This is a genomic window from Burkholderia sp. Ac-20349 (assembly GCF_017104865.1).
In the GTDB taxonomy this organism is placed as follows: Bacteria; Pseudomonadota; Gammaproteobacteria; order Burkholderiales; family Burkholderiaceae; genus Burkholderia; species Burkholderia aenigmatica.
The window spans coordinates 1-53,518 of record NZ_JAAGPM010000050.1; the positions used below are offsets into that span (position 1 = coordinate 1).

The window sequence follows — 53,518 nt, forward strand, 5'->3', positions numbered from 1 at the left end:
CTGCCGAATTGCTCAAGCAACTCGGCGGGAATCGCCGGCAGGTCTACCGGTTTGGCTTTCGGTTTGCGAGGCATATAGTCTCCTTCGGAGCATCATATGCCTTGAACACGAAATTACTGACAGGCCCCGGCCGGGCTTTGCCCGTAACCGGTGCGCGGACAAAACTCTCCGGGCAGGACCCGTAGCCGCAGTTACGCGACAGGCTTGGGGAAGTAAGTTTCCTCCTCCGCCGGAATGCTGCCATCCCGGTAACGCGTGTCTTCCCACAGCAGCCGCCAGCGCACCACCTGTTCGTCGTTGGACCCTTCCAGCAGGTATTTGTGGGCAATACTGTCTTTGAGGAAGTAACTCGGACAGCCGACTTTGCCGGCCGGAAACCATGGTTCCCAGATACCCTCGACAGGAATCGCCTGATCGCTGCAAACCTCGCCGCTGCCGGATTCGTTCCTGGGCGGACAGGGAGGAAGTTCTGCGGGATAGCTACGACCGGGCGGCCAATATCGCCAAGCCGGAAGAGGCGCATCTTCGAACATGGATTCATAGGTCCAGTGCTCAAAAACGCGGGTCCCGCCATCCGCACGGGTTCCGTATGCAAGCATCCCGGTAAAACCGATTCCGACCGTGCACTTGAGCGCGTAGCCAATCAATCTCTCGATCCACACGCCCTCCGCGAACCCCGTGGCATACACCGGGTCCGCAAAGTTGGTGTCCTTCAGTCCCAGTGAATGAAAAAACGGATCGTATTTACGACCGATTTCAAGCGCACTCCGTCCAAACAACAGGTCGCCAGCTTGCTGGCTTCCTGTCATCAGCGCGTCGTATGCCGCTCGTTTGTCGAGACCTCGGCGCAATGCATCGATGCCCAGATCCATTTGCACCAGTGCCCCCAGGAAATCATGTCTGTAGGCTTCCTCAAGTTCCACCTGATTCGGGCTCGGTGTGTCCAGTTGTCTTGCGTACGCGCCGAGAAAATCCCGATAGAGTCCAACGGCGTATTCCAGGAACGTGAAACTCGTCCATTTCTTGAGCAGATAAAACGCCTTGGCGCGCGCATCCTGTTCCTGCTCGGCGGTCATGGTCAAAATACTCAACATCATGGACCCTGTTCGTCCGTCGATTGCTTGCCGGCATCGGCTACCGCAGCTTGATCGAGCGGCGACAACGTGACAGGTTCGGGGAAGTAAGTTCCCTCCTCCGCCGGAATGCTGCCATCCCGGTAACGCGTGTCTTCCCACAGCAGCCGCCAGCGCACCACATGCTCGTCGTTGGACCCTTCCAGCAGGTATTTGTGGGCAATACTGCCTTCGAGGAAGTAGCTCGGACAGCCGACCTTGCCGGCCGGAAACCATGGTTCCCAGATACCCTCGACAGGAATCGCCTGATCGCTGCAAACCTCGCCGGCCCCGGATTCGTTCCTGGGCGGACAAGGCGGAAGTTCTGCGAGATAGCTGCGACCGGGCGGCCAATACCGCCATGCAGGAAAAAACGGATCCTGGAACAACGATTCATACGTCCAGTGCTTGAACACACGCGTGCCGCCGTCGGCACGCTTGCCATAGGCAAGGTATTCGGAAAAACCGAGCCCGACCGTGCACTTGAGCGCCTGACAGCTCAACTCTTCAATCCACGCCCCTTCCGCATACCCCGTTGCATAGTCGAAATCCGAGAATCGCGTATCCCTCACGCCAAGCGCGTGGAAAAACGGGTCGTATGTTCGACCGACCTCGTGCGCGCTCCGCCCGAACAACAGCTCGCCCCCTTTCTCGCTACCCGCTATGAGCGCATCGTAGGCCGATCGCTTGTCGGCACCTTGTCGCAAGGTCTCAATGCCGTGATCCATCCTCGCCAATGCATTCAGGAAATCGCCGGCATACGCTGCCGCCAATTCCTCCTGATTCGGGCTCGGCGTGTCCAACTGCCTGGCGTACGCGTGAAGGAAATCCCTGAACAGACTCACGGCATGATCCAGGAACGTCACGCTCGTCCATTTCTTGAGCAGGTAAAACGCTTTGGCGCGCGCATCCAGTTCCCGCTCGGGCGTCATGGTCAGGGTATTCAGCATCGTGGGTTCTGTTCTTCCGTGGATTGTTTTCCGACATCGGTGAGGGCTCGCCGCGCATGGCCTATGCGAGAAGGCCCCCGGGGACGGCGACGGTATCGCCGACTGTATTCGCCCATCCGTTGGGCCGTTGAAATTCGGCTTCGATGCTACAGCGCGCCGAAGGGATGTGCGTTCAGCCTGGATGGGCGATCCCGTGAATGACGAGGGGCTCGCCCGACACGGCCCGCGACACCACGGCTCCCGCATCGAGTCATGCCAGTTTCGCTGCCACCGGCCAAAACCTCTCGCTTGCCATCCGCACCGAAACCCCTGTAGAATTACGCGTTCTGCGGGCGTCGTATAATGGCCATTACCTCAGCTTCCCAAGCTGATGACGTGGGTTCGATTCCCATCGCCCGCTCCAGTACATCTCAAACCCCTGCCGCGCAAGGCTTGCAGGGTTCTCCGGCAGTCACTGCCCCTCTTCCCGCGATATCCGTCTCGAATGTGTGCCACGGTGCATTTCCGTCGCGCGCCTGCGCCAGGATCGCCCGATAGCTCACCCGTGACGTAGCGTCCGGCGTCCGCCACATACCTCCAGCCGCCCTCGCCCAACGACAGGCGAAGGCCGCTCGACGCACGCGGCGCCTACCTCATACCGCCCGCAACATCACGATGAGGATGGGCAAGCACAGCAGGCCATGAAGCACGATCGCGCAATAGGCCGGCACCAAGTCCACTCCGGCATCATCTTTCGCATGCAGCAACGCACCGATCGCCCAGACGAGACCGCCCAGCGAAACGATCCCGCACAGAACCACGACAGCCAGCGCCGTACCGATCGCACCAAATCCCGACGCCCCCGCAAAGGCTTCCGGATTATTCAGGATCGATATACCGACGATGCCGGCAATCACACACTCGGCGAGTGCAAGGATGGCCGGGCTGCTACCGATCTTGCGACGCACGGAAGTTGTTTCACTCATGGCTTTTCTCCCCAAAGGCCAGTGATGGCGGATCATGCCGACGCACCCTCTCGCACGGTTGTTGCAAGCGCAACCACCGGCGAAGCATGAATCGTCGCGGCAGCCGTCATCGCTTCTTGTCGTTCTGGCCGCAGGCCGTCGAAACGAAACGCGCACTGTTCATTTTCATCACGTTGCGCACGCGCCTCACGCATCCGGTCATGCCGGCTGCGTACGCGATTCTACTCAATCGCCCGGCGACAGCACATCGCCCGAACCATCCCGCCCCCCAAGAAAAAAGACACACTCTCCCTAATCGGGAAAATCGGTCAGCGAACAGACGAGCGCCGGCCTCGACGCACTGACCGACGACGAGGAACTCCGCCTGCAGCGGATGAATCGCGCGTATCGCGAGCAGCATGGCTTCCCGTTCATCATCTGCGTGCGTCACTACACGAAGGCCGGCATCTTCTTCGAACCGGAGAGCCGCGTGTCGCGCGAGACCGCATTCGAACTCGACTACGCGCTGAATCAGATCAAGGCGATCCCGCGCCGCCGGCTCGACCAGCGCGTCGGGTGACGCGCAACGCATCCGTGCGCTGAAACGAGGGCCGATGCGGCATGCGCGTCGGCCCCGTCCCCATATGCCCCCGTCCCCGAGCACGTCGACGCCGGGCCGACGGCAGCACGGCCGCAGCCCCCGCAACCTTGCCAGTCGGATCAAACCAGTCCATAATCCGGCTCTTTCCGGTTGGCTGAACGGGAAATCCTTAAGGATCAACGGCTTGACGGCGTATCGCCGCTCCCGTCGCCACGTTCCGCAACCGCGCGCCCAGCCGCCTCGTCGAAGGCGGCTTTTTTGTACCGCGCTGGCGCGTCCCGCGCGCCCGATGCCCTCGCCCGCAACCGAGCCTTTCTCTGTCACCGATGATGCACGACGATCCGAACGAAACCGGCCTGCCGCCGCACGACGACGCCATTCCCGACGAAGCCGCCGAAGGCGCCGACGCAGTCAATCCGCTGCACCACCGCCGCATCCGCAGCTTCGTGACGCGCGCCGGCCGTGTATCGACCGGCCAGCGCCGCGCGATGGACGAACTCGGCCCGCGCTTCGTGGTGCCGTACACGCCGGAACTGCCCGACTGGAACGCGGTGTTCGGCCGCAACGCGCCGCGCATCCTCGAAATCGGCTTCGGCATGGGCGCATCGACCGCGGAAATCGCGGCGAACCGCCCCGGCGACGACTTCCTCGGCGTCGAGGTGCACGAGCCGGGCGTCGGCGCGCTGCTGAAGCTGATTGGCGAGCAGGATCTGCCGAACATCCGCATCATCCAGCACGACGCGGTCGAGGTGCTCGAGCACATGATCGCGCCGGAAAGCCTCGACGGCGTGCACATCTTCTTCCCCGACCCGTGGCACAAGGCGCGTCACCACAAGCGCCGGCTGATCCAGCCGCCGCTCGTCGCGCATCTCGCGTCGCGCCTGAAGCCCGGCGCGTACATTCACTGCGCGACCGACTGGCAGAACTACGCGGAACAGATGCTCGAAGTGCTCGGCGCGGAGCCGACGCTCGAAAACACGGCCGCCGACTACGCACCGCGCCCCGACTACCGCCCGGTGACGAAGTTCGAACGGCGCGGGCTGCGGCTCGGCCACGGCGTGTGGGACCTGGTGTTCCGCAAGCGCGCAGACTGAACCCGCCCGCCGAGGCGGCGCATGCCGCCCTGCTCCGGACAAGAAAAAGCCCGACCGGCATCCGCCGATCGGGCTTTTTTCATGGGAGGCGCGCCGGCCTCCGTATTCGCGTCACGCCCAGTTCAGCCAGCCGCTGTACCCGACCAGCAGCACGAACAGCCCGAACGCGATCCGGTACCACGCGAACACCGTGAAATCGTGCGTCGCGACGTAGCGCAGCAGCCAGCGCACGCACACGAACGCGCTGACGAACGCCGCGACGAGCCCGAGCGCGAACAGGCCGAGCGAATCGACCGTGAACGCCTGCCAGTCCTTGACGGTTTCGTAGAGCGTCGCGCCGAAGATGATCGGGATCGCGAGGAAGAACGAGAATTCGGTGGCGACGCGCCGGTCGAGGCCGAACAGCATCCCGCCGATGATCGTCGAGCCCGAGCGCGACATGCCGGGAATCAGCGCGCAACACTGCGCGATGCCGACCTTGAGCGCATCGAGCGGCGTCAGCGCATCGACCGACACCACGCGCGGCGGTTCGCGACGCTCGCGCTGCCGCGCCTCGGCCCACAGGATGATCGCGCCGCCCACGACGAGCGCGAACGCGACGGGGACCGGCGAGAACAGCACGGCCTTGATCTTCTTCTCGAACAGCAGGCCGAGCGCGATGGCGGGAATCGTCGCGATCACGACGTTCAGCGTGAAGCGCCGCGCGTCGGGCCGGCTCGGCAGCCCGGACACGATGGACGCGATCCGTTGCCGGTATTCCCAGCAGACCGCGAGGATCGCACCGAACTGGATCACGACGTCGAATGTCTTCGCGTGCGAATCGTTGAAATTCAGGAAGCTGCCCGCGACGATCAGGTGACCGGTACTCGACACCGGCAGGAACTCCGTCAGCCCCTCGACGATGCCGAGGATCAAAGCCTTGCAGATCAGGATCCAGTCCATCCGTGGCCCAACTCCGAAATGGTCGAATGAATGGGCCACTCTTCCACGCGCGGCCCCCCTCCGGCCGAGCGCGGGTCGTCGTCATTTTTCGACGATCGCCACGCGTATGCCGTTTGTAAGAATCGTAATTGTACCGGGTTCGTAGTTCACCCCGGCAAATTGCAGTTGTTCGGGCTTGAACGTGTAGATCGGATAGTTGGTCAGCAACTGCGTCGCGAGCAGGCCGGCGGCCGCGCCGACCTGCTGCGCGTACATCTGCGCGTCGCCGTCGAGCGCGAGGCTGTCGACGGCCGGCGACTTCAGCACGACCGAGCGACTCGGCGCGTCGTAAGCCAGCTGGCCCGACACGGTGAACTTGCCGTTGACGGGCGCGCGCAGGAACGGGCTCACGAAATGCGCGTCGAGCTGCACGGCGACGCGGTTCTGGTCGGGCAGCAGGTTGACGGCCGGGTTCGCGAGCGACACGTCGACGACCTGCGCGACCGTCTTCTGGTACGGAAACTTGCGCGCGACGGCTTTCTGCACGTCACCGCGCGAGAACGTGTAGTGATCGGGGATGAACGGGAACGTCGACGCGCACGCGGCGAGCGAAAGCGTCACGCCGATGGCGCCGACGGTTACGGCAAGAAAACGGCGCCGGCCGGGCGCGCAAGGTGCGGTCATGCTGAACACTCTCCTGGTGACGACGGCCGCGTCGCGGCCTCGAGACGCGTGAGCCACGCGAGCGCTTCGTCGCGCGACGCGCCGCACATGTCCGCGGCCGGCTGCAACCCGGAACAGCACGCGGGCCGCTCGGGGCGGCCGAAGATCCGGCAGCGCAGGTCGTCGCCGAGCTGCACGCAGCGCACGCCGGCCGGCTTGCCGTCGGGCATGCCCGGAATCGGGCTGGAAATCGACGGCGCGATGCAGCACGCGCCGCAGCCCTCGCGGCACGCATGCGGCGGCGGGACGGCTGACGCCGGGCGGACAGGCAATTCGACGGACACTCGACTCTCTCGAACGAACAACAAAAAAACGGTGCGGCAACCGGACGCGGTGCCGGCAGCCCCACCCCGCATTGTGCCATCGCCGGCTGCGACGTTATTACACAATGCAGCCCAATCGCGCGTTTATATACTCGAAAGCATCTAAAAAGCGCGAGACCATCATGCGTTCTGGTTCTGCCGACACAGTGTTCCGTCCCGATTTGCTCGCGAAATACGGCGCGAACGGGCCGCGCTATACGTCGTACCCCACCGCGCTGCAGTTCCGCGACGATTTCGACCCGGCCGACTACGTACGCGCGGCAAGCGACCCCGGCGCGTCGTCGAGCGAGCTGTCGCTGTACTTCCACATCCCGTTCTGCAACACCGCGTGCTTCTACTGCGGCTGCAACAAGATCGCGACCAACAACCACCGCCGTGCGCGCCCGTATCTCGACCAGCTCAAGCGCGAGATGGCGCTGCAGGCCGCGCTGTTCGATCCCGCGCGCCCGGTCACGCAGCTGCACTGGGGCGGCGGCACGCCCACCTTCCTGTCCAACGACGAAACGGCCGAGCTGATGGCGGCCACCCGCGAGCACTTCGCGCTCGCGCCGGATGCCGACGCCGAATTCTCGATCGAGATCGACCCGCGCACGGTCACGCCCGCGACGCTCGTGCACCTGCGCAACATCGGTTTCAACCGGCTGAGCCTCGGCGTGCAGGATTTCGATCCGGTCGTGCAGCAGGCGATCAACCGGATCCAGCCGCTCGAGATGACGGCCGACCTGCTTTCCGCCGCGCGCACGACGGGCTTTCATTCGGTCAGCGTCGACCTGATCTACGGGCTGCCGCACCAGACCGTCTCCGTCTTCGCGCGCACGCTGGAAACGATCATCGAACTCGCGCCCGACCGGCTGTCGGTGTTCGGCTACGCGCACATGCCGCAGCTGTTCAAGATGCAACGGCAGATCGACGATGCGACGCTGCCGCCGCCGGAAACGCGCATCGCGCTGCTCGGCCTCGCGATCGACATGCTGACGTCGGCCGGCTACGTGTACATCGGGATGGACCACTTCGCGCGGCCGTCCGACGAGCTCGTGCGCGCCCAGCAGAACGGCACGCTGCAGCGCAATTTCCAGGGCTACAGCACGCGCGCGGATACCGATCTCGTCGGTTTCGGCGTGTCGTCGATCGGCAAGGTCGGCGACGTCTACGCGCAGAACGCGAAGGACCTGCCCGCCTACGGCGCCGCGCTCGACGCGGGCCGGCTGCCGATCGCGCGCGGCGTGCGGCTCACGCCCGACGACCGGCTGCGCCGCGACGTGATCACGCAACTGATGTGCAACCTCGACCTGCCGTTCTCGCACGTCGAGGCCGCGCACGGCATCCGCTTCGCCGATCATTTCGCGCGCGAACTCGACGCACTGCGCCCGTTCGAGCGCGACGGGCTGCTGACGATCGCGGCCGACCGCCTGACGATCCATCCGGCCGGCCGGATGGTCGTGCGCAACATCGCGATGGCATTCGACGCGTATCTCGGCCAGACGCAGCAGCAGCGCTACTCGCGCACGGTCTGAACCCGGCGGGCCGCGGCCGGCCGCACGCGGGCGGCCGGTTTGATACAGTGTGGGGCTTACGCCCCGCCAGATTCCGCACGATGCGCACCACCAAAGCGACCCACGCGGTCGAACGCCTGAAGACCCGCTCCGGCAACCCGCAATTCGCGGCCGTCGCGATGGCGGGCGGCCTGTTCTATCTCGTCGACCGCTCCGGCGGCACGGCCGAGAAGCGCTGCGAGCCGCTGCCGCTCGACGAGTTCGTCAAGTTCGTCGACGAATTCGGCCCCAAAAAACCGCGCAAGGCGAGCAAGCTCGACCTCGCGTTCGAGGCGCAGATCAAGAAGAGCAAGGGGTAAAGGTCTGTTGCAGGCCGCCTGAAGGCTTCGCGGCCGCCCCGTTTGGTACAATCACGAAGTTTCTCTATCCCCGCTGATGGCCGACCAGGCTGCGTGACCACACCATGAATATCGAAAACGCGCGTTTCAACATGATCGAACAACAGATCCGGCCGTGGGACGTGCTGGATCTCGACGTCCTGGGCCTGCTGTCGATCGTCAAGCGTGAAAACTACGTTCCGGCCGAATACCGCGATCTCGCGTTCGCCGACCTCGAACTCCCGCTGCCCAACGGCAACAGCAAGATGCTGTTCCCGCGCGTCGAAGCGCGCGTGCTGCAGGAGCTGACGGTCAAGAAGCACGAGAACGTGCTCATCATCGGCGCCGGCTCGGGCTACCTGGCTGCGCTGTTCGCGCACCGTGCGCAGCACGTGACGGCCGTCGAGATCGATCCGACCAACGCGAAGTTCGCGGAAGACAACCTGCGCAACGACGGCGTGACCAACGCGGAAGTCGTGCTCGGCGACGGTTCGCGCGGCTGGGCCGGCAAGGCACCGTATGACGTGATCTGCGTCGCGGGCGGCCTGCCCGTCGTGCCGCAGGAAATGCTCGAACAGCTGAAGGTCGGCGGCCGCCTCGCGGCATTCGTCGGCGGCCGTCCGGTGATGAAGGCGCAGATCATCACGCGCATCGACGACAAGCAGTACCGCGTCGCCGACGTGTTCGAAACGTACATCGACCACCTCGTCAACGCGATCGAGCCGTCGCGCTTCAAGTTCTGAGCAGCGGAGCCACCATGCAGATCCTGACGGCCGCGATGCTCGCGGAATGGCTCGGCGACAAGGCGCGTCCCGCGCCGGTCGTGCTCGACGTGCGCGAACCGTGGGAAATCGCGACCGCGCATATCGCCGGCAGCGTGTCGATCCCGATGCAGCAGATTCCCGCGCGCAGCGAAGAGCTCGACGACGAAGCGGAAATCGTCTGCGTGTGCCATCACGGGATGCGCAGCGCGCAGGTCGCGATGTTCCTCGAATCGCGCGGCTTCACGAAGCTGTACAACCTGCAAGGCGGGATCGACGCGTGGTCGCGCGACGTCGATCCGTCCGTGCCGCGTTACTGATCCTGCCGGCGGCGCATCGCGCGCCGCCTCGCCGATCGGCACACTGCCGCCGGCCGCACTGATCCCCCGAACGGGCACGCATCGCGTGCCCGTTTCTCTTTTCCGCTCCGGTTCATCACTTCAGCGTCGTCTCGATGACCGGCAGCGGCACCGCGCTGTGTCCGAGTCCTGCCCTGCCCGCGTGGCGCGAAGTCACGGTGCCCGGCAGTCCCGCACCGCGTGCAGGTGCAGGCACCGGAACGGGGAACCCCGACCGTGCACCATTTGCGCCCGTGAACCTGCACCGCGACGGACCGCCCATGCTGCACGACGCGTCATGCGCACCGTCCCGACGCCCCGCACCGCCCCGCTCAGGCACGCCTGACGTGCATCCGCACGACTGGCACATGCCTTGCGTTACCCCCTTGGCCGACGCCTACACGGCGCACGCATATCCAACACGTCAAGGGGAACCCGATGAAACGTCGCAGTCTGTTGAAGTTCGGTTCGATGGCCGGCGCACTCGCGCTCGCGGGCAAGAGCCCGTTCGCGCACGCGGCCGATGCGGGCACCGGCCCGATCAAGGTCGGCATCCTGCACTCGCTGTCGGGCACGATGGCGATCTCGGAGACGTCGCTGAAGGACACCGCGTTGATGACGATCGCCGACATCAACAAGAGCGGCGGCGTGATGGGCCGCAAGCTCGAGCCCGTGGTGGTCGATCCCGCGTCGAACTGGCCGCTGTTCGCGGAGAAGGCGCGCCAGCTGCTCACCCAGGACAAGGTCGCGTGCGTGTTCGGCTGCTGGACGTCGGTGTCGCGCAAGTCGGTGCTGCCGGTATTCGAGGAACTGAACGGCCTGCTCTACTATCCGGTGCAGTACGAAGGCGAGGAAATGTCGCGCAACGTGTTCTATACGGGCGCCGCGCCGAACCAGCAGGCGATCCCGGCCGTCGAGTACCTGATGAGCGCGGAAGGCGGTGGCGCGAAGCGCTTCTTCCTGCTCGGCACCGACTACGTGTATCCGCGCACGACCAACAAGATCCTGCGCGCGTTCCTGAAATCGAAGGGCGTGAAGGACGCCGACATTCAGGAGGTCTACACGCCGTTCGGCCATAGCGACTACCAGACCATCGTCGCGAACATCAAGAACTTCTCGCAAGGCGGCAAGACGACCGTGATCTCGACGATCAACGGCGACTCGAACGTGCCGTTCTACAAGGAGCTCGGCAACCAGGGGATCAAGGCGACCGACGTGCCGGTCGTCGCGTTCTCGGTCGGCGAGGAAGAGCTGCGCGGGATCGACACGAAGCCGCTCGTCGGCCACCTCGCCGCGTGGAATTACTTCATGTCGGTGAAGAACCCGACCAACACGAAGTTCAAGGACCAGTTCGCCGCGTGGGTGAAGGCGAACAACCTGCCGGGCGGCGCGAAGCGCGTGACCAACGATCCGATGGAAGCGACCTACGTCGGCATCCACATGTGGAAGCAGGCCGTCGAAAAGGCAAAGAGCACCGACGTCGACAAGGTGCGCGTCGCGATGATCGGCCAGACCGTCGCCGCGCCGTCGGGCTTCACGCTCGCGATGGACGGCAACCATCACCTGCACAAGCCGGTGATGATCGGCGAGATCCGCGGCGACGGGCAGTTCAACGTCGTGTGGAAGACCAAGACCGCAGTGCGCGCGCAACCGTGGAGCCCGTTCATCGCGGGCAACCAGGGCAAGCCGGACATCGTCACGTCGATCCCGGCCTTCCTGCGCCGGCAGCGCGCGGCGCTCGCCTGATGCAGGGTGGCGCGTCGCGCTTCCTGCGCGACGTGCCGCTCGCACACCGATGCCGATAGCGATGCGCCGGCCACGCTTGCCTTCATGAACAGCAAGCGACCGCGCATCGCCGCCCGCATTCGCTTCCCCACGCCCGACAGGATTTCCCGATGCCTACACGCTTTCGCCGAGCCGCCGTCGCGATCGTCGCGTTCACCGCCCTCGCGGGCGGGCTGCCGCGCGCCGCGTTCGCGCTGACGGCGGCCGATACCGCCGCACTCGCCGGCGACGACTTCGACGCGAAGACGACCGCGATCGAACGGCTCGCCGCCGATCCCGATCCGCGCGCCGTCGCGCTGCTCAACGCGCTGTCGACCGGCGACGCGCTCGCGACCGGTGACGGCCGCCTGCTGATCCAGACCGGCGACACCGCGCACGACGCGCTCACGCAAGCCGCGACGCCGGCCGGCGACGCGCAGCCCGTGATGCTGAACAACCTGCTGCGCACGAAGATTACTGGCGCGCTGTCGGGGCTCGCGCTCGCATCGCCCGACGTCGCCGCGCGCCGCGACGCGATCGATGCGTTGCTGAAATCGCCCGACCCGGCACTCAAGCCGATGATCGACCGCGCGCGTGCGAAGGAAACCGATCCCGCATTGAAGCGCCGCCTCGACGCGTTGTGGGCGATCGCCGCGCTGCACGACGCCGATCCGGCGAAGCGCCTCGAAGCCGTGCAGGTGGTGGCCGCGCGCCGCGATCTCGACATGATCGAACAGTTGCGCCCGCTCGTCGCGAAGAACGCCGACGGCAGCTACGCGGAGCCGGACGCGCGCGTGCGCGACGCCGCGCAGCAGGGGCTCGAAGCGCTGCACACGTTGCAGCGCCGCGGCGAGATCGTCGGCACGCTGTTCGCCGGCCTGTCGCTCGGCAGCGTGCTGCTGCTCGCCGCGCTCGGCCTCGCGATCACGTACGGGCTGATCGGCGTGATCAACATGGCGCACGGCGAATTCCTGATGATCGGTGCGTACGCAACCTATGTGGTGCAGACGCTGATCCAGCGCTATGCGCCCGGCGCGTTCGACTGGTATCCGCTCGTCGCAGTGCCGGTGTCGTTCGTGACCGCTGCACTCGTCGGCATCGTGCTCGAACGGCTCGTGCTGCGGCACCTGTACGGCCGCCCGCTCGAAACGCTGCTCGCGACCTTCGGCGTGAGCCTGATCCTGATCCAGGCAACGCGGATGCTGTTCGGCGCGCAGAACGTGCAGGTCGTGAATCCGTCGTGGATGAGCGGCGGCGTGACCGTGATGCAGAACCTGATCCTGCCGTACAACCGGCTCGCGATCCTCGCATTCGCGCTGGCGGTGGTGTTCGTCGCGTGGGCCGTGCTGACGAAGACGCGGCTCGGCCTGTTCGTGCGCGCCGTCACGCAGAACCGCCGGATGGCCGCGTGCGTCGGCGTGAAGACCGCGCGCGTCGACGCGTATGCGTTCGCGTTCGGCGCGGGCATCGCGGGCCTCGGCGGCTGCGCGCTGTCGCAGATCGGCAACGTGGGCCCCGACCTCGGCCAGAACTACATCATCGATTCGTTCATGGCCGTCGTGCTCGGCGGCGTCGGGCAGATCGCCGGCACGGTGCTCGGCGGCTTCGGGCTCGGCCTCGCGAGCAAGGCGATCGAGCCGTTCTGGGGCGCCGTGCTCGCGAAGATCGCGGTGCTCGTGATGATCGTGCTGTTCATCCAGAAACGTCCGCAGGGCATGTTTGCCCCGAAGGGCCGCAGTGCGGAGGCTTGACGTGACTTCATTCACCCACTCGTTGTCCAACCCGGCCGCCGATTCGCCGAAGCCGACTGCCGCCGCCCGCGCGGAAGAACGCTTCGCGCTCGGCCTGCCGCCCCGCCCCGCGCTGCTGTCGCGGCGCGCGTGGCTCGCGCTGATCGCGCTGTGTATCGCAATCGGCATCGGCGTGCCGCTCGCCGCGCTCGTCGCGCCCGAGTCGAGCGCGTTCCATCTGTCCGCGTACGCGATGACGCTCACCGGCAAGCTGATGTGCTACGCGATCGCCGCGCTCGCACTCGATCTCGTGTGGGGCTACTGCGGGATCCTGAGCCTCGGCCACGGGCTGTTCTTCGCGCTCGGCGGCTATGCGATCGGCATGTACCTGATGCGCGAGATCGGCCGAGACGGCAAGTACGGCAGCGACCTGCCCGACTTCATGGTGTTCCTCGACTGGCACCAGCTGCCGTGGTACTGGAGCGGCACGCAGCATCTCGCGTGGGCGCTCGCGCTCGTCGTGCTCGTGCCGGCCGTGCTCGCGTGGGTGTTCGGCTTCTTCACGTTCCGCTCGCGCGTGAAGGGCGTGTACCTGTCGATCATCACGCAGGCCATGACGTTCGCCGCGATGCTGCTGTTCTATCGCAACGAGACCGGCTTCGGCGGCAACAACGGCTTCACCGACTTCAAGCGCATCGCGGGCTTCGGGATCACGTCGCCCGGCACGCGCACGGTGCTGTTGCTGCTGACGTTCGCGACGCTGGTGCTCGCGTTCATCGCCGCGCGCGCGATCGTCACGAGCAAGCTCGGGCGCGTCGTCACCGCGGTGCGCGACGGCGAGACGCGGCTGATGTTCCTCGGCTACAGCCCGCTCGCGTACAAGCTGTTCGTGTGGACCGTGTCGGCCGTGCTGTGCGGCATCGCGGGCGCGCTGTACGTGCCGCAGGTCGGCATCATCAACCCCGGCGAGATGTCGCCCGGCAACTCGATCGAGATGGCGATCTGGGTCGCGGTGGGCGGACGCGGCACGCTGATCGGGCCGATCGTCGGCGCGTTCGCGGTGAACGGCGCGAAGAGCCTGTTTACCGCGTACTTCGCCGAATACTGGCTGTTCTTCCTCGGCCTGATCTTCGTGCTCGTGCCGCTGCTGCTGCCGCGCGGGATCATGGGCCTCGTCGAAACCGTGCTCGCGAAGGGGAAACGCGCATGAACGGAACGGCCCTCTACCAATTCACGCCGCCGCCCGAGGACGAACTGCTGGCCGTCAGCGGCACCGCATCGATGGGGCGCGTGGTGCAGCCCGGCATCGACACGTCGCATGGCACGATCCTCTACCTCGAGGATATCGAGGTGAGCTTCGACGGCTTTCGCGCGCTGAGGAAGCTGTCGCTCGCGATCGACGCGGGCGAGCTGCGCTGCGTGATCGGCCCGAACGGCGCCGGCAAGACGACGATGATGGACGTGATCACCGGCAAGACGCGCCCCGACGCAGGCAAGGTGTTTCTCGGCCAGACGCTCGATCTCGCGCGGATGAACGAGCCCGAGATCGCGCGCGCGGGCATCGGCCGCAAGTTCCAGAAGCCGACCGTGTTCGAACAGCACCCGGTGTGGGAGAACCTCGAGCTCGCGATGCAGACTGACAAGGGCTGGCTCGCGTCGCTGCGTGCCCGGCTCGACCGTGCCGCGCAGGCAAAGATCGAGGAGACGCTCGCGCTGATCGGCCTCGAAAGCCACGCATTCCGCGCGGCCGGCGAGCTGTCGCACGGGCAGAAGCAGCGGCTCGAGATCGGCATGCTGCTGATGCAGCGCCCCGCCCTATTGCTGCTCGACGAGCCGGCGGCCGGGATGACCGACCACGAGACGATGGAACTCGCCGAGCTGCTGAACACGCTGCGCGGCACCTGCTCGATGATGGTCGTCGAGCACGACATGGAATTCGTCGCGGCGCTCGCGGGCGACACGGGCCGCGTGACGGTGATGGCCGAAGGCGCCGTGCTCGCGCAAGGCACGCTCGACCAGGTCAAGCGCGACGACGCGGTGATCGAGTCTTACCTTGGACGATGATGCGATGCTGAAGATCGATGCACTGAACCAGTACTACGGCGGCAGCCATATCCTGCGCAACGTGAGCCTCGCCGCCGACGACGGCAAGCTCACCGTGCTGCTGGGACGCAACGGCGTCGGCAAGAGCACGCTGCTGCGCTGCCTGATGGGCGTCGTCGCCGCCAAGAGCGGCAGCGTGTCGTGGCGCGGCACGACGCTCGGCGCGATGCCGCCGTACGCGCGCGTCGCGGCCGGGCTCGCGTACGTGCCGCAGGGTCGCGACATCTTTCCGCGGCTCACCGTCGAGGAAAACCTGCTCGTCGGCGCGGCGAGCCGCAAGGCGCCGTCGAAAGTGCCCGACCGCATCTACGACCTGTTCCCGGTGCTGAAGGACATGCGCGCGCGACGCGGCGGCGACCTGTCGGGCGGCCAGCAGCAGCAGCTCGCGATCGGCCGCGCGCTGATGAGCGAGCCACAGTTGCTGATCCTCGACGAGCCGACCGAAGGCATCCAGCCGTCGATCATCCAGGACATCGGCCGCACGCTGCGTCAGCTGGTCGACGAATCGAAGATGACCGTGCTGCTCGTCGAGCAGTACTACGACTTCGCCCAGTCGATCGCCGACCGCTACTGGGTGATGAGCCGTGGCGAGATCGTCGCGGGCGGCGACGCGCGCGACATGGAGACGAACGGCGTGCGGGAGCTGATCGCGGTATAGCGGGAAAGGCGGCCCGGGGCGGCGCCGCGTCCGACGATCGGCCCGCAACACCGATCCGGTGCCTCGCCGAACGGCGCCTGTCGGGCACGCGCCGGCAAAACGGCACGACCCGGGAGCGGCGTTGCCACGCCCCGCAACGCGGGCACCGCGGCGTATATTGTTGCGGTAGCATCCTCGTTCACCGCGCCCGTCCCCCTGCTTCCCGCCGATGTCCGCCCCCGATTCCCATGCCCCGCTGTCCCGCCCCGCCGTCGCCAAGTCGTGGCACGGCCGCCTCGAACTCGGCTTCGAACGGCACGGCGCGCGCACGACACTCACGCACCGGCTGCACGACGGCCCACTGCGCGTGCAGCGGCCGCTGTACCCGGAAGGCGACGCGATCTGCCACGCGGTGATCGTCCACCCGCCGGGCGGCGTCGCGGGCGGCGACCGACTCGACATCGACATCGCACTCGGCAACGGCACGCACGCGGTGCTGACGACACCCGGCGCGACCAAGTGGTACAAGTCGAACGGGCTGGACGCGACGCAACGCATCGACATCGCGATCGGCGAGCACGCGAAACTCGACTGGCTGCCGCAGAACAACCTGTTCTTCGACGCGGCGCACGCGTCGCTCGATTTCACGGTCAAGCTCGGCGCGGGCGCCAGTGCAATCGGCTGGGACGCGTCGCAGCTCGGCCGGCAAGCGGCCGGCGAAACCTGGTCGGCGGGCCGCATCGCGTCGACGTCGGCGCTCGTCGATGCCGACGGCCGACCGCTGTGGACCGAACGCGCGCTGCTCGATGCACACGACCCGCTGCGTGGCGCGCTGCAGGGTCTCGCCGGCTTTCCCGCGTACGGCACGCTGTGGGCGGCCGGCGCCGCGTGCGATGCCGCGCTCGCGGAATCGCTCGCCGCGCGGATGCCGTTCGATACCGCGCTGCGCGCGGGCGCGACCTGCGTGACACCGGGCGTCGTGCTGGTCCGTGCGCTGTCGACGTCGATGGAAGCGCTGCAACGCCACTTCACCGACTGCTGGCTGCATCTGCGGCCGATCGTGCACGGCGTCGACGCACGGCCGCTGCGTCTCTGGCAGACCTGAGCGCGATCGCGCCACGCACCGTTTCGGCGCAGCGTCGCGAGCGGCGCTGCACGTTGCGCATGCATCACGCACCACGAGCGCGCATCGCGCTGCGTTCCACGCACATGGCACACGCCTTGCTCCTTACATAACCGATACGCGACGCACGCAAAACAGCGCGGTGCTACGATGACCCGCGCGTTCGCCCCGTTGCGCACGCACCGATAAAAATTACGTTTTCCTGAACGTTTGCCTTCATGAAACTGACTCCCCGAGAGAAAGACAAGCTGCTGATCTTCACGGCGGCGCTGCTGGCCGAGCGCCGTCGCGCACGCGGCCTGAAGCTCAACTATCCGGAGGCGGTCGCCTTCATCACCGCCGCGCTGATGGAAGCCGCGCGCGACGGCAAGACCGTCGCCGAGGTCATGCATTACGGCACGACGCTGCTCACGCGCGACGACGTGATGGACGGCGTGCCGGAGATGATTCCCGACATCCAGGTCGAGGCGACCTTCCCCGACGGCACGAAGCTCGTGACCGTCCATCACCCGATTCCGTGAGGTCCCGCATGATCCCCGGCGAAATCCTCACCGACGACGGCGAACACGAACTGAATGCAGGCCGCGCCACGCTGACGCTCGTCGTCGCGAACACCGGCGACCGCCCGGTGCAGGTCGGCTCGCACTACCACTTCTTCGAAGTCAACGACGCACTGTCGTTCGATCGCGCGGCCGCGCGCGGCTTTCGCCTGAACATCGCGGCCGGCACCGCCGTGCGCTTCGAGCCGGGCCAGACGCGCACCGTCGAGCTCGTCGCACTCGCGGGCGAGCGTGCCGTCTACGGTTTTCAGGGCAAGGTGATGGGGCCGCTGTAAGCCGCGCCCCGCTCTTCAGGAACAGCAACATGACACTACGCTTGAGCCGCCGCGCGTACGCGGAAATGTTCGGGCCGACGACGGGCGACCGCGTCCGGCTCGCCGATACCGAACTGCTGATCGAGATCGAACGCGACTTCACGACCTACGGCGAGGAAGTGAAATTCGGCGGCGGGAAAGTGATCCGCGACGGGATGGGCCAGTCGCAGCGCGTGGCGGCCGAGGTGCCCGACACGATCATCACGAACGCGGTGATCCTCGATCACTGGGGCATCGTGAAGGCCGACATCGCGATCAAGCACGGCCGCATCGCCGCGATCGGCAAGGCCGGCAACCCCGACATCCAGCCCGGCGTGACGATCGCGATCGGCGCCGCGACCGAAGTGATCGCCGGCGAAGGGCTGATCGTGACGGCGGGCGGCATCGACACGCACATCCACTTCATCAGCCCGCAGCAGATCGACGAGGCGCTCGCATCGGGCGTCACGACGATGCTCGGCGGCGGCACGGGGCCGGCCACCGGCACCAACGCGACGACCTGCACGCCGGGCCCGTGGCACATGGAGCGGATGCTGCAGGCCGCCGACGGCTGGCCGATCAACCTCGGCTTCCTCGGCAAGGGCAATGCGAGCCTGCCGCAGCCGCTCGTCGAGCAGATCGCGGCCGGCGCGATCGGGCTGAAACTGCATGAAGACTGGGGCACGACGCCCGCCGCGATCGACAACTGCCTGTCGGTCGCAGACGACACCGACACGCAGGTCGCGATCCACACCGACACGCTGAACGAAGGCGGCTTCGTCGAATCGACGGTCGCCGCGTTCAAGGGCCGCACGATCCACACGTACCACACCGAAGGCGCCGGCGGCGGCCATGCGCCCGACATCCTGAAGGTGTGCGGCGAGTCGAACGTGCTGCCGTCGTCGACCAACCCGACGCGCCCGTACACGATCAACACGCTCGACGAGCATCTCGACATGCTGATGGTGTGCCATCACCTCGATCCGTCGATCGCCGAGGATCTCGCGTTCGCCGAATCGCGGATCCGCCGCGAGACGATCGCGGCCGAGGACATCCTGCACGATCTCGGCGCGCTGTCGATGCTGTCGTCCGATTCGCAGGCAATGGGCCGCGTCGGCGAAGTGATCATCCGCACCTGGCAGACCGCGCACAAGATGAAGGTGCAGCGCGGCGCGCTGCCCGAGGACGGCGCGCGCAACGACAACTTCCGCGCGAAGCGCTACGTCGCGAAGTACACGATCAACCCGGCGCTCACGCACGGCATCGCACACGAAGTCGGCTCGATCGAGCCCGGCAAGTGGGCCGACCTCGTGCTGTGGGAGCCGGCGTTCTTCGGGATCAAGCCGACCATGATCCTGAAGGGCGGGATGATCGCGATGGCGCAGATGGGCGACCCGAACGCGTCGATCCCGACGCCGCAGCCGGTCCACTATCGCGAGATGTTCGCCACCCGCGGCGGCGCGCTCGCGCGCACGTCGCTGACCTTCGTGTCGCAGATGGCGGCCGATGCGGGCATCGCGGAACGCTACGGCCTTGCGAAGCGGATCGTGCCCGTGCGCAACTGCCGCAACGTGACGAAGGCCGACATGATCCACAACGCGTGGCGCCCGTCGATCAGCGTCGACCCCGAAACCTACGACGTGATCGCCGACGGCCAGTTGCTCACCTGCGAGCCCGCTTCGGTGCTGCCGATGGCGCAGCGCTATTTCCTGTTCTGATTGCCGGTTTTCGATTCATGCGCACCCTCGACAAACGCATTGCCCCGAACGTGAAACTCGCCGCGTCGCTCGTCGCGCGCGCGCCGACGCTCACGCTCGCCTACGACGCCCGCTGCAAGAGCCGCCTCGCGGCAACGCTCGACACCGGCGAGGACGTCGCGGTCCTGCTGCCGCGCGGCACGATCCTGCGCGACGGCGACGTGCTGGTCGCCGACGACGGTGCACTCGTGCGCATTGCCGCCGCGCCCGAGACCGTGCTGCGCGTGCGCGCGGCCGACCCGCTCACGCTGATGCGCGCCGCGTACCATCTCGGCAACCGCCACACGCCGGTCGAGATCGGCGACGACTACCTGAAGCTCGAAGCCGACCCGGTGCTCGCGGACATGCTGCGCCGGCTCGGCACGCAGGTCGAGGAAGCGAGCGCGCCGTTCCAGCCGGAAGCCGGTGCATACGGCGGCGGCCACAAGCACGGGCACGACGCGACGTTCGCCGAGGACTACGCACTCGCGCAGCAAGTGTTCGGCGAGCATCACGGCCACTCGCACTCGCACTCGCACGATCACGATCACGATCACGATCACCAGCATGGTCCGGGTTGTTCTCACGGCCACGGCCATGACCACCACTGAACTCGTCGCGCTGCTGCACCTCGCGTCACCGGCGCTGCCGATCGGCGCATTCAGCTATTCGCAGGGTCTGGAAGCGGCGCTCGACGCGAACCTGATCCGCGACGCCGACACCGCGCGCGACTGGATCGCAAGCGGCCTGACCGACGTGCTCGCGCACGGCGAGCTGCCGTTCCTCGCGCACCAGCTCGCGCGCTGGCACGCGCACGACGCATCGGCGCTCGCCACCGAAAACGCGTGGTTCATCGCGAGCCGCGAATCGGCGGAACTGCGCCGCGAGACCGAACAGATGGGCTGGTCGCTTGCGCAGCTGTGCGCATCGCTCGAATGGGGCGACGCCGCGCGCCGCGCGACGCTCGCGTCGATTTCGCCGGTCGCGCTGCCCACCGCATTCGCCTATGCCGCCGCCGCACACGACGCGAGCGCCGACGCCGTGCTCGCCGCGTATGCATTCGGCTGGGTCGAGAACCAGACGTCCGCCGCGCTGAAGGCGGTACCGCTCGGCCAGCTCGCCGGACAACGCATCATCGTCGCGCTGCGCGGCGCGATCGACGCGGCCGTGCGCCGCGCGCTCGCGACGCCGCCCGACGCCGTCAACACGTTCGCGCCGCAGCTCGGCATCCTGTCGGCGCGACACGAAACCCAGTATTCGCGGTTGTTCCGCTCCTGAACCCGACACTATCCGCCATGAACGCACCTGCCCCTTCCTCCGCCCGCCGCACGAAGAAACTGCCGCCGCTGCGCGTCGGCATCGGCGGCCCCGTCGGCTCCGGCAAGACCACGCTGCTCGAGATGCTGTGCAAGGCGATGCGCGACCAGTACGACCTCGTCGCGATCACCAACGACATCTATACGAAGGAAGACCAGCGGCTGCTGACGGTCGCGGGCGCGCTGCCCGAGGAGCGCATCATGGGCGTCGAGACGGGCGGCTGCCCGCACACGGCGATCCGCGAGGATGCGTCGATCAACCTCGAAGCGGTCGACCGGATGCTGTCGCGCTTCCCCGACGCCGACATCGTGTTCATCGAATCGGGCGGCGACAATCTCGCGGCGACGTTCAGCCCCGAGCTGTCGGACCTGACGATCTACGTGATCGACGTCGCGGGCGGCGAGAAGATTCCGCGCAAGGGCGGCCCCGGCATCACGAAGTCCGATCTGCTCGTGATCAACAAGACGGATCTCGCGCCGCTGGTCGGTGCGAACCTCGACGTGATGGCGTCCGACACGAAGAAGATGCGCGGCGAGCGGCCTTACGTAATGACGAACCTGAAGGCGCTCGACGGCGTCGCGGACGTGATCGCGTTCATCGAGAAGAAGGGTTTGCTGACGGTCTGAGCGGCGTGGCGGCGCCATACGGTGCCGCCACGCATGCTCCCGGCTGCATTGCGCCGCCGTCGCCTAGTCGTCGGAATTATCCTGCGCGTCCTGCAGCGCGCTCCCGCCGCGTTCGGCGGGCGGCAGCAGTGCCGCGAGCACGTCGACCGTGCGCGCGGTCGCGCCGCGGTGACGTGCCGCGAATGCGGCACCGGCCGAACCCATCGCGATGCGCCGCGCCTTGTCGGCGAACAGCGCGTCGAGCACGTGCGCGAGATCGAGCGGATCCTCGACCTGCAGCGCCGCGCCGGCCGCGACCGCGTCGGCGGTCGCCTGCGTGAAGTTGAATACGTGCTTCCCGATCAGCACCGGCACGCCGACCGCACACGCTTCGATCAGGTTCTGGCCGCCGAGCGGCAACAGGCTGCCGCCGATGAACGCGACGTCGGCCGCCGCGTAGTACGCGCCGAGCTCGCCCATCGAATCGCCGAGCAGCACCGTCACGTCGTCCGGCATCGGTTCGGCAGCCGGCCGGCCGGCCGCGAGCGCGGCCTTATCGGCCGCCCATACCGAGCGTCGCACGCACTTGAGCCCGCTGCGCTCGACCAGCGCCTCGACCTCGGCGAAACGCTGCGGATGACGCGGCACGAGCACCAGCAGCGCGCCGGGCGTGCGCATCGACGCGAATGCCTGCAACACCAGCGCCTCCTCGTTCTCGCGCGTGCTCGCGGCCACCCACACGGGCCGCGCGCCGATCGCGTCGCGCCACGCATGGCCGCGCGCCGCGAGTTCCGGCGGCGTCGTCATGTCGAACTTCAGGTTGCCGAGTACGGTCACGTTGCGCGCGCCGAGCGACGTCAGCCGCTCCGCGTCGGCCGGGCTCTGCGCGAGCACGCGCGAGAAACCGCCGAACACGTCGTGCGTTGCCGCACCGAACTTCGAGGCACGCCGGAACGAACGCGCGGACATGCGCGCATTGGTCAGCACCAGCGGCACGTCCGCACGGCGGCACTCGTCGATCAGCGTAGGCCACACCTCGGTTTCCATCACGAGGCCGAGCGTCGGCCGCCACGCGCGCAGGAAGCGCCGCACCGCGCCGGGCATGTCGTACGGCAGGTAGCAGCGCAGCACGCGATCGCCGAAGATCTGTTCGCCGGTCGCACGGCCGCTCGGCGTCATGTGCGTGAGCAGGATGCGTGCATCGGGGCGCGCATGCATCAGCGCGTCGATCAGCGGCTGCGCCGCGCGCGTCTCGCCGACCGATACCGCATGCACCCAGATCAGCGGCGCACGGTCGTCACGCGAGCGGCCCGCCACGTGGCCGAAGCGTTCGCCGATGTGCTCGCGATAGCCGCGCTCCTTGCGCGAACGCACGACAAGCCGGATGACGGCGATCGGTGCGACGAGCCACCACAGCGCGCGATAGATCACCCTCAGCATGCCGCGTCCCTTGTCTTGCTTCGAAGAAATTGCGCGCTCAAACCAGCGCCCTGCCCTTCAGGCGTTCGAGAATGCCGAGCGGCGCGCATTCGCGGCGGACCATCGCGTCGACCGGCAGGAAGAAGGTCTGCTCGAGCATGAACTGGCCGGACATCACAGCGTGCGAAGTCTGATCCGAGAAACATATCCACACGCAGCCCGGCGGAAACGGCATCGTCTCCTGCGGGCTCGTCTTCTGGTAGTCGAGATCGGCCTTCATGCTGTCGTGCAGGTTCAGCATCAGGTGGTCGTACGCGCTGCGCGGCGACTTCGTCACGTGCAGCAGGTTCAGCAGCCACGCGGCGCCCGGCAACTGCGGCTTGATGTGCGGCAGGAAGCGCTTCGCGACGTCCTCGAACGGCTCGCCGACGCGCCACACGCGCGGCACGCCGGCCGGGTTCACGTTCGTGAACACGCGCAGGATCCGCTCGCCGTAGTTGGGCCGCGACGGGAACGCGTCGACGTGCAGCCGGCTGTCGTCCTTGCGCCAGGACGTCTGGCGCGTCTCGACCTGCATCAGCCGCAGGCTGGTCGGCGCGACGCGCAGCTTGCCGCGGTATTCGGGAAAGAGGCCGTCGACGAGCGTGCCGGCCTGCTGCTGGAAGCGTGCGACGAGCGCGCGCACCGCCGACTGCGTGACGCTGTCGCCGAGCACGCCGGCAAGCGCGCCGCCGTTCGGCGCAAGGCTGATGTTCTTGCGTTTCGGGTCGGCGAGCGCCGGATCGAGCAGCGCTTCCTCGCCGCCTTCGATCGCGAAGCGCAGGTGCGGGAAATACAGCACCTTGCCTTCCTCGACGGCGGCCAGCAGCTGCTCGCGCGGCGCCGACAGGTTGTGTCCGCTCCAGTCGGCGGACGGGACTTCGATGATCTGGGATTCGCTCATGTTCGGTTCGCGTGGGTTCGCGCGTGTGACAGCGTTACAGGAGACCGAAGCCCGCGAGCGCCGACTTCACCTGCGCGATCGACGGGGGTTGCCCCGCCGTGCCGAGATTGACGACGTTCGGCGACCAGTAGCCGCCGGTCCGCCAGGCCGTCGCGAAATTGTACAGTTCGACCGTCGGACGCTTCAGCGCGGCCGCGATGTGAACCAGACCTGTATCAACCCCGACGGTGGCGGCCGCGCCGTCGATCAGCCCGACCACGGCCGGCAGCGACAGCCGTGGCGGCACGATCGCCGCCGCGCCGAATTCCTTCGCGAGCCGCTCGCTGGTCGCGCGCTCCGCGTCGTTGCCCCACGGCAGCACGAGCGATGCGCCGCGCCGCACGAGCGCCTGGCCGAGCTCGATCCACGCGGCGTCCGGCCATTGCTTGTCGGCACGCGACGTCGCATGGACGAACACCACGTACGGCACCGGCAGGTTCAGGCCGAGCGCCGCCACCGCGAGCGCCGCCGCGCGCGTATCGAGGCCGAAGTCGACCGGATCGGCCGGCGTCGGCGCCGGGTCGCCCAGTGCGGCCGCGACGAGTTGCCGCGAGCGCTCGACGACGTGCGTGCGCGGCGCGATCGGCACGCGCTTGCGATAGAAGAAGCGCACCGGCCACTCGTAGCCGGCGCCGTCGGTGCGGTTGCCGAGCCCGACGAGCGGGCCGCGCGCCCAGCTCGCGACCCAGGCCGTCTTGATGAGGCCCTGGCAGTCGATCACGAGATCGTACTGCTCGGCCGCGAGGCGCTGGCGGAAGGCCCGGATCTCGCGCCACGTGGCGCCCGAGAACGGCTTCTTGCGCCAGCGGCGCAGCGAGAACGGCAGCACGTTGCGCACGCCGTCGACGAGCTTGACCAGGTCGACGAAGCTTTCCTCGACGAGCCAGTCGATCTGCGCATCGGGGTGGCGGCGCCGGATATCGGCGATCACCGGCATGTTGTGCACGACGTCGCCCAGCGACGACACGCGCACGATCAGGATCTTTTGCACGCTGAAAAAACGCCGGCTGGCAGCCGGCGACAAGCAGAAAGGAGCGATTTTATCGCGCCCGGGGAGTCACACAGGCAAAAAGCGGCCGCACGCGTGTCGCGTGCGCCGCTTTTCGGGGGAGGCGCGACGATCGGACTCACCATCGCGCCGTTGGCGGCCCATCGGCCGCCGAGGCTCAGAACGGCAGCTTGACGTCCGGCTTCGCGGCCGTCAGCACGCGGCGGAAGTCCTCCTGGATGCGCTTGAGCCCTTCCTGCGTCTCGGACTCGAAACGCATCACGACGACCGGCGTCGTGTTCGACGAACGCGCCAGGCCGAAGCCGTCCGCGTACTCGACACGCAGGCCGTCGATCGTCACGACCTCCTCGGCGCCGTCGAACTTCGCCTCTTTCTGCAGCTTGTCGATCAGGCGGAAGTTCTCGCCTTCGTCGAGCCACAGCTGCAGTTCAGGCGTGCTCATCGCGTCCGGCAGCCCGTTCAGCAGCGCGCTCGGATCGGCCGTCTTCGTGAGGATCTCGAGCAGGCGCGCGCCCGTGTAGAGACCGTCGTCGAAGCCGTACCAGCGATCCTTGAAGAACACGTGGCCGCTCATTTCGCCGGCGAGCGGCGCACCCGTCTCGCGCAGCTTCGCCTTCACGAGCGAGTGGCCGGTCTTCCACATCAGCGGCTCGCCGCCCTTCGACTTCACCCATTGCGCGAGGTGACGCGTGCACTTCACGTCATAGATGATCTGCGCGCCCGGGTTGCGCGACAGCACCTCTTCCGCGAACAGCATCAGCTGGCGGTCCGGATAGATGATCTGGCCGTCCTTCGTGACGACGCCGAGGCGGTCGCCGTCGCCGTCGAACGCGAAGCCGATCTCGGCGTCGGTGTCCTTCAGCGCCTGGATCACGTCCTGCAGGTTTTCCGGGTGCGCGGGATCGGGGTGGTGGTTCGGGAACGTGCCGTCGATGTCGGTGAAGCGCTCGACGAGCTCGCAACCGAGCGCCTTGAACAGGCGCGTCGCGAGCGGGCCGGCCACGCCGTTGCCGGCGTCGACGACGAGCTTCATCGGGCGGGCCGGCTTGATGTCGCCGACGATGCGCGCGATGTATTGATCGGCCACGTCGAACTGCTCGTACGAGCCGCTGCCCGTCTCGAAGCGCTCGTCGACGATGCGTTGGTACAGCGCCTGGATCTGCTCGCCGTAGATCGCGGCGCCGCGCAGCACCATCTTGAAGCCGTTGTAGTCGGGCGGGTTGTGGCTGCCCGTGACGACGATGCACGAATCGACGCGGCGCTCGCCGCCCTTCAGCGCGAGCGGGACGTTCGCCGCGAAATAGCCGACCGGCGTGGGCACCATGCCGACGTCGACGACGTCGACGCCCGCGGCACGCAGGCCGTCGGCCAGCGCGCCGACGAGGTCCGGCCCGGACAGGCGGCCGTCGCGCGCGACGACGACTGCATCGCCGCCCTGCGCGCGCACTTCGCTGCCGAATGCCCGGCCGATCCCGCGCGCCGTGTCGGTGTCGAGCGTCTTGCCGACCACGCCACGAATGTCATATGCCTTGAAGATGGATTGGGAGATCATCGATTCTCTTCTCTCAGTTGCGTGCATGGAAATTTGTCTGGCTCGCCTGGCCGCCGCTCGCCGGTGCCGCGCATGATACATGCTGGCCCCGCATCGAGCGAAACCGCTGGCGCGGAACGGCGGGAGCGCCCCCGATCCCACTTATAATCGCGGGTTTTGATGACGCGCATACCGCCCATTTTAATGCCTAGCCGTCCCGCCGCCGCCAATCTGCAGCCTTCGGGCGCCCTGCCGGCCGCCTTGCGCGCACGCCGCCACCGCGCATGCTGAAACGCTTCGGCAACCCGGATGTCGCGAAGGCCGTCGCGAACCTCGTCTGGCTGGGGCTCGAACGGCTCACGCAGATCGGCGTCGCGATCGCGATCAGCGGCCTGCTGGCCCGTTATTTCGGGCCAGATGTGTTCGGCAAATGGCAGTATGCGAATACGCTTCTCCTGGTACTGGCGCCGCTCACCTGGGTGTGCGGCGCGGAAATCCTCGTCCCGACCATCGTCCAGCGCCCGCCCGCCCAGCTCGGCGCGGTGCTCGGCAGCGCGTTCGTGCTGCGCATCGCCGTGTCGGTCGCCGCGCTCGCCGCGACCTGGATCGCGATCGCCGCGGGCGCCTTCGACCCGCTGGTCGGCGCGATGCTCGCGGGCCTCGCGGTCACGATGGTGTTCCGCGAGCCGTTCGTCGGCGTCGTCAACGCGTGGCTGCAGAGCATGACCTACAGCAAGCCGCAGCTCGTCACCAGCATGGTCACCGCGCTGGCGAAGGCGCTGCTCGTCTGGCTGCTGGTCCGCGCGGCCGCGGGCCCCGCCCGCTTCGCGTGGCTGTGGGCGCTCGAGGCCGCCGCCATCGGCTTCGCGCTGCTGCTTTACTACCGGCATCGCAACGGCGGCGCACTCGGCTGGACCTTCGACAAGCCGTTGTTCCGGCACTTTGCGACCGCCGGCACGGTGTTCTGGCTCGGCCTCATCTGCATGTACCTGTTTCTGAAGCTCGACCGCCTGATGCTCGAGCGTCATGTCTCGTTCGCCGATCTCGGCCGTTACTCGGCCGCGCAGCAGCTCAACGAGAACTGGATCACGCTCGCGCTGATGCTCGCGCAGACGATCGCGCCCGCCTTCGTCTACCGCGTGCAGGACGTCGCACGGCTGCGCCGCAACATCGTCCGGCTGATCGCGATGACGGCCGGCCTGATGACAGCCGGCGCGCTCGTCCTCGACGCCGCTGCCCCGCTGATCGTCGGCAAGGTGTTCGGCCACGGCTACGAGGCGTCGGTCGACATCTTCCGCTGGGCGGTCTGGCTGTCGGTGCCGGCCGGCATCGAGGCGATAGGCAATCTTATCGTTCTCAAATATCAAGCAAAATTCGTGTTGCTGTCGAAATGGCTGCTCGCGCTCGCGATCGCCGCGCTCGTCAACCTGTTCGCGATCCCGCGGCTCGGCCTGTACGGCGCGCTCGTCGGGCTGGCGGCCGGCTATCTGGCCGCCGCCGCCGTCAATTTTTATTACATCCGTTTCAAGCTGCGACCATGACGTCCCCTGATTGCCCGCCCTCGCTCGACGATGTGGCCGTGCTGATGCCGGCCTACAACGGGCACGACGACGTCGTCCGGACCCTCGCGTCGTTTCGCGAGGACACGCCCGTGCACGTGCTGATCGTCGACGACGGCAGCACGCCGCCGATCGTCGCGCCCGACCTGCCCGGCCTCGCGATCGAGGTGCTGCGCATGCCGCAGAACGGCGGCATCGAGCGCGCGCTCGCGGCCGGCATCGACGCGCTGGCCGCCCGCGGCTTCCGCTATGCGGCACGCATCGACGCGGGCGATCTCGCCGCACCGCAGCGCCTCGCGAAGGAGCGCGCGTATCTCGGCGCCCACCCGCGGGTGGCCTGCGTCGGCATGTGGACGCAGGTCGTGTCGCGCACCGGCGAGCCGCGCTTCATGCTGACGCCGGCCACCGATCCGCGCACGCTGCGCCGCACGCGCTTCCTGCGCTCGCCGCTCGTGCACCCGTCGGTCATGCTGCGCATCGACGCCGTGCGCGAAGTGGGCAACTATCGCGTGAAATACCGCGCAGCCGAGGATCTCGATCTTTTTTTACGGTTAATGCAACGCTACGATTGCGCGAACCTGCCCGAGCTCGGCCTCTATTACGAGCTCAACGAGGGCGGGATCAGCGCGACCAGGCGCCGGCGCCAGCTGGTGTCGACGCTCACGCTGCTGCTGAGCCACTTCAACGCGCTGAACCCGTACGACTGGGCCGGCCTCGCCAAGAACCTGCTGCATTTCGTGACGCCGTACCGCACGCTGCAGCGGATCAAGCAGACGCTGTTCGCCGCGCGGCCGTCCGCGTGACGCGGATCCGGCGCTTTCGGTCATTTCGACGCTTTATTTTTTCTTTTTTTCATGTCCGCCACCTCCCCGCTGCGCATCGCGCTCGTCTGCAACACGGCCTGGGCGATCTACACGTATCGCCACGGGCTGATCCGTGCGCTCGTCGCGCGCGGCGCCGAGGTCATCGTGATCGCGCCGCACGACCGCACGGTGCCGCTGCTCGAGCAGATGGGCTGCCGCTACGTGGCGCTCGCGGTCGCGTCGAAAGGCACGAGCCCGCGCGAGGATCTCGGCACGCTCGCCGCGCTGACGCGTCACTACCGCGCGCTGCGGCCCGATCTCGTGTTCCATTACACGATCAAGCCGAACATCTACGGCTCGGTCGCCGCGTGGCTCGCGCGCGTGCCGTCGATCGCGGTGACGACCGGGCTCGGCTACGTCTTCATCCAGAAAAGCCGCGCGGCAAGCGTCGCGAAGCGCCTGTACCGGTTCGCGTTCCGCTTCCCGCGTGAAGTGTGGTTCCTGAACCGCGACGATCTCGCGACCTTCACCGACGAGCGGTTGCTCGCGCATCCCGATCGCGCGCGGCTGCTGCACGGCGAAGGCGTCGATCTCGAACAGTTCGCGCCGGTGCCGCTGCCCGCCGGCGATGCCCCCGTCTTCATCCTGATCGGCCGGCTGCTGTGGGACAAGGGCGTGCGCGAATACGTGGAGGCCGCGCGCATCGTGCACGCCCGCTTCCCGAACGCACGCTTCCAGCTGCTCGGGCCGCTCGGCGTCGACAATCCGAGCGCGATCGGCCGCGCCGATGTCGACGCATGGACGAGCGAAGGCGTCGTCGAGTATCTCGGCGAAGCGCACGACGTGCGCCCCCATATCGCGGCGGCCGACTGCGTCGTGCTACCGTCGTACCGCGAAGGCGTGCCGCGCACGCTGATGGAAGCGTCGGCGATGGGCCGCCCGATCGTCGCGACCGACGTGCCGGGCTGCCGCGACGTCGTCGCCGACGGCGAAACGGGCTTCCTGTGCCGCGTGCGCGACAGCGCGAGCCTCGCGGAGCAATTGCTCCGCATGATCGAACTCGGCACGGCCGGACGCGACGCGATGGGTGCGCGCGGCCGGCACAAGGTCGCGGTGGAATTCGACGAGCAGCAGGTCGTCGAGCGCTACCGGCAGACCATTCATTCATTGACAGGCATTACCCTCTGAAGGAGCACCTCTGCAATGACCGCTAAAGGCACCATCCTCGTTACCGGCGGTGCGGGCTACATCGGCTCGCACACGGCCGTCGAGCTGCTCGACAACGGCTACGACGTCGTGATCGTCGACAACCTCGTCAACAGCAAGGCCGAATCCGTGCGCCGCATCGAGCGGATCACGGGCAAGACGCCCGCGTTCCACCAGGTCGACGTGTGCGACGAAGCCGCGCTCGCCAAGGTGTTCGACGCGCACCCGATCACCGGCACGATCCATTTCGCGGCGCTCAAGGCCGTCGGCGAATCGGTCGCGAAGCCGCTCGAGTACTACCAGAACAACCTCGGCGGCCTGCTCGCCGTGCTGAAGGTGATGCGCGAGCGCAACGTCAAGCAGTTCGTGTTCAGCTCGTCCGCGACCGTGTACGGCGTGCCCGAGCGCTCGCCGATCGACGAATCGTTCCCGCTGTCGGCAACCAACCCGTACGGCCAGTCGAAGCTGATCGCCGAGCAGATCCTGCGCGATCTCGAAGTCTCGGACCCGTCGTGGCGGATCGCGACGCTGCGCTACTTCAACCCGGTCGGCGCGCACGCGAGCGGGCTGATCGGCGAGGATCCGGCCGGCATCCCGAACAACCTGATGCCGTATGTCGCCCAGGTCGCGGTCGGCAAGCTCGAAAAGCTGCGCGTGTTCGGCGCCGACTACCCGACGCCGGACGGCACGGGCGTGCGCGACTACATCCACGTCGTCGATCTCGCGAAGGGCCACATCGCCGCGCTCGACGCGCTCGCGAAGCGCGATGCGAGCTTCGTCGTGAACCTCGGCACGGGCCAGGGCTACAGCGTGCTGGAAGTCGTGCGGGCGTTTGAAAAGGCGTCGGGCCGGCCGGTGCCGTACGAGCTCGTCGCGCGCCGCCCGGGCGACATCGCCGAGTGCTACGCGAACCCGCAGGCCGCGGCCGACATCATCGGCTGGCGCGCGACGCTCGGCATCGAAGAAATGTGTGCCGATCACTGGCGATGGCAGGAGGGGAACCCCCGCGGTTTTGTATAATCCGCTGTCCATTTTTCGAGCGGTCCCATGCTCAGCTTCGCGTCCGGCTTCATTGTCTCCCTGCTCGTCACGCTGTTCATCGTGCGCTACGCGCACCTTCACGAGAAATTCTCGATCGACAGCGACCTGGCCGGCGTGCAGAAATTCCACGTGCGGCCCGTGCCGCGGGTCGGGGGCATCGGGATCCTCGCGGGCGTCATCACCGGGGCGCTGCTGCTCATGCAGCGCTACCCGACGATCGCCGGCAGCATTCTCGGCATCGTTGCCTGCGGCATGCCGGCGTTCCTGTCCGGCCTGGTCGAGGACCTGACCAAGCGCGTGTCGCCGCGCGCGCGGCTGCTCTGCACGATGGGGGCGGCCGCGCTCGCGTTCTGGCTGCTGCACATCGCGGTCACGCGCATCAGCGTGCCGCCGCTCGATTTCCTGCTCAGCTATGGCGCCATTTCGGCGTTCGTCACCGTACTCGCGGTCGCGGCGCTCGCGAATGCAGTCAACATCATCGACGGCTTCAACGGGCTCGCGTCGATGGTCAGCTTCATGATGTTCGCGTCGCTCGCGTACGTGGCGTTCCAGGTCGGCGACCCGGTCGTCATGTCCGCGTCGATCATCATGATGGGCGCCGTGCTCGGCTTCTTCCTGTGGAATTTCCCGGCCGGCCTGATCTTCCTCGGCGACGGCGGCGCGTACTTCATCGGCTTCATGCTCGCGGAACTCGCGATCCTGCTCGTGATGCGCAACCGCGAGGTGTCCGCGTGGTACCCCGTGCTGCTGTTCATGTACCCGATCTTCGAGACCTGCTTCTCGATCTACCGGAAGAAATTCATCCGCGGGATGTCGCCCGGCATTCCGGACGGCGTGCACCTGCACATGCTCGTGTACAAGCGGCTGATGCGCTGGGCGGTCGGCACGAAGCACGCCCACGACCTGACGCGACGCAATTCGCTGACGTCGCCGTATCTGTGGCTGCTGTGCCTCGTCGCGGTGATTCCCGCGACGCTGTTCTGGCGGCACACGGTGCACCTGTTCGTGTTCGTCGTGCTGTTCGCGCTGACCTACGTGTGGCTGTACCTCAGCATCGTGCGGTTCAAGGCGCCGCGGTGGATGGTGGTGAGAAAGCATCGACGCAGCCACTGAGCCGCATACCGACTTCCAGACAAAAAAAGCGCCCCTCAGGGCGCTTTTTTTTGTCTTGCCGTCCGCGGTTCACGGCCCGGGGCCGCGTCACCCGTTCGATGCGGCGCGCACCGACGGGACGCTCTGCAGCACGGGGGCAATGGCCGTCTGATATTCCGGCACCCAGCGCCGCAGGTCGCGCCGCACTTCGTCGTCAGGCAGTACACGATGCTGCATCAGCCACGGCAGCAGCTCGTCGAGGAAATTGTCCGGCACTTCCCGTGCACGTGCGATCCGCAGCTTCGGGTGCGGTGTGCGCGTCGTCGCCTCGTCGTCCGCGAGCAGCTCCTCGTAGAGCTTCTCGCCGGGCCGCAGCCCGGTGAACTCGATGCGGATCTGCTCTTCCGCGAAACCGTACAGGCGGATCAGATCGCACGCGAGATCGACGATCCTCACCGGTTCGCCCATGTCGAGGATGAAGATCTCGCCGCCATGCCCCATGCTCGACGCCTGCAGCACGAGCTGCGACGCCTCCGGGATCGTCATGAAGAAACGCGTGATCTCCGGATGCGTGACCGTCACCGGGCCGCCCTTCGCGATCTGCTGCTGGAATTTCGGGATCACGCTGCCCGCGCTGCCCAGCACGTTGCCGAAGCGCACGGTCTCGAACTGCGTGCGCTCGCTCGTCTGCTGCAACGCCTGGCAGGCCATTTCGGCCAGGCGCTTGCTCGCGCCCATCACGTTGGTCGGATTGACCGCCTTGTCGGTCGAGATCAGCACGAAATGACGGACATCGTGGCGAATCGCCGCGCGGGCCACGCGGTAGGTGCCGAGCACGTTGTTGCGCAAGGCCTGCCACGCGTTGTGCTCCTCCATCAGCGGCACATGCTTGTAGGCGGCCGCATGGAACACGATGTGCGGCGCGTGACGCGACATCACCTGGTCGAGCAGCAGCGAATCCTTCGCGTCGCCGATGATCGGCAGGACCGGCAAATCGGGGAAGCGCTCGCGCAGTTCCTCGGTCAGCCGGTACATCGCATACTCGGACAGGTCGAACGCGACGAGTTGCGCCGGCGCGAAACGCAGGATCTGCCGGCACAGCTCGGAGCCGATCGACCCGCCCGCGCCCGTCACCATCACGACGCGGCCACGCAGCAACGCCTCGACGTGCGGCGTGTCGATCGTCACGGCCTCGCGGCCGAGCAGATCCTCGAGATCGATGTTCCGCACTTGCGACAGGAAGCCCTGCCCCGGCATCAACGCGGTCAGCGACGGCAGCACCATCGCCTTCACGCCAGCCCGCACGCACAACGTCGCGACGCGGCGCTGCACCTCGACCGACGCCGACGGAATCGCGATGATCGCGTATTCGACCTTCATCGCGTCGGTCCAGTGCTTGAGGTCGTTGAACGAGCCCAGCACCTTGTGACCGTATATCTCGCGGCCCTGCTTGGCGACGTCATCGTCAAGCAGGCCGACGAGGCGCCATTCGCCGGAGCGCGACAGCTCGCGCGCGAGGCTCGCACCGGCCGTGCCGGCGCCGAGCACCAGCACCGGCTTGCCCTTTCCGACGAGCCCGCCGTACAGGTAGTACTCCTTGGTCGCGCGATACAGCGCGCGTGCGCCGCCCATCACCAGGAACAGCATCAACGGCGACACGAGCAGCACCGAGCGGGGAATGATCGGCGTCGGCTGGAACATCACGGCGCCGATCATCACGATCACGCCGCCGCCGGCCACCGCCTTCGAGATGCGCATCAGGTCGGGCAGGCTCGCGAAGACCCAGAGCCCGCGATACAGGCCGAACCCGCGGAACATCAGCGCGTACACGGGCAGCACCCATGTCAGCGCCTTCAGCGCGCCGCGCAGGAACTCATGCGGGACGCTACCGTTGAAACGAACGAGATAAGCGAACAACCACGCGGCAAGTACCGCGGTCAGGTCGAACAGGAAAGCACTCAGCGACAGCCACGATGCTTTGGATCGCAACATCGGCGGGAAACCTCATGATTTGTTTTCGGCGGCCTGCCGAGTCCGGCGCCAGCGCATGTCAATGACGAGCCCGAGACATACGAGAACGCCGTACCAGGCGGCAAACAGCAACCACTGCTGCGGTTCCGGGCGACCCAATGCCCACAGGGCAACGATTATGCCCGCGAGCATGATGAGGTACCAATATACGGCGGTGCGTCCATGACCGATGCCGGATCGCACCATCCTTTGATAATAATGCTCCCGGTGCGCCTGCCAGAACTTTTCTCCGCGTAACAAACGTCTCAGGAGTGTTACAGATGCATCGGCAATAAAGGGCGCGAACACCGTCGCCGGGAACCAGATCGGCCAGACCCCGCGTCGCCAGCCCCAGTAGCCGAGCGCGCCCGCCATGAACCCGAGTGGGATGGAGCCCGCATCGCCGAGGAACAGCTTCGCCGGATGGAAATTGAGAAACAAGAAGCCCAGCGCGGCACCCGCGACTGCGGCGGCACCGGCGACAAGATCTGGGGACGGATGCGCACCGGCCAGCGCCGCCACCGCATAGGCCCCGAAACCGAACAGCGCCATGCCGCCTGCAAGGCCGTCCGCACCGTCCATGAAGTTGTAGAGGTTGGTCAGCCAGACCATCGCGAAACCGACACCCGCCAGCAGCCACCACGGGGCCGCGGCCGGATAGCAGGCGATCAGCGCGACGACTGCGGCCAGATGCGCGGCGAACCTGACCCGGGCGGGCAACCCGTGCCGGTCGTCGAATTGCGACAGGGCTGCCAGCGCCGCCGCCGCGACGGCGATCAGCCAGAGCTGCGGCGCGAACCCGAGCATCGCAAGCACGGAAACCGGCACGATGCCCCAGCCGCCGACGCGCGGCGTCGGACGCACGTGCAACGAACGATCGTTTGGAATGTCGGTGGCAAGCCGCCACGCCAGCCCGGTGACGAGCAGCGTGCGCAGGATCGCTGCCGTCACGATGGCGCAGGCCAGCGCCATCGCGGCGGCGGTCGGCCACGTGGAAATCGCGAAATGCATGTCGGTTATTGTTCCGTGTCGCGCGAACGATACCATGCCGCCGTCGCTTCGAGCCCCTGCCGGGTCGAATGGGGGGGCCGCCAGTCGAGCACCCGTGCGATGCAGCCGGTATCGAGCTGCAGGCCGCCCGTCAGGCGGTCGATCGCGGCAGTCCGGCCGGTCAACTTGCCCACCGCGCGCAACACCCCGACCGGAACCGGGAACAACCGCGCCGGCTTGCCAAGCGCATCGCCGACCATCTGCAGCAACTCCGTCACGGACGGTGCGTCGTCGTCGGCAACGTGAAAGCAGCCCTGCGCCGCACGCGGGTCGGCCGCACAGTGCAGCAGCGCATCCGCGAGATTGTCGACGTAGACCAGACTGCGGCGCGCGGCGATCGCGCCGAGCGGCAGCGGCACGCCGCGCGCGATCGCATCCATCATCCGCAGGAAGTTGGCGCGCACACCGGGGCCGTAGACGAGCGGCGGGCGAACGATCACGACGTCGAGGCCGGTTTGCGCGGCAAACTCGACCAGCGCCTGCTCGGCCTCGAGTTTCGACCGCCCGTACGCATCTCCCGGATGCGGCGGCGCACGCTCGTCCAGCGGCACGCCGCCGTCGGACTCCGCCACCGCCTTCACGCTGCTGACGAACACCATCCGCCGGACCTGGTGGCGATGTGCGGCCTGCGCAACCCGCAACGCGCCTTCGACGTTTGCCGCGCGAAATGCGGCAACCGGATCGACGGCGTCGTCATGCATCACGTGGACGCGCGCCGCGAGGTGCACCACGCAATCCGGCGCGACCCCAGCCGGCCACGCCTCGGCGAGGCCCGCGAAGTCATCGGCGGGATGAACCCACTCTCGAACGCCGGCAACACACGCGCCCGAGCGGCGCACCAGCCCGCTCGCGGTATGCCCGCGACGCTGCAGCGCCAGGCAAAGCGCACGGCCGACGAACCCGTTCGCCCCGGTCACGAGCACTTCGCTCATAGACACTTCCAGCCGAAGCGGTTGAAGAACTTGAATGCCGACGCCGAGAACATCCGGATGTGCGCGAATCCCTTGCGCGAAGCGCCGCCGCCATAGTGCGACACCCGCACGGTCGGCACGTACGCAACCCGCGCAACATCGAGCGTGCGCAAGCTCAGGTCGTAGTCTTCGAAATACAGGAAATAGCGCGGATCGAAGCCGCCGAGCTTCTTGAGGAGGCCGGTCCGGAACAGCATGAAGCAGCCGCTGACGATCGGGGGATCCCACACGATGTCGCGATCGTTGATCACGTCCCGCATTTCATATCGGGACAGTCGCGACGAGAAAAACCGCCTGAACCGCGCCGGCATGAAACCCCGCACGGCCAGATCCAGCACCGTCGGATAGCGGCGGCACAGATACTGAATATGGCCGTCGCCATCATCGATCCGCGGCGTCAGCAGACCGACATCCGGTTGGGCATCGAAAAATTTCAGCGCGTGCGTGAGCGCATCGGGCTCGACGTCGATGTCCGGATTCAGAATCAGGTGGTAGCCGCCATCCGCGCGCTCGATCGCGAGATTGTGCCCTCGCCCGTATCCGACGTTACCCTGGCCGCTCACGGTCACATGGCGGATCCCGGCGGCATCGAGCACGCCCGGGTTCCATCCGGCGTCCGCAAGGCCGCCGTTGTCGATCATGTACAGGTCGACGGCAAATCCGGGGCGGGACTTGCGCGTCGCGTCGACGGCAACACACAAGCTCTCGAGCGTGCGCGCCAGCACCGTCGCGTCAGGCCGATAGACGACGACGGATACCGACAACCGGTTATCTGAACCGCCCGTCACGCCAGCCGCCCGAGTGGGTCAGCGCACCGCGCCGCTGCGGCGCCACGTCGAACGCGCACCGGGGTCATGCCGGACAGGCTGACCGCTACGCGTGCGTCAACGCGCCGCCAGGTACTGCGTGATGATTTCATCGGGATTTCCGTCCGCCTTTACCTGCCCGTGATCGAGCCACACGACGCGATTGCACAGCGTCTTCAACAGGTCCATGTCGTGCGACACGCAGACCATGATGCTGGCCTTGTCGATGAACTCCGTCATCCGCTGCTTGGCCTTGGCGATGAAAGACGCGTCGCCGCCGGCAAACACTTCGTCGAGAATCAGGATTTCCGGATGAACGGCCGTCGCAATTGCAAACGCCAGCTTCATGTACATGCCGGTCGAATAGTATTTCACCGGCGTGTCGATGAACTCTTCCAGCTCCGTGAATTCAATGATTTCGCCTTCCAGGCGGCGCAACTCGTCTTTCGAATAGCCGAGAATGCTGCCGCTGAAATAAATATTGTCGCGACCACTGAATTCGGGATTGAAGCCGGCGCCGATCTCGATGAGCGGCGCGACGCGCCCGGTGATCTTGACGTCGCCGGACTGCGCGGAATAAATGCGGCAGATGGTCTTCAGCAGCGTACTTTTACCGGCGCCGTTATGTCCTACGATACCCACGCGATCGCCGCGCCGAATCGTCAGACTGACATTCTTCAACGCCCAGAAATCCGTGAATTTCGAATGGGATTTCGAGCGAAAAAACTGCGCAAGGTAGTCTTTCAGACTCGGCGTCTTGTCATGGTAAAGTCGAAATTTGAGCGACACATTTACCACTTCAATCGAAGACATAATCAAAGCCTAAAGATAAGTTTGTTCTCGTACGACCGAAACAGCTTGAGTCCGATCGAGAAGCTTGCGATCGCAGCGCCCAACGCGATGCCGATCACTGTCAACGACGGCAATTCCGAGCGATAAATCGGTGCGCGGAACAGATCCACGAAATAGAGCAGCGGATTGAAACGCAGGATGTTTTGCAGTCGCGGCGAAATGGCGCTCGGCTGGTACATGATCGGCGTCAGGAAGTACAACGCCTGCATCAGCACGCCGATCAGATGCTGCAGATCCCGGAAATACACCATCGCAACCGACAGCATCAGCGCGAGACCGAGCGCGAAGAAATACAGGATCGCGAAGGAAATCGGGAGAAAGAACAAGGCCGGACTGATGCGTGCGCCCACGACAAACGCGATGACGAACAACGCAACCAGGCCGAACAGCGAATCCAGCAGGCACCCGATCGCGGTCGAGATCGGGAAGATCAGCTTCGGGACATAGACTTTCTTGATCAGCCCTTCGTTCGACACGATCGAGCTGCCCGCCTGCACCACGCATCCGCTGAAGAAGTTCCACGGCACCGTGGCGGCGAACAGGAAAATGGCGTAGTCGCGCAGGCCAAGGCGGAAGATATGCGAGAAAACGACGGCGGACACCGTCATCATCATCAGCGGATTGAGAATCGTCCACAAATATCCGAAGATGGTCCGGCGGTAACGGGCCAGCAGTTGCTGCGTCACCAGTTGGTACAGCACGTGCCGATAGGCAAACAGCTCTTTGGTAAACATTATCGAGTTCAATTGAAACCGGCAATTTGGCAAAATCGGCATGCAAACCAGCCCCGGCGACCGCTCGGCGGCCGCGGACCCGATACGGCGAACGGCTTTCCACGTCTCGCACCACGCATCGGACTCCGGCCCGGATCGGAGGGGGCGCAAATTATAGCGCACCGGTCGCGCAGTCAGCGACCGATCCGGCGCAGGATTACCCTTGCCGCTTCGCCGACGACGCGAACTTCCGCTTGACCCGCCCCATTACGCCACGAGAAATCAGATAGAAGCGGCGCAATACCCAGATTCCGGGAATCCGCAGCGCGATCGCGCGAAGCCGGCTCCTCGACACCGCGATCGGGTACATGATCTTCGCCAGTTCCTCGGCGTACTTCATCACCTCGTTCGGCGTCATCTGCAGCACCATGCCGTCCCGGGCCTGCACCGCTTTCTGATAGTAGTCGTCCAGTTCCTGCTGACGGACCGATGCAACCGAGTCTTGAGCCGGCACCCGATACTCGGATGTCACCTTCTCGACGAGCTCGAAATCGTTGCGCTGGCAATAACGCACCCACAAGTCCCAGTCCTCGAGGCGATCCAGCTGCACGTTGAACCCGCCGTACTGCTCGAACAGCGAGCGCCGGAACAGAATCGCCTGAATCGGAATGAAGTTGTGATGCCAGATCGCCGCCCGCGAGAAACCCTCGCGGTACGCTACGTAGCGGCTGGCAACCCGGTAAACCCACGGATCATGGCTGACGATTTCCGTATCCACCTGGAACGCGAGCGCATACGCGCCGGCCAGATCCGGACGGCTGTCGAGCTTGCGCGCCAGCACTTCGACGTGGTCGGCAAACAGCAGGTCGTCGTCATCGAGGAAACACGCGTACTTGCCGGTCGACGCCTCGAGCCCGACGTTGCCGGCGACACAGCGCCCTGCTTTCGGAATCGGGTGGTACTGCACCCGCGCAAGCGCGCCCGATGCCCGAACGGCTTCGACGAACGACTGCGCGGTATCCGAGCCGTCCTCCACCACCACGAGTTCGACGTTCGGGTAAGTCTGATGCACGACCGACTGCACGGCCTCTTTCAGCTTGCCCAGACGCCCCGCACACGTACGCACCACGATGCTCACGAGCGGCGCGTCCGCCGGCACGTGCTCGAACGTTTGAAACGCCCCTTCGCGAGATTGCTCGTAGTCCCAACCGCGGAACGAGAACGTGATGTCCGACTGCTTGCGCGTGCGCAGGAAATAGAATCCGTCGCGCAGGATCGTCATCAGGTTCGCAAACAGGCCCTTGATGCGCCCCTGGATCGGCAGCGGGATCATGAACAACCCGAGATACATCGCAAGCCCGCCGACGATCTGGCGCAGCGTGCCGTACCGCATGCGCAACAGGACGTTCGCCCGCGTGCTGCCGAAAAACTGCACCGGCTTCAGCTCGTTCGCGGTTTCATACGTGTAGTGCCAGCACACGGCGTCGACGCAGTACTTGATGAGATGGCCTCGATCGCGAAGGCGATACGAAAGCTCGACGTCTTCGCCGTACATGAACAAGCGCGACTCGTAACCCCCGACCTGTTCCAGCGCGCTGCGCCGGAACAGCATGCACGCGCTTGACGCCCAGCTCACCTCGAGCGTGACGGGATCGTAGTACTTCGGATGCTCGTACGGCTTTTGCCTGAACTCCCAGCCCGCGACCCGCGCGTCGTCGGCGACGGCGCGGCGCACCGCGCGCTCGATGGCATCCGCCTCGTACGTCAGGTCGACGTTGGTGACCAGAAAGAAATCCGACTGGCCCGCCGCAAGGTTGGCGTTGTGCCCTGCGCCGAAGCCGACGTTTGCGCCCACGTCCAGCGACACCGACCGGAACCGCTCGCCGAATCGCGCGAACAGGTCGCGCAGCACCTCGACGGTGCGATCCTTCGAACCGTTGTCACGGATCAACACCGTGATCTTGTCGAGCGGATACTGCTGCGCGACGAGACTCTCCCAGAAACCTGCAAGCCAGCGCTCGGAATTGTATGTAACGATGGAAATATCGATACAAGGTAGGTCGGTTGTGCTCAGACTGGACATTGATTCCAAAGGGTGACCGGGGGGAAAGAGGGGTTCTGTCATGTCTGCTCGCCTGAACGAGGGACGGGATACAAAGCGGCGGCGTCCCGGGACAGCCGCTCGCGTTGCAGCTGCCTGGCCGGCGCTGGAGCCGGCACTGGAAACGACATGAGCAGCCCCCGGACGACAGGGTGCTCCCGCTCCCGCCACGGCTGCCTCTCATACACCACGAGACACCCGTGCGAATGGACGACTCTCGAGTCGAGGAGAGACGCAAACGCATTGCGATCAGGCCATTACCGCCGACACCCGGCCCGTTGAACCACTTGGACTATCTGAACCGGTTCGACCACCTGACGGTAGGCCCGACAAAGGCGGCATTGTCGCATGAATGACTCAGCGGATAATGTTAAAAGGTGTTTCACGGCCTGTCGAGTTGCGTCCTGGCGGCGTTCCCGCGACGTCCGTGCCTGCCGCGGCCCGCCCAGGCCAGCCGCCCCCCTGACCGCACGCACCGGACGGGGGCATTCGCGGAAAAGGCGCATCAGCGGTCATGTACAATCTCGGCCGTTGTCACTTGCCGCCTCTGCCGATCGAGGCCGACATTCCGTGTATCCGGTGTGTTAACGTGTTCTCGTTCGAGGCTGCGCATTCATCACATGAAACTGACGATTCAAGGTACTGCCCGCCTCTCCAAGCGTGTTCTGTCGCGGCTGCGACATCGCATGACGGCGGGCCGCGGGCCCGCCCGTAGCAACACGGCCGCCAGCCCCAACGGCACGGCTCCGTCGCAAGGCGACCACGAGCCGGGAAACGACGCACGATTTCGAGCGTTCGTCGAAGAAAAATTCGATCGCGACGCCTATCTGTTCAACAATCCGGACGTCAAGGCCGCCGGCGTCGACCCCGTCGAACACTGGCTGAAGTGGGGCATCGACGAAGGTCGCTCGATGGCACCGCGCACGGACGTCGTGATCGGCGACATGGATCATATCGAAGGCGCGTCGTGGCAGTACTTCCACTGGAAGGGGCGCCCCGTCGCGGTCCGGGTGCGTCGTCCCATCGGGCGCATCCTCGATCAGATCGCCGAACAGGCCGAATTCGATCTCGGGATCGTGGCGGCCGGCGCGAAAGCGATCGGCAATCTTCGCGAATTCGACGCAACCGACCTGCTGGCTCGCGACGGCGTTCACGTGTCGAGAATCTTCGAATCGCTGTCGGTGGTGCCGCGTACGGTCGTCGCGACGCCGTTCCTGTGTACCGGCGGTGCCGAAAAATACGTGGCCGACCTCGTGCAGACGCTCGGCGATTCGGTCGCCGAACCGATCCTCGTGGTGGTGACCGAGGCAAACGAAAAGGAATCCGCCGGCTGGGAAGCGCTGAACATCCTCGCGCCCCTCAAGCGGCACGAGGTGCTGTTCTGGCGTGACGCATGCGGCCCGGGCCACGCCAGTGCGACCGTATTCGCCCGTTTTCTCAACGCCCTTCGGCCCAATACGATCATCATCAACAACAGCCGGGTCGGTCTTGACGCGGTTGCCCAGTTCGGCCGCGGCCTGTCCCAGTACGCGAAGATCTTCTGCACGTTCTTCAGCCTCGGCGTCAACGGCATCGGTGCCCCTTACGGCGCACGCTTCCCGCGCCGTACGCTGTCCTATGCCGCGGCACTGACCGACAACGCACGCATGGCCGATACGCTCGAGCGCATGTGGGGCGGCATTCGCGGCCCCGGAGTCGTGGAGTTGCCGGCCAAGGCCATGCTGGTCGACGAGACGACATTCGCCGCGCGCCTGGCGCGCCGCGCGCCGCGCTGGGCCAACCCCGACCGGCATCGGCGCTGGCTGTGGGTTTCCCGCGTCGAACCGTTCAAGGGCACCGAGATCCTGGCCGCGCTCGCGCAACTGCGCCGCTCGGACGAATTCGACGTGTACGGCCCCGTTCACGGCAGCATTGCGCAACTGGGCCTCTCCGCGCCGAACATTCATCACAAGGGCGTGCTCGAAAACGTGCCGGCCGCGGACTTCGTCGACTACGACGGCTTCATCTTCACCAGCCTGTTCGAAGGCATGCCCAACATCGTGCTGGAAATGAGCCAGCATGCGCTGCCGATGATCCTGGCGGACGTCGGCGGGCTGCGCGGTACGTTCGACGACTCGGCCGTCAAGTTCGTCGGCCACCAGCACCACGCCGTCGAAACGGCCGCCGCATTCAGCACGGCGATGGACGCGGTGTGCGGATCGACCGGCGCGGAAGTCGAACGCATGATCGGTGCCGCGTACCAGCAGGTGGTCGCCCGCCACTCCCCTGCCGCCTACTCGCAGAACGTCAAGACCATCTTCGGACTAGAAAGTGACTGACATTTCCGTCTTCATCGTTTTCCACAAAGAGGCGGCATTTGCGATTCCGGCTCTGGCGAGCATGCATCGACTGGTGAGCGTCGCGCGCGAATCGGGCTTGCGTATCGAAGCACGAGCGTTGCTCGACAACCCCGACCCGCAGACGCTCGACATCGTGAAACAGCGCGGCGCGTGGCTGGATGCACTCGACGTCGTCTCGTGCGGCGACCTGGGCCTGACGAGAAACAAAGGCGTCGAAGTGGCAAGCGGCGAATATCTCGCCTTTCTCGATGGCGACGACCTGTGGGGCAGCCAATGGCTGACGCGCGCATTTGCGTGCTCGCGCGACGAGCCGGCCGAAGCCCGCTCCATCTGGCACCCCGAAAGTCTGTTCTATTTCCACGAGAGCGATTACGACCGGCACTCGATGAACCATCTGCCGCACCCGTTGGCCCAATCGTTCCACTTCCGCCACCGGGCAAGCGACGAGGAAGGCTTCGATCGCAACTCGCTGTTCCTGAACAACGTCTGGTCAGCCAACATTTTCGCGCACCGCAGCATTTACCAGCGGTTCCCGTACAAGCCTGTCGTGAAGTCGATGGGGCTCGGGATCGAGGACTGGACCTGGAACATCGAAACGCTTTGGTCCGACGTCGCACACCGGATCGTGCCGGATACCGTCCACATCATCCGCGTGAAGGAAATGGGCTCCCTGGGACAGAGCAATGCGAGCGAAGGGCTGCTCCCGCACATGCCGGAGCAGATTTTCCCCATCGTCGGGAAGCACGAGGATCACCCTCTCCAGGCCGACGGCACGGCCTGACCGACCCGGAATGCCCGTGAGCGGACCGCGATGACGCGCGGTCCGGCAAGCGCTCAGTCCCGCCGGATTTCGGCGAGGCAAAGCGCCAGTGCATCGCGCCAGTCCGGTGCGGCAAGCCCGAACGTCCGCAAGAGCTTTTCGTTCGACAAGCGCGAGTTCGCCGGGCGCACGGCGGGTGTCGGATATTCCGACGACGGAATCGGCAGGACCAACGGACGCGCCTCAAGCGCGGCGAGCTCGACGATCGCGCTCGCAAAACCATGCCACGAGGTTTCGCCACCGGCCGTCAGATGATAGACGCCCGAACGGGACGCCCACCACGCGGGCGCATCGTCGGCGGCAAGCGCCTGCGCGACGACGTGCGCGGTCATCGTGGCGATCGTGTTCGCCCAGGTCGGCGCACCGATCTGATCGGCAACGATCTTCAACTCCCGGCGTTCCGCCGCGAGCCGCAGCATCGTCAGCAGGAAGTTGCGTCCACGCGCGCCATACACCCAGCTGGTACGAAATACGATCGCGGCCGCGCCGACGGCTTCGATCGCACGCTCGCCCGCGAGCTTCGAGCTTCCGTAGACATTCTGCGGCGCGGGCGTATCGGTCTCGACATACGGCGAGGCCTTCGCACCGTCGAACACATAGTCGGTCGAGTAATGGATCAACGCAGCGCCCAGCGCCTTCGCCTCCTCGGCCAGCACGCCCGGCGCGGTCGCGTTGATACGCATTGCCGCGTCCTCGTCACGCTCTGCCTGGTCGACCGCCGTGTAGGCCGCGGGATTGACGATCAGCGTGGGCCGCACGTCGCGCACCACCGCCCGAATCCGGTCCGGATCGGCCAGGTCGAGTGCGGCACGGTCTACCGCGACGACACGGCCGAGCCCCTGCAGCGAACGGGCGAGCGCGAACCCGACCTGCCCGCCCACCCCCGTCACGAGAATCCGCCGTGCGTCACTCATACACGTCGGCCTCCGCGAGCGGCTTGCCGGCGGCGTCCTTCGCCGCAAGCACCGGTTCGCCATCGAGCTGCCAGTCGATACCCAGCGCGGGATCGTTCCACAGCAGGCTGCGCTCGTGTTCGGGATACCAGTAGTCGGTCGTCTTGTACAGGAACTGCGCGGAGTCGGACAACACCACGAAGCCGTGCGCAAAGCCGGGCGGCACCCACAGCTGCCGATGATTGGCTTCCGACAGCAGTACGCCGACCCACTTGCCGAAATTCGGCGAGCTGCGCCGGATATCGACCGCGATGTCGAGCACTTCGCCCTCCACGACCCGTACGAGCTTCCCTTGCGCATGCTGGATCTGATAATGCAGCCCGCGCAGAACACCCTTCGCCGATCGCGAATGATTGTCCTGCACGAACGTCACGTCCGGCGCGACCTGTTCGGCAAACTCGCGCGCATTGAAGCTCTCGTAAAAGAACCCGCGCGCATCGCCGAACACCTTCGGCTCGATGATCTTGATTTCCGGCAATGCCGTTTCGGTTACTTGGATGGCCATGCCAATTGGTCGTCGAGAATGTGTTGCAGGTATTTACCGTAAGCGTTCTTCGCCAGCGGTCGTGCCAGCGCCAGCACTTGTTCCGCGTCGATCCAGCGCATCCGATAGGCGATTTCCTCAGGGCATGCCACGACCAGCCCTTGCCGCTTTTGCAGCGTCGCGATGAAGGTCGCCGCCTCGATCAGCGAATCGTGCGTGCCCGTATCGAGCCACGCGTAGCCGCGCCCCATGATCTCGACGTCGAGCTCACCGGCCGCCAGATAACGCGAGTTGACGTCCGTGATCTCGAGTTCGCCGCGCGCCGACGGCTTGATGTCGGCGGCAATATCGCACACCTGCCGGTCGTAGAAATAGAGCCCCGTCACCGCGTAGCTCGAGCGCGGCACGGCCGGCTTCTCTTCGATCGATACCGCCCGGAACGCGCGGTCGAATTCGACCACGCCGTAGCGCTCGGGATCCTGCACGTGATAGGCAAACACGGTCGCGCCGGCCTCCTTCGTGCTGGCCCGCTCGAGCTGCTTCGCGAGGTCGTGCCCGTAGAAGATGTTGTCGCCGAGAATCAGCGCGGACGGATCGTTGCCGACGAAGTCCCTGCCGATGATGAACGCCTGGGCAAGCCCGTCGGGCGACGGCTGCACCGCATACTGGATGTTCATCCCCCACTGGCTGCCGTCGCCGAGCATCGCCTCGAAGCGCGGGGTGTCCTGCGGCGTCGAGATGATCAGCACGTCGCGAATGCCCGCGATCATCAGCGTCGACAGCGGGTAGTAAATCATCGGCTTGTCGTACACCGGCAGCAATTGCTTCGATACGACGTGCGTAATCGGATACAGCCGCGTGCCCGAGCCGCCGGCGAGAATAATGCCCTTACGTGCCATCGATCAGACCCTCACGTGCGTTGCGCGTAATTGGTTTCGACCCACTTGCGGTAATCGCCGGACGCGACCTCGTCCACCCACGCCTGGTTGTCGAGATACCAGCGGACGGTCTTCGCGAGCCCCGTCTCGAACGTCTCGGCGGGCGTCCAGCCGAGTTCGCGCTCTAGCTTGCGCGCGTCGATCGCATAGCGGCGGTCGTGGCCCGGACGGTCCTTCACATAGGTGATCTGGTCGCGGTACGAACCCGCTGCCTTCGGCCGCGCGGCGTCGAGCAGGTCGCACAGCGTGTGCACGACGTCGAGGTTCTTCTTCTCGTTCCAGCCGCCGATGTTGTACGTCTCGCCCGGCACGCCGCGCGCGAGCACTTCGCGGATCGCGCTGCAGTGGTCGCCGACGTACAGCCAGTCGCGCACGTTCTGGCCATCGCCGTAGACCGGCAACGGCTTGCCCGCGAGCGCGTTCGCGATCATCAGCGGGATCAGCTTCTCCGGGAACTGGTACGGGCCGTAGTTGTTCGAGCAGTTCGTCGTGAGCGTCGGCAGGCCGTACGTGTGGTGGTACGCACGCACGAGGTGGTCGGAGCCCGCCTTCGTCGCCGAATAGGGGCTGTTCGGCGCGTAAGGCGTCGTTTCCGAGAACTGCGGATCGGTCGCGGACAGCGACCCGAACACCTCGTCGGTCGACACGTGCAGGAAGCGGAACGCCGCCTTGTCGGTATCGTCCAGGCCGTTCCAGTGCATGCGTGCCGCTTCGAGCAGCGTGAACGTGCCGACGACGTTGGTCTGCACGAAATCGGCCGGCCCGTGGATCGAGCGGTCGACGTGGCTTTCGGCGGCAAAGTGGATCACGGCACGCGGCTTGTGCTCGGCAAACAGCGCATCGAGTGCCGCGCGATCGCAGATGTCGACACGGGCAAACACATGATCCGGATTCTCGTTCAGCGGGGCCAGCGTACGCAGGTTACCCGCATAGGTCAGCTTGTCGACATTGAGCACGGCCTCGCCAGAAGCTGCCATCCAGTCGAGTACGAAATTGGCACCGATAAAACCCGCGCCGCCGGTAACCAGGATCATGAAACGTCCTCTAGTAATAATCATGTGCGGCGCGCCTGACAGGCGCACTTCGCACTTCTTGTCATGTCACAGTGGCCAAGTCTCGGCCGATCAGGCCCGGCATTTTAACCGGTCGCCATGACCGGCCAAGTCACGAGATGTTAATTTCGGAGCGAAAATGCCAATTATAGGAATCCAGCCGGCGCCAACTCCATGCCGCTAACAACTTGATACAGCGCCCCGGCCCTTTGCGCCACAAGAATCCTGTGCCACGCAAACGGCCCGATGCGGAACGTCCGTTGCGCCGCACGCGTATTTGAATGATGCTTTCTCAGCTCACCCAGACTCGTCACGATCCGACCCTCATGCTTTCACCCCCCATCGCCATCGGCGACATCCAGGGCTGCCATTCGGCTTTCCAGTCTTTGCTCGACAAGCTTGCAGCCCCCGCCGACACGCCGCTGTGGATCGCCGGCGACGTCGTCAACCGCGGCCCGGACTCCCTCGCCTCGCTGCGAGCACTCGTCGACCTTGGCCCGCGCGCGACCGTCGTGCTCGGCAATCACGATCTCCATCTGCTTGCGGTCTCCGCCGGCCTGCGCACCGAACGCCCGGGCGACACCATCGGCGAGATTCTCGACGCGCCCGACGCCGACGCGCTGCTCGACTGGGTCCGCCACCGCCCGTTCGTGCATGCGGAGCACGGGATGCTGCTCGTGCATGCGGGCATGCTGCCGCAGTGGGATGCCACGCTCGTGCTGGAACTCGCCGACGAACTCCAGCGCGCGTTGCGCGCGCCCGACTGGCGCGACACGCTGCAGAAGCTGTACGGCAATGAGCCGTATCAATGGAGCCCGGATCTGAAGAAACGCGACCGGATGCGCGTCGCGTTCAACGCATTCACGCGCCTGCGCTTCTGCACCCCCGACGGTACGATGGAATTCAAGGCGAACGGCGGCCCCGACAACGCACCGCCCGGCTACCTGCCGTGGTTCGACGTACCGGGACGCCGCACGGAGAACGTGACGGTCGTGTTCGGGCACTGGGCCGCGCTCGGCCTGATGCTGCGCGACAACGTCGTCGCGCTCGATTCGGGGTGCGTGTGGGGTAACCAGCTGTCGGCCGTGCGGCTGACGGCCGATCCGGCGCAGCGCACGGTCACGCAGGTGCAGTGCGACGCGTGCCGCGCGCCGGGCGGAGAGTGATTACCGGCTGATTCGCGGGGCCGGGAGGCGCGTCAACCTTCGCGCCCCGGCACGGGTGCGTCGGCCGCCTCGTCGGCTGCCGCGCCGGCGCCGATCTCGGTCGCCGGATACGCATGCCTGGCCAGTTCCGCGAGCGACTCGGCCGTCGGCTTGCCGACATTCGCCTGCAGCGTCGCGAGCGCGGCCGCGATCGCGTCGCGTGCCGCCGCGGACGTCGCCCGCCGGTCGCCACCCGGCGCGATCGGATCGCACACGTACAGGTGCACGACGAGCGGGCCGCCGCGCAACACCATGTCGAGCGACTTGCCGAGCGCCAGCTCGCCCGTGTAGGCCGGCGCGACCGACTGCCGCCGCTGCGCATCCTCGTACATCAGGCAAATCGGCTGCACCGCGCAGCCGGCCGATACCGCGGACTGGAACAGGTTCGCATGGAACGGCAGCAGTTCCTGCCCGTCGGTCGTCGTCCCTTCCGGAAACACGCACATCAGCCCGCCGTTGCGCAGGCGCTCGGCCATCTCGTGCATGACCCGCATCGCCTCGGTGCGCTTCTCGCGCTGCAGGAACACGGTGTCGAGCTTCTCGGCGAGCCAGCCGACGACCGGCCACTGCCGCACCTCGGCCTTCGACACGAACGGCGTCGGCCGCCACGCGTTGACCGCGTAGATATCGAGCCACGACACGTGATTGCCGACCACGAGCGCGCTCGCGTCGAGCCGCGCGCTGTCGTTGTGCACGACGAGTCGCATCCCGCAGATCCGCAGCATCTTGAGCGTCCAGCGGCGCGTCATCTCGGCGCGCCGCGCGGGCGTGACATGCGAAAAACGCAGCGCGACGATCGCCATGCCGCGCAACAGGTGAAAAACGAGACGCAGCTTGCGAAGGGCAATCATGGCGAAGGTCCGGCGTGGTTCAGGGGCGCTCGAACGCGATCTGCCCGGCGACGAGCGTCGTGCGCACGCAGGCGGGCAGTTCGTAGCCGAGGAACGGCGAGTTGTGGCCCTGGCTCTTCAGCGCACGCGGCTCGACACGCCAGTGCGCGCGCGGGTCGAACACGCACAGGTCGGCCGCACTGCCTTCGGCCAGGCGGCCGGCCGGCAGCTGCAGCACGTCGGCCGGTGCGGACGTGATGCGGCGCAGCGCCTGCGCGAGCGGCGTGCGCGTCTCGTCCGCCCACTTCAGCGTCAGCGACAGCAGCAGTTCGAGCCCCGTCGCGCCCGGCGTCGCTTCGCCGAACGGCAGCAGCTTTTCGTCGTCGTCGACCGGCGTGTGGTCGGAGCAGATCGCGTCGATCGTGCCGTCGGCGAGCGCCACGCGAATCGCTTCGCGATCGCGCTCGCTGCGCAGCGGCGGATCGAGCCGGAACTGCGAATCGAAGTAGCCGATGTCGACGTCGATCAGGTGCAAGTGATTCACGCCGACGTCGCAGGTCACGGGCAGCCCCTCGGCCTTCGCCTCGCGCACGAGCGCGAGGCCCGCCGCCGACGACAGCCGCGCAAGGTGCACGCGTGCGCCCGTCACGCGCATCAGTTCGAAGATCGTGTGCAGCGCGATCGTCTCGGCCGCGACCGGCACGCCGGACAGCCCGAGCCGCGACGCCAGCGCGCCGCTGGCAGCGACGCCGCCGCGGCCGATGAAGGCGTCTTGCGGGCGCAGCCACGTGGTGTAGCCGTAGGTGCTCGCGTATTGCAGCGCACGCAGCAGCACCTGCGTGTCGCGCACCGGCACGTTGGCATGCGTGAAGCCGACGCAGCCGGACTCGGTCAGCGCGACCATCTCGGTGATCACTTCACCCTTGAGGCCGACCGTCAGCGCGCCGAGCGGATGCACGTTCGCCTGGTGCAGGTTGCGCGCGCGAAACTTGAGCATCTCGACGAGGCCCGGCTCGTCGAGCACGGGGTCGGTATCCGGCGGGCACACGAGGGTCGTGACGCCACCCGCGACGGCCGCGGCCATCTCGGACGCGAGCGTCGCCTTGTGCTCGTAGCCGGGCTCGCGCAGCCGCGCGCACAGGTCGACGAGGCCGGGCGCGACGATCAGGCCCGACGCGTCGATCGTCCTGTCTGCGTTGAAACCGGCCGGCGCCGTGCCGAGCGCGGCGATGTTGCCGCCTGCGACGAATACGTCGGCCTGTTGCTCGGTACCGGCGACCGGGTCGATCAGCGTGCCGCCTTTGATATGAATCTTCATGCGCTGTCTGTGAATGCGTTGATTGCGTGAATAGGGATGCGCGAAAGCGGGCTCAGTCGCTGTTGCCGGCGACGATGCCCATCACCGCCATCCGCACGGCGATGCCGAACGTGACCTGGTTGAGGATCACCGACTGCGGGCCGTCGGCGACCTGCGAATCGATCTCGACGCCGCGGTTCATCGGGCCCGGGTGCATCACGATCGCGTCGGGCGCGGCGAGCGCGAGGCGCTCGGGCGTCAGGCCCCAGGTCTTGAAGTATTCCTGCGCGGACGGCAGCAGCGCGCCGCTCATCCGCTCGTTCTGCAGGCGCAGCATGATGATCACGTCGACGCCCTTCAGCCCTTCGTCGAGGTTGTGGAACACTTTCACGCCCATCTGCTCGAGACCGCCCGGCAGCAGCGTGCGCGGGCCGATCGCGCGCACTTCCGGCACGCCGAGCGTGGTGAGCGCATGGATGTCGGAGCGCGCGACGCGCGAATGCAGGATGTCGCCGACGATCGCCACGCGCAGCTTCGTGAAGTCGCGCTTGTAGTGACGGATCGTGTACATGTCGAGCAGGCCCTGCGTCGGGTGCGCATGGCGGCCGTCGCCGGCGTTGATCACGTGCACGTGCGGCGCGCAGTGCTCGGCGATCAGGTACGGTGCGCCGCTCGACGCGTGACGCACGACGAACAGGTCGGCATGCATCGCCGACAGGTTGTTGATCGTGTCGAGCAGCGATTCGCCCTTGCTCGTCGACGACGCGTTGATGTTCAGGTTCAGCACGTCGGCCGACAGGCGCGTCGCGGCGATCTCGAAGGTCGTGCGCGTGCGCGTCGAGTTCTCGAAGAACAGGTTGAACACGGACTTGCCGCGCAGCAGCGGCACCTTCTTCACTTCACGGTCCGTCACGCTGACGAACTGCTCGGCCGTATCGAGGATGTGGTTGACGATCGAGCGCGGCAGGCCCTCGATCGACAGCAGGTGCTTCAGCTCGCCGTTTTTCGTGAGCTGCGGGTTGCCCTTCAGGAAGCCGTAGCGAAACCGGTCGGGGCTCGCGGCCGCAGCGGGATTGCCGGTGCGGCCAGTGGTGTCGGTGGTCATGGTGTGCGTGATTCCAACTATACAAACGGGCCGCGGTGCAAACCGGCGACCCGGGATACGGTTCGCGTGTCGTTCAGGCGCCGTACGCCTCGACGCGCAGCGTGAACTGCGCATCGTCGCGCGCGAGCACGAGCGTCGCATCGGCCGGCACGTCGAGCGCGCCGCCCGCGAAGCGTGCGGCGACCGGCAGTTCGCGGCCGCCGCGATCGGCGAGCACCGCGAGCTCGACCGCGGCAGGACGGCCGTAGTCGAACAGCTCGTTGAGTGCCGCGCGCACGGTGCGCCCGGTGTACAGCACGTCGTCGACGAGCACGATGCGCGCGCCGTCGACCTCGAACGGCAGCGACGTCGGGCTGGCCTGGCTGTGCAGCCCCTTCTTCGCGTAGTCGTCGCGGTGCAGCGCGACGTTCACGACGCCGAACGCCGGCGCGCCGAGATCGCGCGCGAGGCGCTCGGCAAGCCACGCGCCGCCGCTGTGAATGCCGGCGAGCCGCGGGCCGCCCGGTTCGGCGAAAGCCGTGCCGTACGCGGCGCGGATCTGGTCGAGCAGGACGCGGTAAAGCGCCTCGGCGTCAATGGTGCTCATGGTCGGACAATTGATCGAGATACTGTTGAAGGATGACGCGCGCGGCCTCGGCATCGAGCATCTCGGCCCGGGCGCGGCCGCGCACGTTGCGCTCGCGCAGCCCGGCCTCGGCCTCGACCGACGAATAGCGCTCGTCGACCCAGGTGACGGGCAGCCCGAAGCGGCCGTTCAGCTGGTTGCCGAAGCGCTTCGCCTGCTGCGTCATGTCGTGCGGCGTGCCGTCCGGATGCATCGGCAGGCCGACGACGAGCGCGTCCGGCCGCCATTCGGCCAGCAGGTCGCCGACCGCCTTGAAGCGGTGTTCGCGGTTCAGGTTCTGGATCACGACGAGCGCACGGGCCGAGCGCGTCAGCGCATTGCCGATCGCGACGCCGATACGCTTTTCGCCGTAGTCGAACGCGAGGAGCGTCGCATCGCGCGCACTCGCGCCACTCATGCGTGCCCTGCTTCGCCGGACAGCATCGACGAGCTGACGCCGAGCAGGCCGAGTGCGGCTTCGAAGCGCTCTTCGGCCGGCGTGTCGAACACGATGCGCGGATCGGCGGCCACGGTCAGCCAGCCGTTGCGGGAAATTTCTTCCTCGAGCTGCCCGGCCCCCCAGCCCGCATGGCCAAGCGTCAGCAGGAAGCGCTTCGGGCCGGTGCCCGTCGCGACCGCCTCGAGCACGTCCTTCGACGTGGTCATCTCCAGCCCGCCCTCGACGGACATCGACGAGTTGTAGCTCGCACCCTCCACCGGCTCGTGCAGCACGAAACCGCGCTCGGTCTGGACCGGGCCGCCGAAGTACACCGGGATGTGCAGCAGCGGCTCGATGTCGAGCTTCAGGTCGATGCGGTTGAACAACGATTCGAGGTCGATGTCGGTAGGACGATTGATGACGAGGCCGAGCGCACCGCGCTCGCTGTGATCGCAAAGATAGACCACCGTTCCCGAGAACGTCGGATCGGCCATGTTAGGCATGGCGATCAGGAACTGGTTGGTGAGATTGATGCGATCGGAAGGCTTTGACATGGTTTGAATTTTAGCAAAGACGCCGCGGCCTGACCGAGCCGCGATCAACAAGCAACGCCGCACCGCGCTGGCAACGGCGCGCACGGATCACACGGCACTCTAACACGCGCGCGGGCGCTGTCGGCAGCGTGTTGCGGGCCCGCGCGGCAAGGGCTGCCGGCGCGTGTTCGGCCCCTTGTTCGTCAGGCTCGGCCGAGCGCCGCGCCGAGCGCGCCGGACGCCGCGGTGGGATCCGGCGGCGCGACGCC

General features: G+C 66.5%; 52 protein-coding genes, 1 tRNA gene and 1 pseudogene. 27 read left to right on the forward strand and 27 right to left on the reverse strand.

The window, feature by feature from the left end:
• Positions 1–191 precede the first annotated feature (191 nt).
• Together G3N61_RS17940 and G3N61_RS17945 are read right to left on the reverse strand one after the other, a co-directional pair.
• On the reverse strand, positions 192–1,097 hold the full coding sequence (locus G3N61_RS17940; RefSeq protein WP_089450066.1) for an Imm72 family immunity protein: 906 nt from the start codon (positions 1,095–1,097) through the stop codon (positions 192–194).
• The gene (locus tag G3N61_RS17945) at positions 1,094–2,062 is read right to left on the reverse strand and encodes an Imm71 family immunity protein (RefSeq protein WP_205823219.1); all 969 of its coding nucleotides are present in this window, start codon (positions 2,060–2,062) and stop codon (positions 1,094–1,096) included. The genes G3N61_RS17940 and G3N61_RS17945 overlap by 4 nt, the downstream gene beginning before the upstream one ends.
• Positions 2,063–2,390: 328 nt before the next feature.
• On the opposite strand from G3N61_RS17945, the gene G3N61_RS17950 reads away from it, so the two are divergent.
• A tRNA-Gly gene (locus tag G3N61_RS17950) sits at positions 2,391–2,465 on the forward strand.
• 229 nt (positions 2,466–2,694) lie between these two features.
• Here the strand turns inward: G3N61_RS17950 and G3N61_RS17955 are convergent.
• Complete coding sequence (locus G3N61_RS17955; RefSeq protein WP_089450064.1) at positions 2,695–3,027, reverse strand: hypothetical protein; 333 nt, start codon at positions 3,025–3,027, stop codon at positions 2,695–2,697.
• 313 nt (positions 3,028–3,340) lie between these two features.
• Between G3N61_RS17955 and G3N61_RS17960 the strand changes: the two are divergent.
• Positions 3,341–3,586: pseudogene (locus G3N61_RS17960) on the forward strand (2-oxo-4-hydroxy-4-carboxy-5-ureidoimidazoline decarboxylase); the annotation flags it as partial.
• A 347-nt stretch (positions 3,587–3,933) separates the two neighbouring features.
• Positions 3,934–4,701, forward strand: coding sequence for a tRNA (guanosine(46)-N7)-methyltransferase TrmB (trmB, locus tag G3N61_RS17965; protein WP_205823220.1), 768 nt, complete (start codon positions 3,934–3,936; stop codon positions 4,699–4,701).
• A gap of 111 nt (positions 4,702–4,812) precedes the next feature.
• On the opposite strand, the gene G3N61_RS17970 is transcribed toward trmB, so the two are convergent.
• From G3N61_RS17970 to G3N61_RS17980, 3 genes are all read right to left on the reverse strand, one after another.
• Entirely contained in the window at positions 4,813–5,643 is an 831-nt protein-coding gene (locus G3N61_RS17970; RefSeq protein WP_205823221.1) for an undecaprenyl-diphosphate phosphatase, read from the reverse strand.
• An 81-nt stretch (positions 5,644–5,724) separates the two neighbouring features.
• Positions 5,725–6,306, reverse strand: a complete 582-nt coding sequence (locus tag G3N61_RS17975) for a DUF1439 domain-containing protein (protein WP_205823222.1) — start codon at positions 6,304–6,306, stop codon at positions 5,725–5,727.
• Complete coding sequence (locus G3N61_RS17980; protein WP_205823242.1) at positions 6,303–6,617, reverse strand: YkgJ family cysteine cluster protein; 315 nt, start codon at positions 6,615–6,617, stop codon at positions 6,303–6,305. Before G3N61_RS17980 ends, G3N61_RS17975 begins: the two co-directional genes overlap by 4 nt.
• 173 nt (positions 6,618–6,790) lie before the next feature.
• Between G3N61_RS17980 and hemN the strand changes: the two genes are divergently transcribed.
• From hemN to ureG, 16 genes are all read left to right on the forward strand, one after another.
• Entirely contained in the window at positions 6,791–8,182 is a 1,392-nt protein-coding gene (hemN, locus tag G3N61_RS17985; RefSeq protein WP_205823223.1) for an oxygen-independent coproporphyrinogen III oxidase, read from the forward strand.
• Positions 8,183–8,262: 80 nt separating this feature from the next.
• On the forward strand, positions 8,263–8,520 hold the full coding sequence (locus tag G3N61_RS17990; RefSeq protein ID WP_006488573.1) for a hypothetical protein: 258 nt from the start codon (positions 8,263–8,265) through the stop codon (positions 8,518–8,520).
• 104 nt (positions 8,521–8,624) lie between these two features.
• Positions 8,625–9,281: a protein-L-isoaspartate O-methyltransferase gene (locus G3N61_RS17995; RefSeq protein ID WP_043181658.1), complete on the forward strand. Its 657-nt coding sequence runs from the start codon at positions 8,625–8,627 to the stop codon at positions 9,279–9,281.
• Between the two features lie 14 nt (positions 9,282–9,295).
• Entirely contained in the window at positions 9,296–9,619 is a 324-nt protein-coding gene (locus G3N61_RS18000) for a rhodanese-like domain-containing protein (RefSeq protein ID WP_011351193.1), read from the forward strand.
• A gap of 456 nt (positions 9,620–10,075) precedes the next feature.
• Positions 10,076–11,383, forward strand: coding sequence for an urea ABC transporter substrate-binding protein (gene urtA, locus G3N61_RS18005; RefSeq protein WP_039367747.1), 1,308 nt, complete (start codon positions 10,076–10,078; stop codon positions 11,381–11,383).
• A 149-nt stretch (positions 11,384–11,532) separates the two neighbouring features.
• The gene (gene urtB, locus G3N61_RS18010; RefSeq protein ID WP_205823224.1) at positions 11,533–13,152 is read left to right on the forward strand and encodes an urea ABC transporter permease subunit UrtB; all 1,620 of its coding nucleotides are present in this window, start codon (positions 11,533–11,535) and stop codon (positions 13,150–13,152) included.
• Between the two features lies 1 nt (position 13,153).
• A complete protein-coding gene (gene urtC, locus G3N61_RS18015) occupies positions 13,154–14,341 on the forward strand; it encodes an urea ABC transporter permease subunit UrtC (RefSeq protein ID WP_205823225.1) in 1,188 nt (395 codons plus the stop codon).
• Entirely contained in the window at positions 14,338–15,195 is an 858-nt protein-coding gene (urtD, locus tag G3N61_RS18020) for an urea ABC transporter ATP-binding protein UrtD (RefSeq protein WP_205823226.1), read from the forward strand. The genes urtC and urtD overlap by 4 nt, the downstream gene beginning before the upstream one ends.
• Before the next feature lie 4 nt (positions 15,196–15,199).
• On the forward strand, positions 15,200–15,892 hold the full coding sequence (gene urtE, locus G3N61_RS18025) for an urea ABC transporter ATP-binding subunit UrtE (RefSeq protein ID WP_205823227.1): 693 nt from the start codon (positions 15,200–15,202) through the stop codon (positions 15,890–15,892).
• A 208-nt stretch (positions 15,893–16,100) separates the two neighbouring features.
• A complete protein-coding gene (locus tag G3N61_RS18030; protein WP_089450056.1) occupies positions 16,101–16,976 on the forward strand; it encodes an urease accessory protein UreD in 876 nt (291 codons plus the stop codon).
• A 236-nt stretch (positions 16,977–17,212) separates the two neighbouring features.
• Entirely contained in the window at positions 17,213–17,515 is a 303-nt protein-coding gene (ureA, locus tag G3N61_RS18035; RefSeq protein WP_006406310.1) for an urease subunit gamma, read from the forward strand.
• Positions 17,516–17,523: 8 nt separating this feature from the next.
• Entirely contained in the window at positions 17,524–17,829 is a 306-nt protein-coding gene (locus tag G3N61_RS18040) for an urease subunit beta (protein WP_043181642.1), read from the forward strand.
• 29 nt (positions 17,830–17,858) lie between these two features.
• Positions 17,859–19,565 (forward strand): urease subunit alpha, encoded by a 1,707-nt coding sequence (gene ureC, locus G3N61_RS18045; protein WP_043181640.1) that lies wholly within the window; start codon positions 17,859–17,861, stop codon positions 19,563–19,565.
• A 17-nt stretch (positions 19,566–19,582) separates the two neighbouring features.
• The gene (gene ureE, locus G3N61_RS18050; protein ID WP_205823228.1) at positions 19,583–20,194 is read left to right on the forward strand and encodes an urease accessory protein UreE; all 612 of its coding nucleotides are present in this window, start codon (positions 19,583–19,585) and stop codon (positions 20,192–20,194) included.
• The gene (locus G3N61_RS18055; protein WP_089450053.1) at positions 20,181–20,861 is read left to right on the forward strand and encodes an urease accessory UreF family protein; all 681 of its coding nucleotides are present in this window, start codon (positions 20,181–20,183) and stop codon (positions 20,859–20,861) included. The genes ureE and G3N61_RS18055 overlap by 14 nt, the downstream gene beginning before the upstream one ends.
• 17 nt (positions 20,862–20,878) lie before the next feature.
• Positions 20,879–21,526 (forward strand): urease accessory protein UreG, encoded by a 648-nt coding sequence (gene ureG / locus G3N61_RS18060; protein WP_043181634.1) that lies wholly within the window; start codon positions 20,879–20,881, stop codon positions 21,524–21,526.
• 63 nt (positions 21,527–21,589) lie between these two features.
• On the opposite strand, the gene waaA is transcribed toward ureG, so the two are convergent.
• The 4 genes from waaA to G3N61_RS18080 all read right to left on the reverse strand — a co-directional run bounded on the left by waaA (position 21,590) and on the right by G3N61_RS18080 (position 26,467).
• Entirely contained in the window at positions 21,590–22,945 is a 1,356-nt protein-coding gene (gene waaA, locus G3N61_RS18065; RefSeq protein WP_205823229.1) for a lipid IV(A) 3-deoxy-D-manno-octulosonic acid transferase, read from the reverse strand.
• 37 nt (positions 22,946–22,982) lie between these two features.
• The gene (locus G3N61_RS18070) at positions 22,983–23,867 is read right to left on the reverse strand and encodes a Kdo hydroxylase family protein (RefSeq protein ID WP_085039638.1); all 885 of its coding nucleotides are present in this window, start codon (positions 23,865–23,867) and stop codon (positions 22,983–22,985) included.
• 34 nt (positions 23,868–23,901) lie between these two features.
• Complete coding sequence (gene waaC, locus G3N61_RS18075) at positions 23,902–24,897, reverse strand: lipopolysaccharide heptosyltransferase I (protein WP_043183065.1); 996 nt, start codon at positions 24,895–24,897, stop codon at positions 23,902–23,904.
• 175 nt (positions 24,898–25,072) lie between these two features.
• Positions 25,073–26,467: a phosphomannomutase/phosphoglucomutase gene (locus tag G3N61_RS18080; RefSeq protein ID WP_089450051.1), complete on the reverse strand. Its 1,395-nt coding sequence runs from the start codon at positions 26,465–26,467 to the stop codon at positions 25,073–25,075.
• A gap of 263 nt (positions 26,468–26,730) precedes the next feature.
• On the opposite strand from G3N61_RS18080, the gene G3N61_RS18085 reads away from it, so the two are divergent.
• From G3N61_RS18085 to G3N61_RS18105, 5 genes are read left to right on the forward strand one after another with little or no spacing between them, the layout of a single operon-like run.
• Entirely contained in the window at positions 26,731–27,987 is a 1,257-nt protein-coding gene (locus tag G3N61_RS18085; RefSeq protein WP_089450049.1) for an oligosaccharide flippase family protein, read from the forward strand.
• Positions 27,984–28,808, forward strand: a complete 825-nt coding sequence (locus G3N61_RS18090) for a glycosyltransferase (protein ID WP_205823230.1) — start codon at positions 27,984–27,986, stop codon at positions 28,806–28,808. Before G3N61_RS18085 ends, G3N61_RS18090 begins: the two co-directional genes overlap by 4 nt.
• A 51-nt stretch (positions 28,809–28,859) precedes the next feature.
• On the forward strand, positions 28,860–29,996 hold the full coding sequence (locus G3N61_RS18095) for a glycosyltransferase family 4 protein (protein ID WP_205823231.1): 1,137 nt from the start codon (positions 28,860–28,862) through the stop codon (positions 29,994–29,996).
• A 15-nt stretch (positions 29,997–30,011) separates the two neighbouring features.
• A complete protein-coding gene (gene galE / locus G3N61_RS18100; RefSeq protein ID WP_043181618.1) occupies positions 30,012–31,034 on the forward strand; it encodes a UDP-glucose 4-epimerase GalE in 1,023 nt (340 codons plus the stop codon).
• Positions 31,035–31,061: 27 nt separating this feature from the next.
• Positions 31,062–32,168 carry a glycosyltransferase gene (locus G3N61_RS18105; protein WP_089450045.1) on the forward strand — a complete coding sequence of 369 codons (1,107 nt, stop codon included), beginning with the start codon at positions 31,062–31,064 and terminating at the stop codon, positions 32,166–32,168.
• Positions 32,169–32,255: 87 nt separating this feature from the next.
• Here G3N61_RS18105 and G3N61_RS18110 read toward each other — a convergent pair whose 3' ends face one another.
• From G3N61_RS18110 to G3N61_RS18140, 7 genes are all read right to left on the reverse strand, one after another.
• The gene (locus G3N61_RS18110) at positions 32,256–34,139 is read right to left on the reverse strand and encodes a nucleoside-diphosphate sugar epimerase/dehydratase (protein WP_089450044.1); all 1,884 of its coding nucleotides are present in this window, start codon (positions 34,137–34,139) and stop codon (positions 32,256–32,258) included.
• 12 nt (positions 34,140–34,151) lie between these two features.
• Positions 34,152–35,168, reverse strand: coding sequence for a glycosyltransferase family 4 protein (locus tag G3N61_RS18115; RefSeq protein WP_205823232.1), 1,017 nt, complete (start codon positions 35,166–35,168; stop codon positions 34,152–34,154).
• 5 nt (positions 35,169–35,173) lie between these two features.
• Complete coding sequence (locus G3N61_RS18120) at positions 35,174–36,139, reverse strand: SDR family oxidoreductase (RefSeq protein WP_205823233.1); 966 nt, start codon at positions 36,137–36,139, stop codon at positions 35,174–35,176.
• On the reverse strand, positions 36,136–36,942 hold the full coding sequence (locus G3N61_RS18125; protein WP_241017794.1) for a glycosyltransferase family 2 protein: 807 nt from the start codon (positions 36,940–36,942) through the stop codon (positions 36,136–36,138). The genes G3N61_RS18120 and G3N61_RS18125 overlap by 4 nt, the downstream gene beginning before the upstream one ends.
• 120 nt (positions 36,943–37,062) lie before the next feature.
• Entirely contained in the window at positions 37,063–37,797 is a 735-nt protein-coding gene (locus G3N61_RS18130) for an ABC transporter ATP-binding protein (RefSeq protein WP_089450040.1), read from the reverse strand.
• Positions 37,798–37,799: 2 nt separating this feature from the next.
• Positions 37,800–38,732 carry an ABC transporter permease gene (locus tag G3N61_RS18135; protein ID WP_143330969.1) on the reverse strand — a complete coding sequence of 311 codons (933 nt, stop codon included), beginning with the start codon at positions 38,730–38,732 and terminating at the stop codon, positions 37,800–37,802.
• A gap of 34 nt (positions 38,733–38,766) precedes the next feature.
• Positions 38,767–40,821, reverse strand: a complete 2,055-nt coding sequence (locus G3N61_RS18140; protein ID WP_205823234.1) for a glycosyltransferase family 2 protein — start codon at positions 40,819–40,821, stop codon at positions 38,767–38,769.
• 515 nt (positions 40,822–41,336) lie between these two features.
• On the opposite strand from G3N61_RS18140, the gene G3N61_RS18145 reads away from it, so the two are divergent.
• Both G3N61_RS18145 and G3N61_RS18150 read left to right on the forward strand, forming a co-directional pair.
• Positions 41,337–42,968 (forward strand): hypothetical protein, encoded by a 1,632-nt coding sequence (locus G3N61_RS18145; RefSeq protein WP_205823235.1) that lies wholly within the window; start codon positions 41,337–41,339, stop codon positions 42,966–42,968.
• Positions 42,961–43,770, forward strand: a complete 810-nt coding sequence (locus G3N61_RS18150) for a glycosyltransferase family 2 protein (RefSeq protein WP_346778578.1) — start codon at positions 42,961–42,963, stop codon at positions 43,768–43,770. The genes G3N61_RS18145 and G3N61_RS18150 overlap by 8 nt, the downstream gene beginning before the upstream one ends.
• 53 nt (positions 43,771–43,823) lie before the next feature.
• Here G3N61_RS18150 and rfbD read toward each other — a convergent pair whose 3' ends face one another.
• Genes rfbD through rfbB form a run of 4 tightly spaced genes read right to left on the reverse strand, consistent with a single transcriptional unit; the run spans position 43,824 to position 47,218 of the window.
• A complete protein-coding gene (gene rfbD, locus G3N61_RS18155; protein WP_205823237.1) occupies positions 43,824–44,723 on the reverse strand; it encodes a dTDP-4-dehydrorhamnose reductase in 900 nt (299 codons plus the stop codon).
• Positions 44,716–45,267 (reverse strand): dTDP-4-dehydrorhamnose 3,5-epimerase, encoded by a 552-nt coding sequence (rfbC, locus tag G3N61_RS18160; protein WP_089450034.1) that lies wholly within the window; start codon positions 45,265–45,267, stop codon positions 44,716–44,718. Before rfbC ends, rfbD begins: the two co-directional genes overlap by 8 nt.
• Positions 45,252–46,145: a glucose-1-phosphate thymidylyltransferase RfbA gene (gene rfbA, locus G3N61_RS18165; RefSeq protein WP_089450033.1), complete on the reverse strand. Its 894-nt coding sequence runs from the start codon at positions 46,143–46,145 to the stop codon at positions 45,252–45,254. The genes rfbC and rfbA overlap by 16 nt, the downstream gene beginning before the upstream one ends.
• Positions 46,146–46,156: 11 nt before the next feature.
• Positions 46,157–47,218 carry a dTDP-glucose 4,6-dehydratase gene (gene rfbB / locus G3N61_RS18170; RefSeq protein WP_043181595.1) on the reverse strand — a complete coding sequence of 354 codons (1,062 nt, stop codon included), beginning with the start codon at positions 47,216–47,218 and terminating at the stop codon, positions 46,157–46,159.
• A gap of 344 nt (positions 47,219–47,562) precedes the next feature.
• Here rfbB and G3N61_RS18175 point away from each other — a divergent pair, with 344 nt between their 5' ends.
• Positions 47,563–48,402 (forward strand): symmetrical bis(5'-nucleosyl)-tetraphosphatase, encoded by an 840-nt coding sequence (locus tag G3N61_RS18175; RefSeq protein ID WP_205823238.1) that lies wholly within the window; start codon positions 47,563–47,565, stop codon positions 48,400–48,402.
• Positions 48,403–48,434: 32 nt separating this feature from the next.
• Here the strand turns inward: G3N61_RS18175 and G3N61_RS18180 are convergent, their stop codons facing one another.
• The 6 genes from G3N61_RS18180 to G3N61_RS18205 all read right to left on the reverse strand — a co-directional run bounded on the left by G3N61_RS18180 (position 48,435) and on the right by G3N61_RS18205 (position 53,270).
• A complete protein-coding gene (locus G3N61_RS18180; RefSeq protein ID WP_205823239.1) occupies positions 48,435–49,292 on the reverse strand; it encodes a lysophospholipid acyltransferase family protein in 858 nt (285 codons plus the stop codon).
• Between the two features lie 19 nt (positions 49,293–49,311).
• The gene (locus G3N61_RS18185) at positions 49,312–50,589 is read right to left on the reverse strand and encodes a dihydroorotase (RefSeq protein WP_205823240.1); all 1,278 of its coding nucleotides are present in this window, start codon (positions 50,587–50,589) and stop codon (positions 49,312–49,314) included.
• 52 nt (positions 50,590–50,641) lie between these two features.
• On the reverse strand, positions 50,642–51,673 hold the full coding sequence (locus tag G3N61_RS18190) for an aspartate carbamoyltransferase catalytic subunit (protein WP_006476735.1): 1,032 nt from the start codon (positions 51,671–51,673) through the stop codon (positions 50,642–50,644).
• Between the two features lie 73 nt (positions 51,674–51,746).
• Positions 51,747–52,259, reverse strand: a complete 513-nt coding sequence (gene pyrR / locus G3N61_RS18195; RefSeq protein ID WP_205823241.1) for a bifunctional pyr operon transcriptional regulator/uracil phosphoribosyltransferase PyrR — start codon at positions 52,257–52,259, stop codon at positions 51,747–51,749.
• The gene (gene ruvX / locus G3N61_RS18200) at positions 52,246–52,695 is read right to left on the reverse strand and encodes a Holliday junction resolvase RuvX (RefSeq protein WP_027788201.1); all 450 of its coding nucleotides are present in this window, start codon (positions 52,693–52,695) and stop codon (positions 52,246–52,248) included. Before ruvX ends, pyrR begins: the two co-directional genes overlap by 14 nt.
• Complete coding sequence (locus tag G3N61_RS18205; RefSeq protein ID WP_011351143.1) at positions 52,692–53,270, reverse strand: YqgE/AlgH family protein; 579 nt, start codon at positions 53,268–53,270, stop codon at positions 52,692–52,694. Before G3N61_RS18205 ends, ruvX begins: the two co-directional genes overlap by 4 nt.
• Positions 53,271–53,518: the final 248 nt, after the last annotated feature.

What these genes read in the sequence shown, in the direction of transcription:
- G3N61_RS17940 (WP_089450066.1), bottom strand. Translation starts at nt 1,097, where the DNA reads ATGATGTTGAGTATTTTGACCATGACCGCCGAGCAGGAACAGGATGCG.
- G3N61_RS17945 (WP_205823219.1), bottom strand. Translation starts at nt 2,062, where the DNA reads ATGCTGAATACCCTGACCATGACGCCCGAGCGGGAACTGGATGCGCGC.
- G3N61_RS17955 (WP_089450064.1), bottom strand. Translation starts at nt 3,027, where the DNA reads ATGAGTGAAACAACTTCCGTGCGTCGCAAGATCGGTAGCAGCCCGGCC.
- trmB (WP_205823220.1), top strand. Translation starts at nt 3,934, where the DNA reads ATGATGCACGACGATCCGAACGAAACCGGCCTGCCGCCGCACGACGAC.
- G3N61_RS17970 (WP_205823221.1), bottom strand. Translation starts at nt 5,643, where the DNA reads ATGGACTGGATCCTGATCTGCAAGGCTTTGATCCTCGGCATCGTCGAG.
- G3N61_RS17975 (WP_205823222.1), bottom strand. Translation starts at nt 6,306, where the DNA reads ATGACCGCACCTTGCGCGCCCGGCCGGCGCCGTTTTCTTGCCGTAACC.
- hemN (WP_205823223.1), top strand. Translation starts at nt 6,791, where the DNA reads ATGCGTTCTGGTTCTGCCGACACAGTGTTCCGTCCCGATTTGCTCGCG.
- G3N61_RS17990 (WP_006488573.1), top strand. Translation starts at nt 8,263, where the DNA reads ATGCGCACCACCAAAGCGACCCACGCGGTCGAACGCCTGAAGACCCGC.
- G3N61_RS17995 (WP_043181658.1), top strand. Translation starts at nt 8,625, where the DNA reads ATGAATATCGAAAACGCGCGTTTCAACATGATCGAACAACAGATCCGG.
- G3N61_RS18000 (WP_011351193.1), top strand. Translation starts at nt 9,296, where the DNA reads ATGCAGATCCTGACGGCCGCGATGCTCGCGGAATGGCTCGGCGACAAG.
- urtA (WP_039367747.1), top strand. Translation starts at nt 10,076, where the DNA reads ATGAAACGTCGCAGTCTGTTGAAGTTCGGTTCGATGGCCGGCGCACTC.
- urtB (WP_205823224.1), top strand. Translation starts at nt 11,533, where the DNA reads ATGCCTACACGCTTTCGCCGAGCCGCCGTCGCGATCGTCGCGTTCACC.
- urtD (WP_205823226.1), top strand. Translation starts at nt 14,338, where the DNA reads ATGAACGGAACGGCCCTCTACCAATTCACGCCGCCGCCCGAGGACGAA.
- urtE (WP_205823227.1), top strand. Translation starts at nt 15,200, where the DNA reads ATGCTGAAGATCGATGCACTGAACCAGTACTACGGCGGCAGCCATATC.
- G3N61_RS18030 (WP_089450056.1), top strand. Translation starts at nt 16,101, where the DNA reads ATGTCCGCCCCCGATTCCCATGCCCCGCTGTCCCGCCCCGCCGTCGCC.
- ureA (WP_006406310.1), top strand. Translation starts at nt 17,213, where the DNA reads ATGAAACTGACTCCCCGAGAGAAAGACAAGCTGCTGATCTTCACGGCG.
- G3N61_RS18040 (WP_043181642.1), top strand. Translation starts at nt 17,524, where the DNA reads ATGATCCCCGGCGAAATCCTCACCGACGACGGCGAACACGAACTGAAT.
- ureC (WP_043181640.1), top strand. Translation starts at nt 17,859, where the DNA reads ATGACACTACGCTTGAGCCGCCGCGCGTACGCGGAAATGTTCGGGCCG.
- ureE (WP_205823228.1), top strand. Translation starts at nt 19,583, where the DNA reads ATGCGCACCCTCGACAAACGCATTGCCCCGAACGTGAAACTCGCCGCG.
- G3N61_RS18055 (WP_089450053.1), top strand. Translation starts at nt 20,181, where the DNA reads ATGACCACCACTGAACTCGTCGCGCTGCTGCACCTCGCGTCACCGGCG.
- ureG (WP_043181634.1), top strand. Translation starts at nt 20,879, where the DNA reads ATGAACGCACCTGCCCCTTCCTCCGCCCGCCGCACGAAGAAACTGCCG.
- waaA (WP_205823229.1), bottom strand. Translation starts at nt 22,945, where the DNA reads ATGCTGAGGGTGATCTATCGCGCGCTGTGGTGGCTCGTCGCACCGATC.
- G3N61_RS18070 (WP_085039638.1), bottom strand. Translation starts at nt 23,867, where the DNA reads ATGAGCGAATCCCAGATCATCGAAGTCCCGTCCGCCGACTGGAGCGGA.
- G3N61_RS18080 (WP_089450051.1), bottom strand. Translation starts at nt 26,467, where the DNA reads ATGATCTCCCAATCCATCTTCAAGGCATATGACATTCGTGGCGTGGTC.
- G3N61_RS18085 (WP_089450049.1), top strand. Translation starts at nt 26,731, where the DNA reads ATGCTGAAACGCTTCGGCAACCCGGATGTCGCGAAGGCCGTCGCGAAC.
- G3N61_RS18090 (WP_205823230.1), top strand. Translation starts at nt 27,984, where the DNA reads ATGACGTCCCCTGATTGCCCGCCCTCGCTCGACGATGTGGCCGTGCTG.
- G3N61_RS18095 (WP_205823231.1), top strand. Translation starts at nt 28,860, where the DNA reads ATGTCCGCCACCTCCCCGCTGCGCATCGCGCTCGTCTGCAACACGGCC.
- galE (WP_043181618.1), top strand. Translation starts at nt 30,012, where the DNA reads ATGACCGCTAAAGGCACCATCCTCGTTACCGGCGGTGCGGGCTACATC.
- G3N61_RS18105 (WP_089450045.1), top strand. Translation starts at nt 31,062, where the DNA reads ATGCTCAGCTTCGCGTCCGGCTTCATTGTCTCCCTGCTCGTCACGCTG.
- G3N61_RS18110 (WP_089450044.1), bottom strand. Translation starts at nt 34,139, where the DNA reads ATGTTGCGATCCAAAGCATCGTGGCTGTCGCTGAGTGCTTTCCTGTTC.
- G3N61_RS18115 (WP_205823232.1), bottom strand. Translation starts at nt 35,168, where the DNA reads ATGCATTTCGCGATTTCCACGTGGCCGACCGCCGCCGCGATGGCGCTG.
- G3N61_RS18120 (WP_205823233.1), bottom strand. Translation starts at nt 36,139, where the DNA reads ATGAGCGAAGTGCTCGTGACCGGGGCGAACGGGTTCGTCGGCCGTGCG.
- G3N61_RS18130 (WP_089450040.1), bottom strand. Translation starts at nt 37,797, where the DNA reads ATGTCTTCGATTGAAGTGGTAAATGTGTCGCTCAAATTTCGACTTTAC.
- G3N61_RS18145 (WP_205823235.1), top strand. Translation starts at nt 41,337, where the DNA reads ATGACGGCGGGCCGCGGGCCCGCCCGTAGCAACACGGCCGCCAGCCCC.
- rfbD (WP_205823237.1), bottom strand. Translation starts at nt 44,723, where the DNA reads ATGAGTGACGCACGGCGGATTCTCGTGACGGGGGTGGGCGGGCAGGTC.
- rfbC (WP_089450034.1), bottom strand. Translation starts at nt 45,267, where the DNA reads ATGGCCATCCAAGTAACCGAAACGGCATTGCCGGAAATCAAGATCATC.
- rfbA (WP_089450033.1), bottom strand. Translation starts at nt 46,145, where the DNA reads ATGGCACGTAAGGGCATTATTCTCGCCGGCGGCTCGGGCACGCGGCTG.
- rfbB (WP_043181595.1), bottom strand. Translation starts at nt 47,218, where the DNA reads ATGATCCTGGTTACCGGCGGCGCGGGTTTTATCGGTGCCAATTTCGTA.
- G3N61_RS18175 (WP_205823238.1), top strand. Translation starts at nt 47,563, where the DNA reads ATGCTTTCACCCCCCATCGCCATCGGCGACATCCAGGGCTGCCATTCG.
- G3N61_RS18180 (WP_205823239.1), bottom strand. Translation starts at nt 49,292, where the DNA reads ATGATTGCCCTTCGCAAGCTGCGTCTCGTTTTTCACCTGTTGCGCGGC.
- G3N61_RS18185 (WP_205823240.1), bottom strand. Translation starts at nt 50,589, where the DNA reads ATGAAGATTCATATCAAAGGCGGCACGCTGATCGACCCGGTCGCCGGT.
- G3N61_RS18190 (WP_006476735.1), bottom strand. Translation starts at nt 51,673, where the DNA reads ATGACCACCGACACCACTGGCCGCACCGGCAATCCCGCTGCGGCCGCG.
- pyrR (WP_205823241.1), bottom strand. Translation starts at nt 52,259, where the DNA reads ATGAGCACCATTGACGCCGAGGCGCTTTACCGCGTCCTGCTCGACCAG.
- ruvX (WP_027788201.1), bottom strand. Translation starts at nt 52,695, where the DNA reads ATGAGTGGCGCGAGTGCGCGCGATGCGACGCTCCTCGCGTTCGACTAC.
- G3N61_RS18205 (WP_011351143.1), bottom strand. Translation starts at nt 53,270, where the DNA reads ATGTCAAAGCCTTCCGATCGCATCAATCTCACCAACCAGTTCCTGATC.